The sequence below is a fragment of the Sphingomonas sp. P3_C6 genome, from assembly GCF_056402595.1.
The window spans coordinates 1-57,671 of the sequence record NZ_JBFUHB010000022.1; the positions used below are offsets into that span (position 1 = coordinate 1).

Below are 57,671 nucleotides of genomic sequence, written 5' to 3' on the forward strand. Positions count from 1 at the left end.
ACGCCGGCAAGTTTCGCCGCGTCACTTCGGCTCCCCCCATCCAGGATCAGCGCTACCGCCAATAGGCGTCGGACCTGATCCGCATCACCACTTCGTCTGGCACATCGACGCAAATCCGCCGGTGTGTAGTCGGGCCGAACGCCAACCGCTGCCGCCATCGCAAGCCTCCATCTGCCTGCAACGTCGAATCAGATTTTCAGCACCTTGGGAATCCACCACGTGAGTCACTCTCAGCGCGCCTTGGTATAAGTCATCAAGCCCTTGTTCAACTCCTCTCCCGCCACTCAAGAACATTCGTTTCGATCTGGCGACATGCTTCCGATTGACGTTGCGCTGGGGTTAACGCAGGCTTGGTTGGATGGTGGGGGGACAAGATCAAGTTGACGCGACGGTGACGGACTTGTTTTCTCGTGCCGATCGCAGCGACGACGCCGCATCCTTTGCTGACCTGCGCAGAACTGTTGCAGCCATTCTCCAGGATAACCGTGCCGGCCTTCGGTTGGTTTCGACGGATATCGCCTTCCTGGCGGTGGCCAACCATTCGCTTGGCGAAGAGCAGGCAGCGTCTCTCAGCTACGCTCGGCTGACCGAACTCTATGGGGAGGTTTTGGAGCAGGACAGAATGACGACCTCAATACGGGAGGCTGACGTGCCACGCGCGATCAACCAGTTGATCGACCAGCGTGTGTTGATCGAACAAGCGGGTGCGCGGGTGCTGGACGATCGTCGTTATGCGCTTGGCCCCATCGGGAGGGCGATCGCCAACGCTTACGATGTGGGTCATACACTGGAGGCGGGCCGACTCACCGCTCTTCTCGCCGGCCTCCAGGCCGAACTCGAAGGCGCGATTGAGGAAGCGACGCGCGCAATCGCCGAGGGGCGGCCATGGGATCTTGACCGCACTTGGGCGGTGATCGGTAGTTTGCTTGCCGATATCGACGATCGCCGCGTCAATCTCGATTATCGCCAGGAATTGCTGCGTGCGCAGATTCCGGAAATGATGGGGCTCGAAACCTGGGAAGACGCACTTGCACGCTGCGGGGATGTGCTGCGAAGCTCATATCAGGCGGCAGAGGAGATCAAGATATGCCTTCTCGAGGGTCATCAGCGTATTCAAAAGCGGATCGACCGCCTTATCGGCATTACCCAGAACGCAGCGCCGGAGACTGCGCGCCTCGCTGATAACCTCGACGCTCGGCTGGTCTTGCTGGCGGATTGGGCATCGGACCGGTTCGGTGCCTGGGCAGGTTTCCATCGGCACGTCATGCGTTTTCTGACCGAAATGGTACGGATTGACCCGCACCGCACGCTTGCGCGCGTTTTGAACGAACAGGTTCGCGCTTATGCGGCTTTGATGGGCGAAGAAGGCAACGACGAACACGCTTTCACCTATAGCCTGCCCATCTGCCGAGCTGAACCGCATCGGCGCGTTCGAGCGGCGGAAATGCCGGAGCTTGGGGTGTTGGCGCCCGTCGCTTTCGAGGTGCCGGTCGAGGAAGTGCTTGATCCCGGTCCCGCTGCCTATCGGCTTGCCCAAATCGAGCAGGCGCTTGAGAATTGTCTCGCGGCGACAGGTGAGGCCGATTTGCATGACCTGCTGGGCCGCTTCGCCGATCTCCCGCCCCGCGACCTGTCACTTCTGGCCGGTCGCGTTGTTCAGCGGATGCTCGAACGGGCGCGTCCGGAACCTGTCGAGGCGCCGGCGAATCTCGCGCCGCTTGCACCCGGGCTGGAGAGCGAATTGTTGCGAGTCGTGTCACCGCACGAGGAGGCGGCATGAGCGACCCCGATCGTCTTGACATCGCCGACCTGCTACGGTCGATGGAGTTCGCGAGGCTGTCGACCTTGCTCGAAAAAGGCGGTCATGTCGGGCCCGAGGACGGAACGGCCTATGACTTCCTCCGCCGCCACGTCGTGCTGATCAACGAGTTCTACGCTACCTGGCAATCGACCGTCGTCGAGACCGATGAATGCTATCATCTCCTCGGGGACACTGAACATTTTGGTCGTCGTCACCTTGGCCGTCAGGAGATGTTGGTCGGTGCCATCGCCTGCTCGGTACGGCTCGATCCCGGCGCATTCTCCGAGGGGCTTCCTTTCGACGATTTTGTCCAGCGCATGGAAATGGCGATCGGGTCGGCGGACCTGTTCGTTCAACTTTTCGCCACGCAGCAGCGTGTGGGCAGCGATGTCGAACGGCGCGAACGGGCGCGCCTCCGGGTAGAGCGCTGCCTGCGGGAACTCGAAAGCCTGGGGTTTTTGGACTTTACCGAGGATGCGGGTGGTGAGCGGCGCGTGCTGCCGCGCACCGCCATTCATCGTTTTTCGCTTCCGGCACAGGCAAGCGGCGGGGACCCCAGTCGTATCGGCGAGGCTGTCGACGCGCTCGTGGGCCGGGGCATATTGCATCGCTCACCGGTGGACGGCGACGATGAGTAGACTGAGGGTCGCCGAGGTCTATGTCGTGAACTGGCTTGGCTATCCCGCGAGCCGGTGGCGCTTTGACGGGCCCGTTATCCAGTTTCACGGCGAGAATGGCGCTGGCAAGACGACTGCGATGGCAGCGATTGTTGCAGCGCTGGTGCCCAACGCCGCGCGGATAGACAGCATATTTCGGGGAAGCGCTCCTGGTCATGCCGGCTTGCGCACCAAGGTCGGTGTCGATGGCAACCCGTCATACAGCGTCCTGCGCGTCGAGCGCGAAGGAACGGCGCCCCTCTATCTAGGCGCTCGCCTGACCGCCAATCCTGCGGCACAGACCGGCGTTTCCGTGACGCCGTTCGCGGCGCATGGCTTTCCGGAGCCGCCAGACCCGTCTTTGTGGCTCACCGCCGATGACAGCGGCATTCGCCGTGTCGCGACGCTCGACGAGATCGGCGATGCTGCGGGCCGCGCCGGTGGATCGTTCCGGCAGTTCAGCGGACCGGGCGAATATTACCCCTACCTTCATCAGCTCGGTATTCTGCCGAGGCCACTGAAGAACCGCGAAGACCAAGAACAGTTCGCCAAGCTCTATCTTGCCGGCTTCGGTGGCGACGCCGCACAGCTCGTCTATCGTCTCAAGGATCATTTTCTCCCTGAACAAGAGCGACTGGGCGCCAACCTCCAGACCATGGACGAGGTCTATCGTCGCTTGATCCGCGGGCGCGCCGACATCGACGCCTATGAAGCCAAGCGCCGGGTCCTTGAGAAGCTGTGGGAAGCCGCAAACGAACTGGTCCAATGCGCCTGGGCAAATGACGAGTTTCGGCTTCGATCGGCCCGCGCGGAGGCAGTAAAGGCCGACGCGGATCTGAAAAAGACTGCCGCGGATGAGTCGGGGATAAAGGCGACGCTGGCCGATCTGCTTGCTCGGCGACCGGGGCTGCAGGCTGCGCTGGACGCCGCCCTCTCCGCGCGGGATCGGGGACGCGATGCCATCGTGGAACGGATCACAAGCCTGGATCACGCGATCGATGAGCGCAGGCGGATTGATGCAAACAGGGCCGCGCTGCCCGACCTGACGGCTCTGGTGGACGGCGCGATTGGTGACTGGCCGTCCTTCCTTGCCGCGCGGGACCGCGCGAAGGAACTGCGCACGACTGTTCTTGCCGGGGCGGCCGACCTGCGCCGCACTCTAGCCGACCTCGATAGCGGCATCGCAGCGCTTGAGTATTCCGGTGAAGTGCTGCGCGAAACCGCTCTGGCGCGCCAGCCGCACTTCGCAGACCTGAATATCGAAGCTGCCCGACAGTTGCAGGCAAGACTTGGGCCGGCGGTCAACGCGTCGGTCGTAGACGACCCCGATAAAGCCGCAGCGTCCGCTTTGAGCGATCCGCTGACGCTTGAGCATAGCTGGTTTATAAAGACTGGCGACGTAGATGGGATTATCTCGCCTCCTCCCCCCACGGAGAGCGGCCTGATCGTTCCGGAAGGGGCGTTTCTGCGCGCGTCAAAGCTCCCGGACCGCCCGATATTGGGCACTGCCGCGCGGACGCGCACCCTACGCGCCCTGCAGAAGGGCCGCGATGACGCTGCGATCGGGCTGGATGCGACTGAGCGGCGCGCCGCCGAAATCGAGGCAGCGCTGGATAAGACGGCCGCGATCGCGCAAAGCGCGGATCTGTTTCCGAACGAGACGCTGCCGCCGGTATTGGCCACCCAGGCGCGCAGGACCGGGTTACAGGAAGCACTGAGCGCCGGACCTCATGGGCGTTGGCCTGCCATGTCGGTGGCCGAGGATAAAGACATTGCGGAAGCATGGCGAACTGCGATGTCGTATGGCGCCGCTGCCGACGAGGCGTTGACCAGAGCGAGGGACGATATCACGCGCTACCAGGAGCGCCTGGTGGCCGCCGAGAGAGCTACGGCCAGAGCTCGTGAAGCGGCGCGCGACGCGCAGCTGGAGGCCGGTGAACGAGCTGCAAGCCGCGACGCCTGGCTCGAGCAGGCGTTGGGCGAGCAACTGCTCAGCCATCTGTCCGAACCTGGGTGGCTGGAGGGACTCCAGGGAGACTTTGTCGCGGACAGGCTGGCAAAGCGCGCCGCGGCTGCCGGACAGTCTCTGCAAGGACAGGTAAATGATGCGTCGTTCGCAGGGACACTAATCCTAGCCGCAAACGACGCGGTCGACCAGATCAACGCGGCAACCGTCGACCAGTCTCCGGCGACGTGTCTGCGCGTCTGGCGCGCCATGCGCGATTCGGCTTTTAGCTTGATGCCGCGAAACCTGACCTCAACGAACGACCCAGTCGAAGCGTGCGCTGCCTTGTCGGCACGTGTCGCAGAACTTCGCGTTGATGTGGAGCGGGCCGAAAGGCTGTTCCGTGTGGAAACCACCGCGATCCGTTCGGCGATCGAGAGCGCTGTCAGCCAGCAGCGACGGCGCATCGAAGGGCTTAACCGGGGACGCGAGGACGCCCGTTTCGGCGATCTGTCGGGGATCAGGTTGAAGCTGACGGCTAAGACCGAGATACTGGATCAACTCGACGCGTTCATGACTGAAGTCGGAAAGATAAGCGCTGATTTGAGCTTTGCCGAAGCGCTTGAAACAGTCGCACGCTCGGCCGAGCGCGGGCAGCGGCGTGCGCTCGCGCCCGACGTGACGCAATTGACCGACTATCGCAATTATGCCGAGCTTGGTGTTGAGGTTCGACACCGCGACAGCGAGAGCTGGCGATCGATCGAGGAGGAGGATCCTTCCACCGGCGAACGCATCGGTATCGCCTTTGTGTGCCTGTTGCTCGTACTTGAGTCCTGGGAAACGCGCTCGATGAATGTGTCATTCCTTCCAGGCACCTGCCTGCGTTTCCTTGTCATCGACGAGGCGGCGCGGCTTGATTCGACCGGCCTTGCCACGATCGCCGCCTATGCGGAGACGGCCGACGCACAGGTGCTGGTCGCTGCGCCCCAGGAGCAGCCGATTCCAGGGAGCAGGACGACATACACTTTTGTGCGGACACGAGATCCGGGCGGGGCGCCCCGTGTGGTGACGCGCCGGCGGGTGCTGATCACGGATCAGACCCATGATTGATCGGTCGCAATGGCCCGCGATCGAGACGCTTCTTCGACTTATCGTCGACGGTAAGGTTCGGCGGTCGGGCGCTCGTCAACCAGAGATCGATGCCCTTCAATCGCTTGGCTGGGTAAAGGTCAAAAGCAGCCAGCTGGTACCGGAGGCGGGGCGCACGGGCGATTTCCGCACGCGCCTGACGTCGCTTTGGCCCGGCTGGGAAGCCTTGGTCGAGGCGGCCCGAAGCGCCGACCTCGACCTGTTCGACCGCAATAGCTATGCGCCCGGCCGCCGCACGATCGAGGTCGCGCTTGGCGTCGACCCTGATCCCATTTCAATCGAAATCATCCGGGAACTCCTTGCGGGGATCTGCGGCGACCGCGCCGCGCTGGACATTCGAATCCGAAGCCTCAGCGGACGCACGGTCATCGTCGACATCGTCGATACAGCCGAGCAATCGGCGGCGGCGTTTGAGCGTGAGGTTGGTGACCTTAGGTCGAAGCTGGTCTCGGCGTTTGCGCGCCTGCGCGAGAAAGAGGCCCTGATCGGGCGTTTACGGACGCAGCTTCGCGACATCGCCGCCGACATCTTTCTCGACGGGACCGCTTACCAGGAGGTGCACGCGGCTCTCATTGGAGTCGATATTCTCGGCTTCGCCCAAATGACGGCGACCGAAAAAGGGGATGCCGTTTCCTTGTTCTCCAAAATGCTCGACCACAGCCTTGGCCAAGATGCCATCGCGTGGCGCGGAGAAAAGGGCAGCGCCTTTCTGCTCGTCGTCAAAGATCCGCTCGCGGCCATAACCGCCGTTTTCCAGCTTGCCCGGCATCTGTCGATCGAGCGGTTCGGCTTGCGATGCGCACTCTCCTACGGGCTCGTATCTTTCGCACCCGCCACGATTGGCGGTCGTAAGGAGGCTATTGGGAGGGCCGTTGAAGAGGTGACGGCTCTGCAAGAGATGCCTCTGCGCGAGACTGGCTATGAGGTGGTCGCGACCGGCGAATTCCGCGACACCTTGTTCGATGGGGCCGAACGATTCTCCTTCGTCCCGCTGCCGTCCCAAAGCGGCGATCCTCTATCGGGCACCTTTGGCGTGAACGATCGGCGCAATTGATGTTCTGGCCCATCGGTCGGCGGCAGCTTCGCTACCCCGATCACCTATTGCGGCGCCACGGCGCGCGCTAGGCGACGGCCGTGGCGCGCAGCTCTGCGGCAAGCTCGTCCACAAAGGCTTTGACCATCGCCGAATAAGGCTGGTCAGGCTCGTGAAGGCGGCGCAGCACCGCGACCCGTTGCAGGGATTGCTCGAGATTTGCGCCCGTGGCCCCCTCGGTCATGCTATCGACCACGAGCGCCTTTCTGATCTCGGATGCATGGAAGCGAAGCTCGTTGAGGACGCGGGTCCGGCTCTGTACCAGCCGGACCCGGTTGAGCGCGAAGGTGGCGATCGTTGCAAGGCCGCGCTCCTCTTCTTCCGGCGTGCCGGCGGGCAGCAATATGCTGAAATCGCCATTCTTCGACCAGCGCAGGAAGGGCGCCGGCTGGTCCGTCGTCGGATTGATCAGTGCCGGGCGCTCATCATCCAGATTGTCGGTTTCGCTAAATGCGCGCGCACCCGTGACTGGAAATTGATTGGCCTTACCATGGGAGTCGCGCGGGCGCCTCGCCATGAGCTTTGTCAGCTCATCCACGGTCATCGCCTCGGTGACTAGGTGCTGTCGCCGCCGCTGATTGCAGGGCGGACAGGAGGGCAGCAGATTTTCCCATTGGTGCGCTAGCCACCAATAGCCCTTGTGAAGGTGCTCGCCGGTCACGCCGCCTTTGGGCCGGAAATGCTCCACGTCCAAAGTGTCTCCCAAGTCGGATTCACAATAGGCGCATTTATTGTGAAACAGCGTGGCGAGCGCGAGCGTGACGTCGTAGCCCTTATATTCCTTGAACGGATAGCCCTTCGCTTTGGGCGCGGTTGAGTCGAAGTGCGCGTAGAATGCGATTGCTGCGGTTTTTTCGAGAGCAACGGCAGCACTGGGGCCGGCCAAGGAGCCCGGTGCTGCGATCGCCGCTCTGTCAACATAGCGCAACCGACCTACTCGCCTTCGCGCTCAAGGGCTCGCAACACCGCAGCAACAGCTTCCGACCGGAGCGTGACGCGCAGCTCTTCGCCGCTTGCTTCGTGACGTCGGAGATAGTGCGACAATGCCTCCTGGACGATCTGCTCGGTCGGACTGTCACCCACGGTCAAGCGACTGACCATGGAGGTTGTCGCGGCAGACGGCGTAGCAAAGAGTTCGCCCGAGGCGGTGCGCCTGGTCACATCGCCGGCAATACGGGCAAGTTCGAGTTCCATGAAGGGGTCGGCGGTACTCGACAGCCCGAAATAATCCGAGGTCAGGAGCTGCTCGGCGGTCATGCCCCTGACGCTCGGTAGTCCTGCGAGACGGACGATCTTCTGATCCGCATTGCGCTCTAGCACCTCGACCTCGCGATCATCCATCCCGCGCAGGCACAGCGGGTCGTGCGTCGTTGCGATAAACTGTACCCGCGGCAGGACGCGTCGCAGCGACGACATCACCTGCATCTTCCATCGCGGGTGCAAGTGCGTCTCGACCTCGTCGATCAGGACCACGGCCTGCGCATCTTCGAGATTGTCCCAATGGTCGAGAAGCTCACGGATGATATCGACCGTCATGACGAAGACGGAGCGATAGCCCTCGCTGAGCGCCTCGATCGGAGTGGAGCGGCCGTTCGCCATGACCGACACCCTATCCGGCTCGACCATGAGCTCATCGCCATCGTCAAGCGCGAGCACGATCCTTAGGGCCGCGATCACCGTGTCAAGGCGGTGACCCGTTTGCGCTCTCAGCCAGTCGCCCGGATACGGAATGGTTGCGAGCGGGTCGAACAATGTCCGGACCCGAGCCGCAGGTGATCGCCCGGCATCGCGCTTGCGGCTGTCGAAGAACCGTCTCGGGCCATAACCAAGCACAATCGTGGATTGTTCGTCTGCGCCTTCAAGGACCCGGCCAATGGGATCGAACGCAAAATGTGCGACATGGTCGGACGCGTGAAATCGTATCTCGACCTCAACCGCGCGAGCGTCCAGCTGGTCCCAATGGGTTACCGGCAGGCTGCGCACGAGCGCGGCGAAGTGCTTTCTGTACTTGGCCGCTTCCCGACGCCCGAGAAGCGCCAAGGCAATCGCGGAAAGGACACTCGACTTGCCTGTGGAATTTTCACCAAGCAAGATCAGGCAAGGCGCACCCGAGCGAAGCTCACGGCTGGACCCGAGCTGGAAATCCAGCCGCTCAATTGCCTTGAAATTGCTGATCTGGATGCTCGCAATGTCCCGGTCAGCGGCTGCATAGTCCTGGCGCCTTTTTTCGGCGCCGAGATCGATTGCCGCGCGGATTGCACGAGAATCCAGCTTCGCTGATGGTGCCTGCCGATCATCCTCGGCGAGGGTATCCAGAGCTCGGTGGAGGCGCTCGCGCTGCGGTCCGTCGGCTTCTCGAACGGCCTTGACGAAGTTGCGAACAAAGACGTCGCCACTGCCGCGGATCGGCTGATCGATTGTACGCCAGGCAAGCGCCACGCGGCCCATGAAATTGCGAATCGCACCTGCGTGCGGCACCGTCACGGCGAGTTCCTCAATGCCGTCGAAAAGATAGGCGGGCGCGGCGTGAAGCCAATCAACGAGGCTGCCGAGCCGATGCTTTCGCGCCATCTCAAGCTCGCTGCGGTTGAGCGAGAAGAGCTCGATGGTCATATCGCCCCGCTCGGACAGGCCCGCACAGCGCCCGTCTGCTAGGAAACGCAAATGTCGACCCGGCTCGTCGCGCGTTGGATCGACCAGAAGCGGTGTCTCCTGCGCGACGAGATCATCGAACGTGGCCCGAAAGGGACCCCGACTTCCCTTCAGTGGAAAGGCGTTAGCCTTTGATTTTAGGCAATATGGGCAAGCGTAGAACAGGTTGCGCCACTCAAATGCCAGCCAGAGATAATGATCCGGGTAGATCTTGCTATCGTCGGGATGAGAGAGCGGACGAAAGTGCAGTGTCAAGCCGTCCGATCCAGGTCGCGTTTCGCAGAACGCACACTTATCGAGGAACAGTCGCGCAAGGGGCCGAACAAGCTCGGGATCGAAGAAAAGATCGGCGTTGATTTCCGACCGTCGCTGCCGGCGCTCGGGATCGTCGAGGCGCAGATAGGTAAGCATGCGCCTTGTCTCTTCCGTCACCCGCTCGGCGCGAAAGAAGGAAGGTGGCTCAATAGGACGAAATACTTTCCTCATTCGCCGTTCTCGCATCCCACCCGAAAGTATCTGGGCATAGCCTCACCGGACTTCCCCGCAAGTGTCTTCGCCCGATTCATGACCGGCTGCATAAGGGCGAAGTCGATCTTCCGCCCCGTTGCCGCTGTCGATCTCCGTCTTCTTCACCCACTCATGCAGCGTCTGGGGCACGCAGCCGACCTTCTCCGTGATCGACACCATAGCTGCCAGCGCAACGGGTGATCCCGCTCGTGGGCGGACTCCCGGCGCAAACTTGTTGGTTATCTTGCTCATCGTGGTTCTACCTTCTCAGGAGTTGGAGCCTCCGGCAAACCCGGCACGGCTCACTCGCGGCCCAATTTGCCGTCCGGCGTGATGCCTGCAGTTTCGTTTAGGGCCGGAAATCCGATTGCAACCTCTGTTGGCGATGAGGCGTCCCCTCAACCATATGAGGGAGTTAGTAATGCGACGTGGCAAACCGGGAACGGGTGTTGAGGCGCTGAAGTCGAACATCCGGGTTAGGTTTACCTATGATCGGGTGAGGCGCTCAGTCACGCTAAAGATGGCACCCACGCAAACGAATATTCGGTCTGCTGAGCGATTGATGGTGCGTGTGCGTCGCGAGATCGATCTGGGCATCTTCGATTATCATCGCCACTTCCCTCAATCGTGCGAAGCGATGCGCGGGACGTTTCCGGAATCTGCGAAAACCTACATCGGCAGTCTCGTCGTGACCAAATCGACGATCGCCGGCTATCGGCAGGCGATCGACAAGGTATGGGTACCGGCTTTTGGAGAGAGGCATCTCGCCGATATCAAGCCATCCGAGATTCGAGCCTGGGTACGGTCGCGAAGCGGCGATATGTCTCCTAGGACGATCAACAATTATCTGATCCCCCTTCGCGGATTGTTTCGGGTGGCAATGGAGGATGGCCTATTGGACCGATCACCTCTGGCACCTATTCGGAACCTCAAGATTCAGCATTCGCTTCCAGACCCGTTCACGAGCGAAGAGATGGAGGCCATTCTCTCGCATCTGAGCCAGCAGGCGCCAGAGCAGGCTTGGAACTGGTACGGGTTTGCTTTCGGAACCGGCGTGCGGCCCAGCGAGCAGATCGCGGTATGCTGGAGCGACATAGATTGGGATATGCCTGCGATGCGCATCCAGCGGGCTAAGGTGAGGGGAGAGATCAAACCCACCAAGACCTACGAGATGCGAGATGTTGATCTGAGCGACAGGATGATCGCGGTGCTGGAACGCCAGAAGGCGGGCAGCTCTGACAACGGTTCAAACACACCGATCTTTCTGAATCCCGTAACCGGAAGGGCATGGCCGGCGTCCGAAGATCAGCGGAAATTCTATTTCCAGCCCGCTCTGGCGTCGCTGAAAATTCGCAAACGGAATGCCTACCACACCCGGCACACCTTCGCGACGATCGCGCTGATGGGCGGCATCAATCCCGCCTATATCGCGCGGCAACTGGGTCACAGCAACGCGGGCACACTGTTCAAACACTATGCGCGGTGGATCGACGGTTCCGATCGCCGCAAGGAAATCCGGAAAATGAATGCGCTGTTTGCACCGCTCATTGAGCAAGAAAATAATTTGCCCACAAATTCGCTATCTAAAACAGCGGCTTAATTGGTGCTTTTGCCCGCGGCTGTATAAATATAGCCCGTTTTCAATAACTTGGTGGTGCGGACGGCGGGACTCGAAAAAAAAAACGCTCCCTGAAGGGTCGAGAGGGGAATATGGGGGCATCAGCCGAGGGGCGATCGACATTCCCATGACCTGCATCCCCCTCCGATCCCCTAATTTGGCCACGCATTTGGCCACGGGATTGTCGCGCAGATGGGAGCTATCAGGGCAAAATGCCTTAACGCACTTGTCGCGGTTTGTTGGATCAACTCTCGCCGCTTTCGGAATTCAAGGGTTCGTTATATTCGCTGCCAGCCTGGCCACTCGGCTCCGCTGCGCTCCGCTGCGCTCCGCCCCCGCCCAGGCTGGCATCGCAGGCGCGCATCAACTAACTACGCAACCGGACCAGTCATCGCAGGCAGTCCACGTGAGAGAGCTTCGACGACAGTATCAGGCCCGATTTGAACGCAATCTTCCGGGGAAACGGTGCTTCCCGCGGTAGGAAAGGGCCTATGCGGGCGCATTGTCTCGAAAATATTCTTCAGAGCTAGAATATGCGGGTCCATATTTGCACGCCTGGTGCAAGGTCATTCATACCGAATCGTGAGCAATGATCTCGAAGCTCTCGGGTGAATGCTCCATTTTCGATCTTTCTGTATATTCGCGGTCGGTTGATCGCGCTGCCAAGGACCGGCCAAAGGCGAAGAATGCAGTCAGATCAGGGGTCGTGCTCGGGATTCCACTAGCGGCGACTCCGACAATCCAGTGCATGTCACACTGCCGTCTAATAACATGGTCTACAGAGAATAGTCTGCCCCGACTTAATGCGAGTCTTCATGCCTGGCCCGAACCGGATCAACATCGGAGCTCTGATGTGCTCCTGTGTCGCACATGGGGCGATCATGGGCGGACTCTTTCTGTCGGGCTGGGATGTGTGGCCGCGCGTGCTGGATCGGCGGGAATCGAGCAAGCCGCTGGTGGTGGAGCTCATTCCGCTCGATGGGCAGCGCATCTCCCGCAACAGTGTCGCGACCCCAAGCCTCCAGAAGAGGCAGTTGCCGAGCGTCGGGGTCGGCGCCGCGCGGGCGCGGCCGTCATTGGCGATGGAGCCGGTCAAGTTCGCGAGCGGTCCGGTCAGCCACAGCTTGCCGGCGGCCTCACCCGCTATTGGCGGTGGAGCTCCTGCCGCTGCATCCCGGGCCGAGTTCGATGAATATCAGCACAGGCTGTACGAGATCGTCGCGCATAACAGCCGCTACCCCGGAGAAGCAAAACGACTGCGGCTATCCGGCATCACGCATCTGGCGTTCCGCGTCGACCGGCTGGGCAATGTGCTCGACAGCTGGGTACAGGAAAGCTCCGGCTCGGAGATGCTCGACGATGCCGCGCTCGACGCGTTGCGGCGGTCGCAGCCGCTGCCGCCGATCCCACCCAGCCTGCCGTCGCGAATGGACTTCGTGATCGAGATCGACTCGTCGCTCCTGCAGCACCTTGCTCTATCCAGCCGCGGCTAGGGTGAATGACGCTCCAGCCCCGGCCTTGATCCCGCAACCCGCATTCAGTCTGTGACCATGTCGGCCCGCGATGTCCTCGTCTCGTTGCTTGTCTCGGCGTATCCGGACCTGAAGCGCCGGCTTGCCGGCCGACTGGGGTCGGCCGACCTGGCCAACGACGCGCTGCATGACACCTATGTCCGCCTCCATCGCGCCGAGATCGAGGGCGAAGTGCACAATCCGCGTTCCTATTTGATGACGATGGCGCTCAATATCGCGAGCAATTCGGCACGAAGCGGAGCACGGCACCTGTCAGCTTTCGAGATCGAGACGCTGATCGACATACCCGATGAGTCGCCGGATCCGGTGCGCGCGGCGGAGGCGCGTTCCGAGCTTGCAGCAGTCGATGTGGCGCTTCAGGGACTGCCTGAACGGCGGCGACGAATTTTTCATCGCTTTTGGGCAGAGGGTGCCACGTACAAGGAGTTGTCCTTGGAAAACAATGTATCTGAGCGGACAATTCGGCACGAATTGCTGCTTGCCAACCGTCATGTCCAGAGGGCGACTGAGGTTTTTTGTATAGTCGAGTTGCAAGATCGGCTTTCTCAAGTGTCCTTTAAATAAGGGGCGCTGAAATGATCCTGTGTGGGGCGCTCCCGTTGGAGCATGTGGCTGGCTTGCCGAGATGACGGAACGGACTGGATGGACCGACGCGGAACTGGCGCGCCTTCGACTGGAGGCGCTCGACCACCTAACGCATCTGTTGTCCGGCACCGCGACCGAGGGCGATGCCGCCGAGGTCGTTGCGTGGCGCGTGCGCAGCCGTGCCCATGAGGAAGCGTTCCGGTCGGCAGTCCGGCTGCGCATGCTCCTGCGGGATGGCGCACCCTCGGTAATCGCGTCGGCGCCGGGTCAAGATACCGGCGATGTTGCGGAAAACACAGGCCTTGATCGGCGTGACGCGGGCGCCAACGACAATGACGTATCGATCGACGCCGTGTTGGTACATCGGCTTTCGCGCCGGGGGCTGCTCGGTGGCGCAATCGCTGCTTCCTTGACGGGGGGTATGCTCGTGCTCGGCCGGTCGATGGAGCTGGTGCCATCGCCATCGGAACTCCGCGCCGATTATCGCACCGGAACGGGCGAGCGCCGGTTGGTAGCCCTCGCCGACGGTGCCAGCGTCGAGCTCAATACGCGGACGAGCGTCGACCTGCGCACCGACCGGGCTATTCCCACAATCGAGCTGATCAGCGGCGAGGCTCTTTTGAGCAGCGGACGATCGGGCCGGGCGGCGCTCCTCGCCGGACCCGGCACGAGCGTCGCCAGCAACGGCCGGTTCAACGCGCGGCGTGATGGCAACGAGGTTTGCATCACCTGCCTCGCCGGGCAGGTCGATGTCGTCTGGTCTGGTCAGAAGCGTGTGCTGGAAGCGCAAAATCAGATCCGTTACAATGATCGCGGCATCGGCCATGTGCTGCGGGGCATCGATACCGTTGCCCTGACGGCGTGGAAGACCGGGACGCTCATCTTCCGCAACATGCCGATGCGAGCGGTGATCCAGGAGATCAACCGGTATCGCTCGGGACGGGTCTTTCTTGCCAACGAGAAGCTGGCGGGTCGGCCGTTGAGCGGAACATATTACATGAACCGTCTCGACGAATTCTTCAGCCAGGCTGAACTTGCTCTCGGAGCGAAAGTAACGCGATTGCCGGGCGGTGTGGTGATCCTGAGCTGAGACGGGCTTTTCGCGAACTCGCGACAGCATGTGTCACAGAAGTGTCACGAATTTGTTCTGCCAACTTTGGCGTCTCGAAGTGTCCTTAGAATAGGGTCGCTCGGGGAATCATCATGCTTGCCGGACACATGCTAGAGGTTGCGACGGAAGACAGCCTCCGGCGCGAGGAAGGCCGGCTCGCGGCGCACGCGCGCCGACCCGATTATGATATTCGGTCGAGCCTGCCGACCATCGGCACTTGCCAGAGCGCAGGCGATCTTCGCGCCTGGCTGCTGAAGGTTGCCCGCGGCCTGGGATTCTATGGCGCGCGTTATGTTCATATCGGCACGCGGTGGTGGACTCACGAGCGCTCCGACAGGCCGATCCGGTTTCTGACGACCTCCGATCGCAACGACGACGACGAGGAGGACTGGCTTGCGCGCGATCCTAGCGTGCAGCGCGTCCGGATGGCCTTTGCTCCCTTCGCCTGGTCGACGCGCCTCGGTCCCGAGCTTACCGAGGTTCAACGCCTGTGGCTCGAGCGGGAGCGCGCGCGCGGGGTTGCTGCCGGAGTCGCGGTGCCGGTCCAGGACAGTGTGGATGGGCCGGCCTATCTCAGTTTTTTCGGTTATGACGAAGACGCCGTCACCGATCTCGTGCAACGGCGTGCTCCGGAACTCGCCTTTGTCGCGGCGCAATATCACTCCCTGGCAAAGACGTTGGTGAAGGTCGCGGACTGGGCACCCGAATTGTCCGAACGGGAGATCGAATGCCTTCGCCTCGCTGCGCTCGGCAAGACTGTGCAGGAAAGCGGCAAGGCCTTGGGCCTGTCCGGACGCACGGTGGAATATCACCTGCAAAAGGCGTCGGACAAACTCGGCGCGCCGAGCAAGATCCGGGCGGTGGTCCTCGCCTTCGGCCGTGGCATCGCCCACGTCTGATCGTTTCGACGAGCCGCACTGCAAGGTGGCCGTGACGATCCCGCGATCGACGGTGATCCGGTCGTTCAGTCGATGTGCCGCTCGGCGAGTGCCGCCTCGACACTTGGGATGTCGGCCGGATTGTCTACCTCCCAGATTCCGCCGGGTGGACTGCACACCTCGATCAATCGGATCGGGATGCCGGCGTGGAGGAAGCGCAATTGCTCCAGCCCCTCCGCTTCCTCGATGCCGGTGGATCCCAGCCTGGCATAGGTTGCGAGCGCGTCACGGTGATAACCGTACAGCCCGATATGAAGATAGACGGGCTGCCGGGTCAGATAATTTGGCGCATGCGGAATGACCCGCGTGGAAAAATAGAGCGCGTTCATATCCGCATCGAAGACGACCGTGGTGCGTCCCGTCCGGCCCATCCGGTCTTCCGCCAGCAGCCGATCGATGGTTGGTGCCGAGCACCGGATCATGGGCGTCGCGACAGCAACGCCGGGGGCATGGACCATGGTATCGAGCAGCGCCTCGATGGCGAGTGGCGGGGTCAGCGGTGCGTCGCCCTGAAGGTTGATGATGATCTCTGCGTCGATGCCCGCCACCGCCAGCGCGTCGTGGCACCGTTCGGTCCCGTTGCTGCACGCTGGCGACGTCAGCACCACCTGGGCGCCAAATCGTCGTGCTGCCTCGGCGATCCTACGATCGTCGGTGGCAATCCATATGTCGTCCAGGTCGGCGGCTCCGCACGCGGCTTCCCAGCTACGCTCGAGCAGGCTTTTCGTGATGCCATTCACGCCGCACAGCGGGGCGAGGGGTTTTCCCGGAAACCGGGTCGAACCGAAGCGCGCTGGAATGATGATCGCATGGGACCGGCGGGTTCTGGGTCGTTCGCTGCTGGCGACGATTCTGAGCATCAACCGATCAGCCGGTCGGGAGTCCGCGAGGGGAGGGCCGCACCCGTTTCGACCTCTGCCGTCCAGGCCACTCGCATGGCGTTTCCCCTGCCCCATCGCCCTGGCGAACACAGCGCGGGGCAAGCGTACTCGAACGAAGCGGCGCGCCTGCTAGGGGAATCCGCAGCGGATGACCGAATAATGGGGGCGTCTGCCGGATCCGTCCCGAACCCGACAGTCACGACACCGTCAGTGCCGTATGCCCTTGAGAGCGACCCTCAGGGGCTGGGTCAGAAGATCGGGCGGCGGGGAAACCGAGACGCCCGACAGCGTCTCGCTGATGATCGAATCCGTCTTTCGATCGCCGCTGGTCCGGCTGACCCTGATGTCTTCCAGCCTGCCATCGTTATCGACCCGGAACGCGACGACGATATCGAACGAAAGCCGCGCGGTGCGCCTGTCGTCGCGCAGCCGCGATTGCAGTTCGGTTTCCAACTGCTCGTAATAGGCCATGCGTTCGACGGGAGAGAGAGCCGCGCTCGCAACCCGTTCGCGGACGACGACACGGCCTAGTGGCACGAGTTGTCCGGATTCTGTCGTCGCGTCCGGCGTGGTGATGATCGCGGCATTGGCGCGGCTGTATCGTACGACGAGGCCAGTATTGCTCAACAGCAGTCGCAACGCCTCGCGAGGGGCATAGCGGCCCCGCACGGCGCTTGAGCGGCGCCCCTGAGTGAGAAGGCTGTCGTAGAGCAACTGCACGCCGGTCACCTCGAAATACCGGGTGAGGGCGCTGTCGAGAGGCTGGGACGGGATGTCGAAGGCTGTTTTCCGATCGGCACTTGCCTGTTGCGCGACCGCATGAGCGCATAACGGCGCTGCAATGCTCGACATGGACATCAACAGTGACGTCAACCGGGACCGGATCGAGCGAACGGCAAGCATCTTGGGGCAGGATAGTGCGCGGTATCGGCGTTTGCGAGCGTTACGGTATCGCTCCAACCTCCGTAGGGAAAAATTCTCGGGCGTGATGTGAGCTGGCTGGGCTAAGTTGGCCCTCATAATCAGCCGCAGGGTTTTCTGCGCTGCACCATTTTAAGTGCACCGTGATTTCAAAAAGCATCATCTTTCATAAAAACGTTAAGTAAGATTCGGCTTGGAAATGGTTGGATGTGCTTGAAAAGAAAATTACTTCCATCGGGTTGATGACTTAAGTCAAAAGGGTGCGATTTTAGTTCAATCAAGCTTCTTTGGTTAAATTATACAGGTCCAGATTGTGAAAGAATTATGGCAATTCGGAGGCGATAGTGTCATATTTTTCCTTTGCCAGATTCCGCACGCCACCGTGTCCAATAATCAAGGAACTAATTGGGGGCAGGCGAAATGTTCGCGGGCGGTGCTCTACAGCACCAGGTCAGTCATGAACTGCGCGTCGGCTCTCTGTCGGCGTGGGTTGGCGGGATTCCGTCCGTAGCGGCTATGGTTGCCACGGACGGGCCGGGCGATTGCCATTCCGCTGACTCCCTGCACGAGTGGCTCGAGCGCTTTGCCCGCCAGGTCGGTTTTTCGGCCGGACGATATGTGCATCTGGGCCATCAGATTCAGTTGCGAGGGGTGGCGGAGCGTCCACCGTTGCGCTTCCTCTCGACACTTGGGGAAGCGAACGATCCCTGGCGTGCCGGTGACCCGGCCGCGCCCAAGATCACCGTTTCCTTCATTCCCTTCGACTGGTCGACGCGGGACGACCTCGATCTGCCCGACCGCCAGCGCGCGTGGCTCAGTGTCGAGCGCCTTCGCGGCGTCGAAGCAGGGATCGCGATACCCGTCCAGGATTATCTCTCCGGGCCGGCCTATCTGAGCCTGCTCGGCGGCTCGCAGGCCACCGCGGCATCGGTGGTCCGGCTGGAGGCGCATCAACTCATCTATCTGGCGGTCGAGTTCCATTGCCGGGCAAAGGCGATCCTGCCCGCCGGCAATGGGGACACCATTCCGTTGACCGATCGCGAGATCAGTTGCCTGCGTCATGCTGCGTCGGGCGCCAGCGTGCCGCAGACGGCATCGAGCCTGGGGATCGCGACCCGAACGGTCGAACTTTATTTCGCCCGCGCCGCCCGCAAGCTCGGCGCGTCGAACAAGATCCAGGCGGTGGCGCTCGCGCTCACGGCCGGCCTGATCCAGATCTGACATGCGAGACACTTTCCCGATCATGAACCCCGTCGTCACGCGCCCCCTGCCGGATCGCAGTGCCATCGAAGCCGTCCCTCGAGGATCGACCAAGCGCATCTCGACGATCGTCGAGCTGCTGGCCGCCGGCGCCCTGTTCCTGCCTTCGGTCGCGATGGCGCAGGCAGCGTCGTCGCCGGACGCGGCGCCCGCTGCCGAACCGCGACGTGCGCCCGACAAGTTCATGGTCAACGCGATCGACGTGTCGGGCGCTACCAAATTGTCCGGCGCCGAGATCGAGAAGATCATCTATCCGTTTCTCGGACCGGATCGTTCTAACGACGATATCGTCGCCGCGCAGAAGGCATTGCAGGATGCCTATGCGGCCAAGGGTTATGAAGCCGTGCTGGTCGACTTGCCGATCCAGCCCGAGGAGACTTTCGCCCAGGGGATTGTCCAACTCGCCGTGAACGAGACCCCGGTCGGTCGTGTCCGGGTGGTCGGTGCCGAACATCACTCCCTCGCCGTCGTGCGGTCGCAGATCCCCTCGGTCGTCGAGGGGCAGCCGATCAACTTCAAGGCCCTGCAGCGCGACATCGCCCAGGCGAACCGCGTCGCCGACCGCACGGTCGACCCGGCCTTTCGGCCCGGTCAGGTGCCTGGCACGCTCGATGTCGACCTGAAGGTGGAGGACAGCTCCCCGATCCACGCCAGTATCGAGCTCAACAACGACAATAGCCCGAACACCAAATCCCTGCGGCTCAGTAGCACGGTGCGGTATGCCGATCTGTGGGGGCAGGGCCACTCGCTGTCGGTCACCAGCGTGCTGGCGCCGCAGGACACCAAGCAGAGCGCGGTGATCTCGGCCTCCTATAATGCCCCGCTGGTCGGAACGCCCTGGTCGTTCCTCCTTTATGGCTACAAGTCGAACAGCAATGTCGCGGCGCTCGGGGGCACCAACGTCCTTGGCGACGGCGGACAGATCGGGCTGCGCGCGGTCTATCGCCTGCCAGGCGACGTCTTCCAACAGATCAGCTTCGGTGCCGATTTCAAGAGCTTCAACGAGCAGATATTCCTGGCCAACGAGGCGCTCGACCCTGCGCCGATACGCTATGTTCCACTGGTTGCCGAATATACGCTCGGTGGCGCGACCGAGACCGAGACCTATGGGCTGACCCTGGGCGCCACGGCCGGTTTCCGCGTCGTAAAACGCACCAAGTGCGAATCCCTCGGCAATGTCGACCCGGGCAATGCGCCGACCTGCGATCTTCCGGGCGGCGGCGTCGGCGTGCCGGTCGATTTCCTGCGCGGCCGCTCGCTCAACGCCAATGAGAACTTCGTCCATTTCAACCTGGACATGAATTATACGAAGACGTTCCCGGGCGATTACGTCCTGGCGCTGCGTTTTTCCGGTCAGCTCGCCGATTCCCCGCTCGTCACCAATGAACAGTTCGGCATCGGCGGCATGACCAATGTCCGCGGTTATTATGTGTCGGAAGCGGTCGGCGACGACGGTTTCATCGAGTCTGTCGAGGCGCAGATGCCCGACCTGTCACCGCATCTCGGCCCACATATCGACCAGCTGCGCTTCTACGGCTTTGGCGATTTTGGTTACGCGCATGTCCGCGCACCGGCCCTTGGCCAGATCGGGAGGTTCCGCATCGGCAGCTTCGGCGGCGGCGTGCGATACCGGCTTTTCAAATATTTCTCGGGCGAATTCCTGATCGGCGTGCCGGTCACGAATGGTCCGGTCAGTCGGCGTGGAGACCCGCGCTACAGTTTTTCGCTCAAGAGCGAGTTTTGAACTTTGGATAGGATTGGGGAACCGACCGTGGGCCGATTTCTTCTTGTTTGGCTGATCGCGATCTTCGCGTTCGCATTGCCTGCCTCCGCGCAGGATAATGCGGGCTGGTGGAACAAGGATTGGCCGTACCGCAAGGCGGTGACGATCGACACGTCGCCATCGGGCGTGAACCTTAGCGGCGCTATCGGCCGGACCGTCATGCTGGTGCGCCTGCACAACGGCAATTTCACCTTTGCCGACGCACTGGAGAATGGCGCCGACCTGCGCGTGGTGGACAGCGATGGCAAGACGCCCTTGCCGTTCCACATCGAGCGTTTCGACGCGACCAACGGCATCGCTGCCTTGTGGGTGTCGGTACCGAACATGAACGGCGGAGAGAAACGGCGTGTCTGGATCTATTTCGGCAACAAGAACGCGCCCGCGGGCAGCGACATCGCCGGAACCTATGATCCCGATACGGTCGCGGCTTATCACTTCAGCGAGAATGGCGGGCAGGCGGCCCGCGACCTGACCGCCAACAAGAATAACGCGCAGAACGCCGCCCCCGGCCTCGACGACAATGGCGTGATCGCCCGGGCCGCGCGCTTCCCCGGCCAGGGCGAATTGATCGTGCCGGCCAGCGCATCGCTCGCGATGCCGGCGGGTGCCCCGTTGACCCTCACGAGCTGGGTCAAGCTCGATCGGGTTGCCGGCGAGCAGGCCGTGTTCTCGCGCGGCCCGCTTATTGTTGGCGTTGCGGGCGGTGTTCCCTTCGCCCTGATCGGCGGGCAGCGAATCCAGGGGACGACGCCGCTCAAGCAAGGCGAATGGACTCATCTCGCCTTCGTCGCTGACGGGCAGGGCCATCGCCTCTATGTGAACGGCGTCGAAGCAGCGAAAGGTGCCGGTGCACTGCCTGCGATCGATGGCCCGATCACGCTGGGTGGTGCCCCCGGACGCCCCTTTCTGGGCGAACTCGACGAGACGCGGCTTTCGAAGACGGCGCGTCCAGCGAGCATGATCCTCGCCAATGCGCAGGCTGAAGGGCCTTCCAACAAGCTGCTGAGCGTCGCCGACAAGGCCGAGCGCCAGAGCGCGGGTGGCGGGAGCTTCTGGTTCGTCCTGAGCAAGGTCGAGATCATCGACGGATGCATCATCGGTCTGTGCCTGTCGATCCTGGGGCTCGCCATTGTCGTGATGGTCACCAAGACGCGCTATCTCAACCGCTCGCTGCGCGCGAACGCGGTGTTCATGAAGCGCTTCCGGGGGCTCCATGAGCATCTCGTCAGCATGAAGAACGTGGACGGGGTCGGTCCCAAGGAACTCGCCTTTATCGAGCAGGCGCCGCTCGCGCGTCTGTACGAGACCGGGGTCGACGAACTCGAGGTCAGGCGCGAGGTTCGCGGGCTGCGTCCGCTATCCGGCGAATCCGTCGAGGCGATGCGGGCGGCAGTCGATGCGGAGGTTGTCGCCGAGAACCAGAAGCTCGACAGCTGGATGGTCCTGCTCACGATCGCGATTTCGGGCGGCCCTTTCATCGGCCTGCTCGGCACCGTGCTCGGGGTGATGAACACCTTTGCCGGCGTCGCGCTCGCGGGCGACGTCAACGTGAACGCGATCGCACCCGGTATCGCCGCGGCGCTGATGGCGACGATCGCCGGTCTCGCCTGCGCGATCCCCGCATTGTTCGGATACAATTATCTGAACTCGCGGATCTCGGCGCTTTCGGATGAGATGCGCGTGTTCGTCGATCGCCTAATCACGCGCCTTGCAGAGATGCAGACCGAGATGGCGATGCCGCCAGCACCTCAGGCGGCGGAACGCCTGCACGTCGGCGCGGCCCAGTGAGCCAGAGATCGGGAGCAGGACCATGCAAGTAGGTGGACGCCGCAAGGCCTATGACGACATCAACATCACGCCGATGCTCGATCTGGCTTATGTGCTGCTCGTCATCTTCATCCTGATGGCGACGGCCTCGGTGCAGGGCATCAAGGTCGATCTGCCGAAGGCGAGCGCCGCGCAGAGCTTGGTGCAGCCCAAGACGATCGCCATCACCGTCACAACCGACGGACAGATCTTCATGGATGCGTTCCCGGTGACGCTGGCCGATCTCGAGACGCGGTTGCGCAACGCCAAGGCAAGCAATCCGGACGTGCCGATCGTGCTGAAGGGCGATCAGTCCGCCCAATATGGCAAGGTCACCGAAGTGCTCGACCTGTGCCGGCAACTCGACCTCAACAAGGTTGGCCTTGTTACCGGCAAGCCGAGTGCGGGCGCCTGACGTGAAAGATGACGTCACCTTGCGGCCAGACGCCACGTCCATCGGCCGGCACGTGTTTATGGGCGGATTCCGCTGATGGCTGCCGCAAGCATCGAACACGAGGACTTCACATCCGGCTCGACGGTCGGGGGTGCGATAGCGCTTGCCGTTGTCGGCGTGCTGCTGCTGCTTGCCCTTGTCTGGTTCATTTACAGCCAGTTGACGGCGGTGCGCGGCGTCATGGTCGAGGCGCCGTCGCCGCAGGTCGTCAGCATGCTGCCGCCCCCTCCACCGCCGCCCCCGCCACCGCCCGAACCGAAGGAAAAGCCGCCCGAGCCGACCGAGCAGGCGCAACCGAGCCCGAGCGAGGCGCCCAAGGCCCCTCAGCCACAGGCAGCGCCGGTTTCGATCGCCGCGCCGGCACAGGCGGGCAGCGACAGCTTCGGGCTGGCGGCGGGCAGCGGCAACGGCATCGGCTCGCCGGGCAGCACCGGCACCTGCCTCGGCACCAAATGCGGCGCCGGGACGGGCGGCGGCGGCATGAGCGAGTCCTTCTATCGGCGCTATCTGAGTTCGACGCTGCAGGAGCGCGTGCAGGACGACGACAGGATCAGCCGGCTCGTCTTCTCGGCCGACTTCACGCTTTCCGTCACATTCGACGGTCGTGTCACCGGGGTCCAGTTCCTCGATGCCCGGGGCCGCAGGGACGAAGACACCATGAAAAAGCTCTCGGCGATCCTCGCCGCGGTGCGTGGGCTCGACCCGCCGCCGTCGTCGATGCGGTTTCCGCAAAAGGTAACGGTTCGCGGGCGCCGCGCCCTCTGAAACGCGGCGCGCCGGAAAGGATAAAGGGGTTGAAGATGTCAGTTGGTTTCAGGAACCGCGCCTTGGGTCGTCCCTTGTGCGCGAGCGTGGCGGCGGTAGCTATTCTTTGGTCCTCCCCTGCCTTGGCTCAGCAGGCCGCCGCCACGCAGACCCCACAATCGGCGCCGTCCGACAGTGCGATGGTGAACCTGGTGCGGCTTCTCGTCGAACAGGGCGTGCTGACGGCCGACAAGGGCAATGCGCTGATGGCGCAGGCCCAGGCCGAAGCCGTACAGGTCCGCACGGCCAATGCGGGAGGATCGGCCGTCCCCGTCGCTGGCCAGCCGGGCACAGCGGTTGCGACCCTGACGCCGCCGCCCGCCGGAACCGTGCGCGTGCCTTATGTGCCGGAGACGGTGCGGACCCAGATCAAGGATGAGCTTCGCCAGGAAGTCATGGCGCAGGCCAAGTCCGAGGGTTGGGCAGCCCCGGCGCTGGCGGCACCGGGCTGGGTCAACAATGTACGGCTGACTGGCGATCTGCGCTTCCGCTCGGCCTCAGAACTCTATGCGAAGACCAACTCCAACCAGATCGTCGACGTGGCGCGGTTCAACGAGACCGGGCCGCATGACATCACGTCGGGCGCCCCCTTCGCCGTGCCGTTGCTCAACGCGACCAACAACCGGGTGAGCAAGTTCCAGCTACGGGCTCGGATCGGCCTGGAGGCGACGATCGCCGACCGGTTCCAGCTCGGCTTCCAACTCGCGACGGGTGACACGCCCGGGCCGATCTCCACCAATGCGACCCTCGGGGGCGGGCTGCGCAAGCGCGATCTCTGGCTGCAACTGGCATATGTGAAGGGTGAACTGGTCCCCGGCGTGTCGGCGATCGTGGGCAGGTTCGACAATCCCCTGACCACCACCGATCTCATGTACGATCCCGATCTGGCGTTCGATGGCGCTGCCGGTGAACTCAACGTCGCCAAGATCCTGGGGCATGACGATGACTTCGTGTTCGCGGTGCGCGGCGGGGCGTTCCCGCTCGAGCCGGGCGACGACAACTTCCCGTCGCGCTCGTTCAACAAGCGCAACTTCCGCGACCAGTATATCTTCTCCGGCCAGGTCGAGATCGGGAAGAACTTTCCGGGGGGCATCGAAACGCGGCTGGCCGGCGCCTTCCACGATTTCACCTATCTGCGCGGTCACGTCTCCGATCCGTGCGATGTGTACACGCTCGATGTCGCGAGCACCGAATGCTCTACCGATCAACTGCTGCCGATGTCGCCGACCAAGGGGAACACGCTGATGTTCCTCCGCACCTTCGACACGTCGCAGCAGGGTTCGCTGCCATTGTTCGAGCCGCAATATCTCGGTCTCAAATATGCGTTCCGCGTGCTCGACATCAACGGATCGGTGAGCGTGCCGATCTCCGAACATGTGCGGGCGAAGCTGACCGGAAACTATCTGCATAATTTCGGGGTCGATCCCGAGAATAACTGCCATGAAGGCCTGACGAGCGGCCCGATCAACAATGTCAGCGGGGCGGTTTGCGGTGCAGGCGCCAAGGGGCGGTGGATCGGCAGCAACGAAGCCTATGCCGGCTATTTCTCGATCGGCCATCCCGAACTGTTCACGATCAACCCGCGCCGTGCGGCGCAGGGTGCCTGGGCGATCAATGCTGGGTATAAATGGCTCGGCAGCGACGCGGTGCCGGATGCCTTCACCGACAGCGATTTCCATCTCGGCGGCACCAACGCCAAGGGTTATTTCATCGGCGGCGCCTTTGCGCCGTACCGGAACGTCACCATCGGCGGGCGCTGGCTGAGCGCGAACGAGATCGTCGGCGATCCCTTCGCGATCGATGTTCTCCAGCTCGACCTGAACGTGGCCTTCTGATGCGCGGGCATCGCATCTCGATCATCGGCGCCGTGGTGGCCGGGGTGTTCGCCGCGGCGACACCCATCGCGGGTCAGGAGGCGCCGGTGGCGGCGCCGGCCGCGGTGCCCGATCCGGTCGCCCAAGTCGCGGCATTGCGCGAAGACCTTGTGTCCGCGCAGCAGGAGATCGTCCGGCTGCGCGCCGAGCTTTCCAACCAACGCGATATCGAGGCCGCGCTCAAGGCGGCACGGGAGAAGAACGAACGGCTGGTCGGAATCGCGAACGAACTGATCGCTGCGTACGGGAAGCGCTACCAGAAGGGCCAGTTTCTTCCGTTCGATACCGGGCGCCGAAAGTTCGAAGACGAGCTTCAGGAGCTTGGCGACCGAGCCTATGACAGCCGTTGGGATGCTGCGCCGAAACGTACGGCGCCACCCACAGCCACAACGACACCGCCGGTCGAGGCCACGCAGCAGCCGAGGCCGGATGGGCAATAAGCGCGCCTCTTACACCACGTTTCTTAGCCTCCCGCGCCTGCCACGCGGCGTGAGCGACCATGCATGCCCGATGCCGGAGCCTTTTCATGACTGTCCGTAACGCGTTTCCCTTTCGCCCAGGCCGTCGCGCCGTCCTCATGATCGGTGCGAGCCTTGCGACGATCGCGTCGGGGCTGGTGGCGACGCCGGTGCAGGCACAGTCGACACTGTCGGGTATCCTGGGTGCACGGGCCGCTGCGCCCAAGCCCCAGGCTCAGGGGCCGGGGACGAATCCGCAGCGTTCGCTGACGATGAACCAGGCGCTGTCACGCCAGCGCTCGACGATCTCCCGCGCCGAGCAGATCCGTGCCTATGTCCTCTCGGCGCGGGACGCGGTCGTCGCGGCCAATCGCGGCAACGTCACCGACGGTCTTTCCGCAGACGGGCTCGATCCCACCGGCAAGATCCGCGAGGCAATCGAGGCCGCGCGTGCAGGCAATGCGGCCAGGGCGAACGAACTCCTGATCAGCGCCGGTGCCGGCCTCGACGACACGGGGCTCAAGACATGGCAGGGCGCGGGGCTCCCCACCCAGACGACCGGCGCCGGCGGCAAGATTCAGGTCACGATCGACCAGACTCAGGAACGCGCCCTGCTGTCGTGGAACAGCTTCAATATCGGCCAGAACACGACGCTGCAGTTCAACCAGAAGTCGAACGGCGTCGCCCAGCCGGGCTGGGTCGCCGTGAACCGGGTGACGAACTCCGTCGCGCCGAGCCAGATCCTCGGCAGCCTGACCGCCGACGGCACCGTCGTGGTGATCAATCAGAGCGGGATCATCTTCGGCCAGAACAGCCAGGTGAACACCCATTCGCTGCTCGCCTCGACGCTGGAGCTTGGGAATGCTGCCAGGTACGTGAAKGGCAGCAGCGGCACCACTCAGGCGACGACCCTTCTCGAACGCAATGCAGCGTTCCTGGCCAATGGTCTCTTCACGCCGGCGAACGGGACGACGGGCAGGACTAACGCCGGTTTTGTCCGGCCGCTGCTCGTCTCCGGAATGACTCAAGGTGACGGCACGGCGTTCCTCGACAGGCCGGAGGGCGGCATCGTCGTCGACCATGGTGCCAGGATCGCCGGTGGTACTGGCGGCTTCATCATGCTGACCGCTCCGGATATCGACAGCGGCGGCGTGCTGACGGCCGTCGATGGTCAGGTGAGCCTGCAGGCCGGTCGCGCGGTCAATTATCAGCAGTCTACCGGCGCCGACAGCGATCCTGACCCCTATGTCCGCGGCTATAAGCTCAACAGTTTCGTGTTCAGCGGCCAGGCCGATGGCACCATCACCAATAGCGGGCTGATCGAATCGAAGCGCGGCTATATCTCACTCGGTACCGGTGCGGACGGCTCGATCGCGCATAGCGGCCTCCTGTCCACCACGACCAGTGTGTCGCGCAATGGCAAGATCTCGCTCACATCGGGCGAGATCACCCTGGCTGGCAACACCAATGCGGCGATGGCCAGCGGCATCGAGATGTTGGCTGACGACAATGGCGAGACGATACCCCAGGGATCGGCCAGTGAACCAGCCGAGTTCAAGGCGTCGCAGCTCGAGATCGGGACTCAGGTCGCGTTTCAGGCCCAAGGGGTCGGCGCGTTGGTCGCAACAGATCTGAAGGTGGGTCAGAACGCATTAATCCTTGCGCCCGGCGCGAATATTTCTGTCGGCGTGAACAGGATCCAGGACCAGTCACAGAAGTTCATTTTTGATGCGGCCCATCCGGGACATGTCGACATCGCCCGCGGCGTGATGATCGACGTCAGCGGCCTGAAGGACGTTCAGCTCGCCGCGTCGCGGAACCAGATCGCGATTACGCCGGTCAAGCGCGGCGAGCTCCGCGATACCCCCAATTATCGCGAAGTCGCACTCGACGGCAATTTCACCCTGAACGGCGCGACGCTGTACGTAGATCCGCGCATCTCCGGTGTGCGCGATGACGGTGTCGCATGGGTCGGGTCGCCGCTGATCGAGGCCGGGAGCCTTGCGGGTCAGATCGGCAGCACTGCAGCCGAATTCATGACCAAGGGTGGCACGGTCAATCTCGCGACCAGCGCTCTCCAAAATTTCAGCAATGTGAGAGTAAGCACCGCGCCATCCATTCATATCGCGCGCGACGCGGTGATCGATTTCTCGGGCGGGTGGGTCAATTATGCCGCGGGCGCGGTGAAAACGAGCAAGCTCATCACCAATGACGGGCGGGTCGTCGACATCAGCCAGGCCAACCCGAACGATGTCTATGTCGGTGTCGCCGAAGGGTTCAGTTCGGTGCAGCCGCGGTTCGGCGTGCTCAACACCTATCTTAGCCCGACGACCGAGACGCGGCGCTACGACCAATCCTATGACGAAGGCCGGGATGCGGGGGCGCTGACGATCAATGCGGCCGCCGTGGCGATCGACGGCACTTTCTACGGCTCCGCCTTCACCGGAGCCCGCCAGGTCAATACCGGCAAGCGGCCGAGCCTCACTTCTTCGAGCGCCGGGCGTGCTCTACAACGTTCTCCCTATGAGTTGGTGTCGGGTGGTGCCCTGTCGATCAACTCGCTGGGCGACATGATCGTCTATCACGGCGAGCGCGGCACGGCGGAATCGAACTGGGCTGAGCTGTTGCTCAACGACGCGATGCTGTCCGGAGCGGGACTGTCCGAACTGTCGTTGAGCGCGACTGGATCCGTGACCTTCGCGAACGCAAATCCGGTCACGATGCAGTCGTCCGACGCGCTGTCGATTACGGGCATCTCGAAATTGACCCTGGCCCCGGGCGGTGTTCTGAATGTGATCGCCGGGCGCACGATCCGTTTCGACGGTATCGTCGAGGCCCCGTCGGGGTCGATCACGGCGAAGACCAGCTTCATCGGCCAGGGCCTGAACGGACTGGCCAACGAGGCGAGCAACGGTTCGGCGTTTCGCACCGGGCTCTATGGTGACGGAAACGGCGACGATATCAGTGCCGACTATCTCTATGCGAGCAATCCCGGGGACCCGAATCCGTTCGATATCCTGGTGACGGGCACGCTTTCGACCGCCGGGCTTTGGGTCAACGACCTTACCGAGGCCGGGATCAAGCGTGGCGGCGCCTTCAGTGACGGCGGCAGCATCAGCCTGACCGTCGCGCCGAATGTCTTCGTCGTGGTGGGGAAGAGCCTGGCATCGGCGAGCGAGGCCGTCGACCTCAGCGGTAGCATCCATGTCAGTGGTACGCTCAACGTCGCGTCGGGCGGATATGTCAACTCGACCGGTGGGCTCGTCCTCGATGGCAAGGGCGGCGACGTCTCCCTCATCAACAAGACCCTCTACGCGTCGACGCGCCTGACTCAGGACGGCCTGCTGACGAATGACGGAGCTGGGACGTCCGATATTCCACTTGGTGGCACCAGTCAGTCGATCGACTTCACCCCGATCCCGGCGAACGGGACGGGGACGGTTCGTGCTGTCCTGCCGAGCCTCGTCGCGACGCCCAGTTCGACGGTCGATATCGCGTCGGGTACGATCCTTGGGTTCGGTTTTGCAGGTGGCGGCACCTTCACGCTGGTTGCGCCCGACATCAGTTTTGGGTCCGGCAATCACGCAGGCAGCACGCATGTCAGCCTCGATTTCTTTCGGAAGACGGGGTTCGGTACGCTCAATGTGAGCACCTACCGTTCCCGGATCGTCGACGACGTGTTCGACAATGATCGCGTGAGCAAGTCGGCCTTTCTCGAGACGACCCGGTTCGTCGTCGGTGCCGGTGAGACATTCGATCTTACCCAATGGCTCTTGCCGTCGTTGCTCAACGCGGATCAGAGCAAGGCACTGCGCAGCCTTGCGAGCGACGCTGACATAACCACCCAATCCTTTCTGTCCCCGACGACCAACAGTTTCCTGCCGGACCGGCGCGCAGCGAATGTGGTGCTTGGTGGCCTGAGCGAACTCGATGTCCTTGCCGGCGGGCAGATCACCGGCGCGCCCGGTGCTACACTCACCGTCAGCAAGCTCTACAATGGCGGTAGCATCGTGATGCGCGGCGGCAGCATCTCGCAGCGCGCCGACCTGATCGATCCGCTGATCTCCGCCGGCCTCGGCGTGCGCGATATCGGTCTTGGCGGGCATGGCCTGGCCGATGCCTTTGGCGGGCCCATGGATGCGCAGGGCCGGTTCAACGAAGACGCGCTCAACGCGGTCGGGGTGACCGACTCGGTGGTTCCGGGGCGTGTGCTGACCAATCGCGAGCTGGTGACGCGGGAAGGGGCCGACCGCCTCGTCTATTTCCTCGGCATGCTCGACCAGTCGCAAGGTATCCTCCTCGATTCCGGCAGCGTGACCGACCTGTCGGGGATCGCACTGGCCGATCCCCGAGCGCCGTTCATGGGTAATGGCCGTCGCATCCGCTCCGGTCAGGTGCTTGAGGGTGGCACTCTGCAACTCGCGGCACCGACGCAGGTCGGGCGACAGACGGGCCCTGGTCAGATCACCAATTATCTAACCGGCCGCACGCTCATCCGTCGGGATGGCGCATCGCTCGATATCAGCGGCGCGAACATGGTTGTCGATCAGGCAGCCGGGCTGGGCATCTACGCACCCTATCTGGAATGGAGCAAGGCAGGCACCATCTCCGCGCTCGCCGGGGGCACTCTCGGCACCACGCCGATCAAGGCACAAGGTGGTGATGCGCGCGCCGAGGGCGGTACGCTCGAATGGTTGCGGCCTACGATCGGTAGTGGCCAGAATGACGGCGACCTGGACTATCTATCGGCCGGCCTCATCGCCGGAAGCGGATTCGACACTGTGATCGCCCGCGGCTCGTTGACGCTGGATGGCGATTTCTCGCTGACGGTGCGCAAGGCACTGATGGTCACCTCGCAGGATCCGCTCCTGCCGGGCACTCTTTTCAACCCCGATGCCGATATCTCGGTCAATGCCACGGCCGGCAGCAATGCCACGGTGAAAGCGGGCTATCTTCGTTTCGCAAGTCGGCGTGGCGTCGCCGGTTTCGATGGTGGCGCCGAGGGCGATGCGACGGTGTCTTTCGTCGCCGGAGGGCAGGGAATCGATATCGTCGGCGGCGTGGATTTCGGGAGGTCGATCAGCAGCCTCACCCTCGGCTCGTCCGGGGATATCCGGTTCATCGGCGTCAACGATCAGGCGGCCGGCAATCTCCTCGTATACAACGGTCAGCTGGTCGCCGGTGGCAACCTGACCATCGACGCGCGCCGCACCTATGCCACGACGGGTACCGGCAATCTCCAGGGCCTGCTCGAAGGGCTTTCTGCAGACCGGTCAAAGCCTTTCGACGTGCTTGCGCTCGGTGATCACACGATCACCTTCGGCAACAGCTATCTGGATCCAAATGCACCGACGCCTCTGTCCGCCGGTACTCATTTGCGGGTCCTGGCTGCGAGGATCGTCCAGAACGGCTTCCTCGCGGCGCCGCTCGGATTGCTCGAACTCGGTAGCAACGATGCGATTGCGACCGGAGGAGGGTACATCAGCACGCCGACTGAGTCGGTCACCTTCGGTGCCGGCAGCGTCACGATGGTATCGGGCCAAGGGCTGAACATCCCTTATGGCAGCACTACCGACCTGATCGAATATTTCTTCCCGACGGTCGGCACGCCCCTCACCAAGCTTCCCTCGGGAGAGCTCCGACTGGCGGGCAGCTCGATCGTTCAGGACGAAGGCGCTCTCTTCAACGGCCGCGGGGGCGGCGACGTCTACGCCTATGAATTCCAGTCCGGCGTGGGCGGCTCGCGCGACGTGCTCGATCGCTTCAACAACGATGCGTTCAGCAGCAACGGCTATGATCCGGCGACCGGTATCGGCTATCAATATGCCGATCGGCGACAGGTCTTCGCACTGGTGCCCGTCAGTCAGGCCGGCAAGATAGCGCCTTATGACCCGACCTATTCGGCCGACTATGGCAGTGGCGGTCCGGTCGACCTCTACGGCACCAATGCCGGTCAGAGCGTGTTCCTCGACGGCGGCAACGGGGTGCCGGCGGGCGAGTATCTGCTCGTGCCGGCCAAATATGCAATGTCGGTGCCTGGTGCGCTTCGTCTGGTCGAGAATACTGACGCGCCTGCGCCGATCCCCGGCCAGAGCACCCGACTTCTGGACGGCAGCGTCATTGTCGGCGGCACGTTCGGCTACGCCGGAACCGGAATCTCGGAATCGACGCGGCACTCCTTCACCATCCAATCGAAGGACGTCTTCCTCAAATATTCGCAGATCGAAACCACCAGCGGTTCCGATTACCTCATCGGCAAGGCGGTCAAGGCCGGGACCGGGCGCCCGCGCGTGCCGCTCGATGCAGCGCGCGTCGTCCTGGCGCCGCTTACGGCGTTACGTATTGCAGGTATGTTCGACACCACGCCCGTCAAGGGCGGCCAGGGTGGCCAGTTCGATATCCTGGGCCAGAATATCCTCATCACGGGTGGTGAGGCGGAAGCGGTCAGTGGCGCGCTGGTGCTCAGCGACGGCACCCTTGGCCGGCTCAACGCGGCCAGCCTGCTGATCGGCGGCCGGCGCACCGACAATGCGAATGGCACGACGACGATCAATGCCACCGCAACCAACATCCTGGTCGATGGCAGCGCGACCTTGCAGGCGCCTGAATTGCTGCTCGCGGTGGGCGGCAGCGGTTCGCGGCTGACCATCGCCGACGGGGCAAGTCTGACGGCGACCGGCGATGTCGGGACTCAGCCGGTCACTGATTATATCGCCGCGACGGCGGGCTCGATCCTCAGGCTGGCAAATGGTGGCGAGCGGCTGGTGGCGCGCAGCGGCACCGGGGATTCGACCATCGATATCGGTGCGGCCGCGATTAGCGGTGGCGCCCTCACACTTGATTCGAGCGGCAGCTTCGTCGTGTCGGACGATGCGGCCCTGAAGGCCAGGCTGATCGCCATCAGCGGCCAGGCGATCCGGTTCGACGACAGCCAGAACGCGCGCGGCAATGCCGGCGTGATTGGCGCGACCCTCGAGGCGAAGCTGGCGCTCGCCGATCGGCTGACGATCCGCTCCCCTGGCGCGGTACGCTTCTCGGCGGGCACCCATCGGTTCAACGATCTGGTGCTCGACACCGCTACGATCGCAACGGTCGCCGGCGCTTCTGCCGATAGCCTGGTGACGATCAAGGCGTCCGATGTGCGCCTGACCAATTCGGGTGCCACGGCATCCGGCTGCGCCACGGCCGGCTTCTGCGGAACGGGCAGTGCATTGCTGCTCGATACGTCGACGATCTCCTTCGGCTCGAACGACGTTCGCGCGACGGGCTTTGCCGATGTCACCCTTGCCGCCAGCGACGGCATGTACGTCGAGGGCAAGGGCAGCTTTTCGTCGGGCGCGGCCTCACTGACGCTCAAGACTCCGTTCCTCGCCGATCGCGCCGAGGCGGTCGACCCGCGTGAGCAAAAGGTGCGACCGGACTATAGTTTCCTGACCACCGGCGACTTCGCGCTGACTGCCGCCGGCACCAACGCCGCCGTCAAGCCGACAGGCAATGCCACGCCGGGCGCGCGGATCGGGATCGGCACGATCGACGCGCGGGTCCGGTCGGCGTCAATCACGGGCGGCCTGGTCCGTGCAACGGCCGGCATCATCGACATCCAGTCCCAGACCGACATTACTCTGACCGGGGCTTCGCTCGCGACCCCCGGCTATCAGGTGACGTTCGGCGACAAGGCCGATCCGGTCACCGTGTCGGCCGGCGGGGGCACGATCAATCTGCTCTCGGCGAACGGCGGCATCACCATCGATCGGCTTTCAGCGCTCGTTGTCGACAGCGGCCTCGGCACCGCCGGGACGCTCAACCTGCTCGCGAGCAAGGGAAACATCACGCTAGATGGCGCCATCAATCCGGACGCGAAGGGTGCGCGCCAGGGATCGTTCACGTTCGACTCCGGCAAGGGACGCTTCGACCTATCGGGCTTCGTCACTCGATACGGCGCGCTGTTCGGCGGAGACCTGTGGGTCCGCTCCGGGGTCGGCAATCTCGATCTCGGTGCCGGCCAGTCGGTCAAGGCGAAGAGTGTCTCGCTGACAGCCGATGGCGGTGCGATCACGATCGCCGGGACGATCGACACCTCGGGCGTGAACGTCGCCGGCATGTCGGCCGATGACGCACGCAATGCCGCGGTCAATGGCGGAGACATCGCCCTGTGGGGCGATGGTGGCGTCACCCTGGCCTCCACAGCGCGGCTCGACACCCACACGACCGGTTATGCCGATAAGGACAGTCGCCCCGCCTCGGCGGGCGACGTGACGATCGGGATCGAGCGCCAGGATGCGAGCATCACGATCGCAAAGGGCGCGGTCATCGATGTCGGCGCGCGCCGGAACCAGGCCGATCAGGGCGCGGGGCGGCTCATTCCGCAGGTGATCACCGATCCGGCGACCGGCAATCCCGTGACCGTCTATCGTTATGCGGAGCCAGACAAGGGCGGGACGGTAAGCTTTCGCGCACCGGTGATCGGCCCCGACAGGAACAAGGTGTCGGTCAGCCTCGGCGGGTCCATCCTCGGCGCGGACAGCGTCCAGCTCGAGGCGTTCCAGCGCTACGATCTCGACGGGATGGCCGATAGCGGCCTCTATTCGGGCATCTCGCGCGCCGCGGACGGGACATTGCTCCTCGACTTCGCCGACACCGGTTCGAACCCGTTCACCGAAAAGTTCGACCTGGCCGATGGTGCGCCGTCGCTGGTCAAGTTCATTCAGGGGTTCGGCGTTTCGACGGTCGACGGCAGCAGCCTTGACGGCATCCGGCTCCGTCCTGGCGTCGAGCTTGCCTCGAGCGGCAACATCAAGACAGAGACTCAATGGAACCTGGCGGCCGCCAATTTCTCTCCCGAGCAACTCAAGGCGGCAGTCGACGCCGGCGTGCTGCAGGTAATCCCGGAACTCAGCAAGGGTGGCCCGACCCAGTACAAGGTCGTGCCCGGCCGGGAAGGCGACCTGCTCGATCACTTCGCGACCTTCCTCTACCGCGTCGACGGCTCGGCCAGAGGCGAAGCGCCGGTCGTCACGCTGCGTGCCGGCGGTAATCTGACCATCGATCGCAGTATCTCGGACGGCTTCTTCACATTCCATGACAAGTCGGACCCGAACTATATCAACTATCAGCTTGGTGGCGGGGATCGCAGCTATTCGCCGGCGCTCCAGTTTTCCTGCGGCGGCACGAGCGGTTCCTGCAGCAGCATTCCCAGCTACGTAAGCGGCACGAATCCGGGCACGGCAAATACGCTCGCCATCTCTCTGAGCGGCGCTGCCGTACAGGGCGATTCAGACGATCCTGCCTATATCAATTCGCCACTGTCGCTGGTCGGGAATGGCGCGGCAGGCGGCGGAGAAACGCGCGATTCGCTCGGCTTCGGCGACTTGTTCCCGTTGCTCGACGGCGATGTGGCGATGCATTCGTCCGATCTGAGGCTGGTTGCCGGCGCAGGTGATACGCTGTCGGTCAACCCGTTCCAGGTCGACCGCGGGGCTGCCGCCGACGTGACGGTCGGGGGCGAGTACAGCTATCGGGTCAGTGCGACCGGAACGGTCACCTATAACGGGCCGCTCCAATTTCACCTTGCCAGAACCGACGCTTCGCAGGTCAACTTCAACATCGGGGATACGCTCAACCTGACAGATCCGACCGCGGGCCTGAATGGCCTGAAGGACGATGCCTATACGCAACTGAGCTGGGGCGCGGGTACCACCGGGCTGAGCAGCGACGCGCGCGCGGCGGCACTGCGCTACTTCGCCGGACAGGGCTACAGCTTCACCGGATCGGCCAATCAACCGTCCGGAATCATTGCGCCGCTTTCGGCCGTGGTAGGTTTTCTCCAGAGCTTCGAGCAGACCTATCAAAGCGGTCTTGCGAGCGGCAGGTCGGGCTATACGGCCAATCGAACACCGTCGATCATCACCTATGGTACTGTGGCTCAGCAGAACAGCCCGAACGCCCCAAATCAGGCGCATGTCCGAACCTTTGTCCGGACCGGAGACGGGGCGGTGGGCGTCGTCGCATCGCGCGATATCGATCTGCGCGGTGCAGCTGACCCGGTCTATCGCCGCAGCGACGGGACGACCGTGCAGGCTCCGAATTATAGCGGGCCTGCGCAAGGGCAGGCGGCCCAATTTGCCGGTTCGGCAATCTACACTGCCGGTATCCGGGTCGCGCCCGTCAATGTCAGCGCACGGATCGTCGGCAGCGATGTGCTGGCATCGATAACGCCTGACAGCCCGTATTTTGCACCGCGGCCGGAAACGTTGGATTTCATCCCCTCTCCCAAGGGGCTTACCGATACGTCCCCCGTACTGGCATATGATGGCGGGGATATCCTGCTTGACGCTGGTCGCGATGTTCTTGGGCGCCGCGATGCATGGACTCCGCTATTTGGCTTGGTGGGGCAGAACTACACCGGCGCGCGCAATGGCACGAGCACGAGCCCCGGCATCAACGCTGGGCAGACCGCAATGCCCTGGCGCACCGGCGTGACGGGTATCGATACCGAAACCGGCATCGCGCCCCGCTATTTCACCTCGGGCGTCGGCGCGCTGGCGGGCGGGGATGTGACCATCAATGCAGGCCGTGACGTCAGCGACCTGACGGTCGCACTGTTGTCCGGCATCAGTTCCACCGGCACGCAGACCGGCTCGGTCATGATGACCTTCGGCAGCGGCAACCTGTCGATGGAGGTCGGCCGGAACATTCTGGCGGGCGCGATGGACATCGCGACCGGCGTAGCGGCGGCTCACGCCGATGGCGATATCCTGGCGCTGGGCAACGAGCCGATCGAGGCATTGACCCCGCAATATCTGCGCGTGCGTCTATCGGATGGCGTCGTCGATGTCTCTGCACGCGGATCGGCGACGGTGGCGAGTGTATCGGCGCTTGGGGTCGACCAGTCTGCGAGCTCGGCCGGTTTTTTCAGCGAGGCGGCATCGTTCAGCCTTACCGCGGTCGAGACCGCACAGATCGCCCAGACCGCCGGCGTCGGCGGCAAGACCGCTTATGGCCAGCAGGCCTCGTTCTTTCCCCCCGACAATGAAGCAACACCTTCTTCATATATTCAGGTGCTGCCGCCGACGTTGGAGATGACCTCCCTTACGGCCAGCATCGAGTTGCCGCAGAACGCACGGCAATTGCTGTACCCTTCTTCAATCGGTCAACTCCGCCTGTTCAGCGATGGCGATATCAGCGGGCTGAATATTGCAATGAGCGACGCCGACCCCGGGTTTCTGGCCGGGGCTTTCGTGGCCGGTGCAGGGCTGGTCGTGTATCAGACGCCCTTCGTAACGGCGAACACCACCGACGCTCAGCTTCGCGCGCAACACAATCAGCGCGTCACCCATGCCGGCGATCCGGACCCGGTGCGAATCTACAGCAATGGCGACATCGACGAGACGGCATTCTTCCTTCCCAAACAGGCGCGGATCACTGCCGGCGGGGACATCCTCGATATGTTCTTCAATGGCCAGAACCTGGCGGCATCGGATGTGACCCGCATTCGCGCCGGCGGCGATATCCTGGGGGTGACGACATCCGGCGGTGGACTGCCATTCGTCAGGTCCAGTGATTTCATTCTTGGCGGTCCGGGGACGCTGATCGTGGAGGCGGGGCGTGACCTCGGGCCGTTCGTGACATCCGCGAACATCGTTTCGATCAACGACGGCATGACCTACAGCTTTGCGGGCGGTATCCGCACCATCGGCAATGATTATAATCCGTGGCTGGCCGATGAAGGAGCTGATCTCAGCGTCCGGTTCGGCATGGGGGCAGGCGGCGACTTTACGGCGTTGCGCGAGACCTATCTAAATCCGGACAATCTGGCGAAGCTGGATGGCGATCTGTTCGAGCAGGTCAAGGACAGTTTCGGCAACCTGACGCCGGATCGGAGCAGGTTCATCTACGCGCCGCTCCTTGCAAGCTGGCTGCGCGACAATGCGCCGGACGCATTCGCCGGGCTCTTCGCGGGGCAGAGTTTCCCGAACACCGATGCAGGCAATGCCGCGCTGGCCAATGCCGCCTATGCCCGGATGGGCGATCTCTATGCGGCTTTCGCGAAGATCGATCCGCTTCGCCAGCAGTCGTTCCTGGTCAACGGCCTCTATTTCAACGAGCTGGCGCAGGCCGGCAACCCGGGCGGCCCATCCTATCTCCAATATATCCGCGGCTATCGTGCGGTGCAGACGCTCTTCCCGCCGAGCCTTGGCTATACCGACAATCTCGCGCCTTATACGCTCGACCCGGGCACCATTTCCGCCGACCATCCGCTGGGGGAGCCGGTGCGCAACATCGTCGACGGGCAGCCGCAACGCGCGGCGCGCGTGGTTACCGGCAATGTCGATCTGCGGCTTGCGACGATCCAGACGACGCGCGGCGGCGACGTTTCGATCCTTGGCCCCGGCGGCGATGTGATCGCCGGTTCGGTCGTTCGGAGTTCCGAGCAGGCCTCGCGGCGGGCGACCGCCTTTGTCGATCCTCGTGGCGATCGATATCCGGGCCTGGAAAGCGGCGATCTGAATAGTAACATCATCGGAAAGATCGCGTCTATTCCGATCGGTTACGAGGGCGTCCTGACGCTGAGGGGCGGGCAGATCCGGTCCTTCACCGACGGCGATTTCATCCTGAACCAGAGCCGCGTCTTTACCGAGCAGAGTGGCGACATCACGATGTGGTCGTCCAATGGCGACCTGAACGCCGGCCAGGGGCCCAAGAGCGCGTCGAGCTTCCCGCCGATCACGGTCAGGCTCGACGAGAATGGCCTTGCCGAAGTGAACAGCGCCGGAAGCGTCGCCGGCGCCGGGATCGGGGCCTTCCAGCGCACGCCCGATGACCCACCCTCGGATGTGGTCCTGATCGCCCCGGTGGGCGAGGTGGACGCCGGTGACGCTGGGGTGCGCGCATCAGGCAACATCGTCGTCGCCGCCGCGCGCGTCGCGAACGCCGACAATTTCAAGGCGGCGGGCAACATCACCGGCGTGCCGAGCTCGGCCGTGACGGCGTCGGTGGCCACACCGGCCGATGCGGCGTCGGCCGTTGCCGCGCAGGCGGCGGGCGCGGCGGCGGCGAACGGCAATCAGCGCGACCGGCGCTCCCTGATCACGGTCGAGGTGCTTGGGCCGGCCGCGGGTGAGAAGCAGTGCCCCGATCTGAATAATAGCAATGATCCAAATTGCTCTCGATAGCCGAAATAAAAAATGATCGGCCGATAATGTGCGCTTGATGGTCAACCAAAATTTGAGCGGAGAAAAAATATGCCTACGAATCCATTCGATGTCGATCAGCTAAACGGCGTCACATTTAACAGCGACGCCCTGGGTTTTATTAAAGACGTAGATAGTTCCACATATTCTTCATCAGTAATTGTTACATATGTCTCTTCGGCCGGAAGTAACTCGCCGCCAGTAAATCCCGGAACTGTATCTGTATTAACAAACGAGTATACTCAAGGTTTCTATAGTGACGACGATTTCGTGTATATTCTTCCGACATTTGGAAGCATAACGTTCAGTGAGGTGCTTGATGATAATGGGCAGCCAAAGGTATTTTGGATTCACGGGTTTTCCGAGAACGGCATTCTGATCAATGCAGACGAAGTCTCGGGCCAAGGACTGGGTAATTTTTACAGTGCGAGCTATATGTTGAGCACTTATGGTTTCGGTGTGGATGGACCTCGATTTCCCGTCACCTTCGACAAGGATCCGACCGTCTACGCCATCCCGCCGGTGTGTTTCGTCGCGGGCACGCGCCTTCTAACGCCGTCTGGTCCAGTCGCCGTCGAAGATCTGCAAGAGGGCGATGTGGTTGTCACGGCCAGTGGTACGAATCGCCCGGTTACCTGGATCGGCCAGATGCTGGTCCGCCCGAAAATGCGCCCGCGCCCGAATGACGCAAATCCCGTGCTGGTGCGACCACATGCTTTCGGCCCCGACCTGCCTTCGCGTGACGTAAGACTCTCGCCCGGGCATTCCGTCCTTGTCGATGGTGTCCTGGTTCCGGTTGGCCTGCTTGTGAACGGCGTGACGATCCTGCAGGAGGAGGTCGACGAAGTCCGGTATTTCCATATCGAACTCGAAAGCCATGATGTGGTGCTTGCCGAAGGCCTGCCTTGCGAAAGCTATCTCGACGACGGCAATCGCTCCAGTTTCGCCAATGCCGATAATTTCGTGGCGATCCAGGGCCGGCTCGACCCCCAGAACTGGGAGAATGCCTGTGCTCCCATGGTGGCGGCCGGGCCGCAGCTCGTCGCGTTGCAGCAGCGGCTCAATGCCCGGGCCGAGGAGCTGGGCTGGACCAAATCCGAGGATCCGGCCCTGCGCCTCGAGGTGGATGGCACGACGGTTGCGCCAATCCACGTCGCGGGGAACCGCTTTTGGTTCGTCGTTCCGGCGACGGAGGCGCTGACCTTGCGGTCGAATGCCGGCGTGCTCGCGCATCTGATGCCGGGCCTGGCCGATGGCCGGCAGCTTGGGGTTGCCGTGGGCGAGTTGCGCATCAACGGTTTTCCGCTGGATCTCGACGACGCAATGTTCGGTGATGGGTTCTATCCGACCGAGCGACACGAGAATGCCGGCTGGCGCTGGACCGATGGCGCCGCCAGCGTGACAACCGGATCAAGCGAGCCGATGATAGTCGAAGTCGCAGTTACGATGGTCGCACCATCCTGGTCGCGCGCGGCACCGGACCTGCGGGTCGTAGCCTGAAAAGCAGGCCCGTCCGCGCCATGTTGCGCGGGCGGGTCGTCGACCGAATCGAGTAACCAGGCATGCCGATGTCCGAAACCTTGGAATTCCCCGCTAACTCGGCAGACGCGTCTATCCGTGACGGCTGCGCCTGCGGTTCGGGGCTAAGCCACCCGAAATGCTGCGGACTCGATCTCGAAAAAGGCGAGCCTGCCGGGAGCGATCGATCGCACGGCGAGCAACTCGGGGCGCTCGCACGCGCCTACCGATCCAATGATCGCGAAGCGGCCAGGCGGATCGCGCTCGATATCCTGGAGCTATCGCCGCGTCACAAGGATGCGCTTGGGACGTTCTTCAACATCCTGAGCGATACGGGAGAATTCGATACCGCCGCGATCATCGTGGAGCGGCTCACCCGGATCGATCAGAACGATGCCGTTTCGCGCATGATCGCCGCCCAATTTTTCCTCGCCCGCGGCGACTTGATACAGGCGCAATCGCATGCGCGCATGCTGGTTCGGCTGGCACCTGAAGCAGTGATTTCGCACTTCATCATGGGGCAGGTCTTCCTCGGCCATCATAACGGCAAGGCGGCGGAGCATCATTTCCGCCTTGCCTTAGGACTGCCGACCCCGAGAGGGCCGCAGGTGCCGGCCGTCCAACTTGAATCTCACCTCGCCTTCGCCTTGCGCGATCAGGGTCGGTTTGCCGAGGCGCGTGGGATCTTCGAGCGCCTGACCGAACACCATGGTCAGTCGCTCACGATCCTGATGGCATGGGCCCGGCTGGAAGAGGCAGCGCAGAATTTCGACGCGGCGGCGGGTCTGCTCGATCGGGCGATGGAGCTCGCGCCTGGCGATGCCCATGTGGCCGTGGCGCGCGCGACGCTCCTCCGTCGTACCCGGCAGCCGGAGCGCGCCTTGGCGGCGCTTGAGGCGAGCCGGGACGACGCGGAAAGCGCGGAGGGCGAGGCGTTGCTCCAAAGGGGGCAAATCCTAGACTCGATGGGCCGGTATGACGAAGCGTTCGCGGCGTTCGAAACGTTCAAGCGCCGATTGCGGGAGCGCAGCGGCCACAGCTATCAATCCGCGCGCGCTGCCCAATTGGTCAATTCGCTGCGGACTTTCTTCACCGAAGGGCGGAGCAGGCTGTTGCCGCGGGCGGAAGTGCGTGATGACAGCCCGCAGCCGATTTTCATTATCGGCTTTCCTCGTTCCGGTACCACTCTGGTCGAGCAGACACTGAGTTCCCATCCCGAAATCGCGGCCGGGGACGAATTGCCGATCATGCATATGCTGGCTGAACGGGCGAAGCATCTGCTCGGCAGCCCGTTGGACTATCCAAAGGCGCTGAGCGAGCTGTGGCTCGGCGACCGCGCTGGGCATATTAATACGCTGCGCGATTTGTATCTCAACGAAGCGGTGCGTTTCGGCGCGATCGACCCGGCAAAGCGCTGGTTCACCGACAAGATGCCGCTGAACGAAACCCATCTCGGTCTGATCAGCCTGATCTTTCCGCGGTCGCCGGTCGTCCATCTGGTCCGTCACCCGCTCGACGTCGTGCTTTCCGTCTTCTCTAACGGACTGACGCATGGTTTCTTTTGCGCGTATGAACTCGAATCCGCGGCCCGGCACTACGCCCTGATCGCCGATCTGCTGGTCGATTATCGGGCAGCATTGCCGGTTAATTATCACGCAGTGCGCTATGAGGATCTCGTCGCCGATCAGGAGCGTGAGGTCCGGAGTCTTCTCGATTTCATCGGCGAACCGTTCGACCCGCGCGCGCTGGAATTCCACGCCAATGCCCGGCCGGCGAGAACCGCGAGCTATGCTCAGGTGACAGAGAAGCTCTACGATCGTTCCGTGTTCCGCTATCGCAATTATATCGAGCATCTCAAGCCGATCATCCCGATACTGGAGCCCGCGATCGCGCGCCTCGGCTATTTGATCGACCGATAAGCGGCGGGGGGCGGCCAAGTACGCCGCCACCGATAATGGCGGCTCCGATTGCTCCGGAGCCGCCCGTTTCGGCTTCGCTTCAGGAGCTACATGCCTGCTTTGGCAGTCGCGCCGCTGCCACACCCATTGGCGGAAGTGTTGGGCAAGCCGACCGGCGTCGAAGCGTCCTGGATCCAGAGATTCAGGCTTCCGAGCGTCAGGCCGGTGACGGGCGAGACTTCGGTGGATTTACGCAGGAACGTCTCCGAAATCGCATGCTGCCAGCCATTCGGCAGGAGGCCGATGTTCGACTGGGCGAGGAGCCCGGTCGTCGCGTTGGTGAAGATCTGGTTGCGATTGGTGTTGGTCGAATCGCGMGTCACGGCATCCATGTTCCAGCCGAGGAAGTTTGCGACGAACGGACGGTTGGTGCTGGTGTAGCAGGTGTAACCCAAGAATAGGGTGGTGCCCACGATCGGATAGCCGGCTGCCGGATCGGCCAGGGTGATGCTTTGCGTCGCCGAGGACGCGTAAAGCACGTCATACCAGGAGAGCGGATTTCCGCGTTGGGCGCCGCCACGATCGTCGGTGTCGCTCCAGGCACCATTGCTCGGCGACGAGACCGTCGATGCCGGCGGACGAATCGAGCTCATGGCTGCCGTGGCGTTCTGCGCGGTCGGCAGCCGGTATGACCCGGTACTTCTGTTCAGGCGGAGCGCCGCGGTGAACAGCGTCGGCGTACCGGTTGGTGAATTGGCGATGAAAGCGGCGGAGATATAGCCGACTTTGCCGTTCAGCTTGACGCTGCCGAGCGTGTAGTCGGGAGGAAAGATGATCGCGTCGCGCAGCTTGTCGCTGCCGTCGACGACGAGGAACAGGCCGCTACCGGCGTTGCCGGTCGGCATCGAGGTGGAACCGCCGCCGGTGACGCCCGAATTGCTGATGGCCATGCCGTTGAAATATTCGTTGCTGACCATGTTGGTGCTGCCGGCGACGGGATCCGTGCTGCTGGCGCTCAGGCCAGTGTCCGGGTCGAGGCCGAAATCGGGCGTACCCACCACGCCCCTGCTGTACGGCAGCGTTTCGGCGTTCTGGGTGTAGTTATTGGTGAAGGAGAAGCCGCCGCACTGGCTGGCCAGCGCGCGGGTGAAGATGTCGGTCTCGCCCGACTTGTCGAGGCGGCCGACCAAGCGGATCGGAACACCGTCAGTCGCCCAGCGCCCGACGGTGTCGTTGACGGTGTCCTGAAGCGTGGTCGACGCATTCAGCGCCGTGATGCGCGAATCGTTCCAGTTCTTGATCGCGCCGTTGAAGATGCCGCAATAGACTTCACGGCTCATGCGGATACCGCCGACACCGGTGGTGCCGATCGTTTGCGGGTTCTGGTTATTGAACGTCATGTCGACGTTGCTGGCGTTCTTGCCATAGACCGGAGTGTAGGCGATCGCGATCGGCAGGACATATTTCGGGAACATGATCGGCAGGCCGCCGATGGAGTCCACATTGTTGGTCGTGTTGTAGGCTAACAGATCAGCCGGCGTGATCGCCGAATCGGCGAAGGCGAACTGGACATGGTTCCAGGTGCCGAAGGGGTTGTTTGGCGACACGCCGACGACGGTGCTGAACTGATTGCTCAGGCTGCGCCATGCCTGGCGACCGAAGCCAGAGCCGGTTGCGACATACAGGCCCTCGAAATTCGGCTGAAGCTCGGTCGTGGCGCAATTGAACGGGCCGGCCGGGGTGGATAGAGCGGTCGGCTCTGCGATCACCGTCGTGATGCCGCTCTCCTTGCCGAGCGGATTGAAGCCGCCGATGCAGTTCATTTCCTGCACGAGAAGGTTCTGAACCGAAGCCGTGCCGGTGCCGAGCAGCTTGAACGTGCCGCCGCTGGCGTCATTGCCGATAATTGCGTTCTGGCCCGGGCTGACCGGGATAAGAGTCTGGGCTTGAGCGGTCGAGGCGAAGGCGCAACTGGCGACGGTCGCCAGCAAGAGCGCGGTACTGAAGCGCTTCATGGACGTTCTCCTGGTTAGGGTGTCATAGGGACACGAAAGAGGAGTCAGCCTGCAGCTAGTTACTCGCCACCTGGGGGCCATTACGCGCGCTCCCATTGCCACCGCAAGCATCGGGGTAGGTATTGGGTGTCCGGCCTGAGAAAGGCCGGTCGCCCTTCGGATGGACTGTCTCGAACATCTTTGCCTTGAAGAAAAAGGGCGACCCTGGATTGCTCCAGAGTCGCCCCGTTAGTGGCGTTGCCGCCTTGTATTACATGCCGGTCTTGGCAGTTGCGCCGCTGCCGCAACCATTTGCGGACGTGTTGGGCAGGCCGGCCGGGGTCGGAGCGTCCTGGATCCAGAGATTCAGGCTGCCGAGCGTCGCACTGGTGACGGGTGAGACTTCGGTAGAGTTGCGCAGGAACGTCTCCGCTACCGCATGCTGCCAGCCATTCGGCAGGAGGCCGATGTTCGACAGGGCGAGAAGGCCGGTCGTCGCGTTGGTGAAGATGCCGGTGCGATTGGCGTTGGTCGAGTCGCGCGTCACGACATCCATGTTCCAGCCGAGGAAGTTCGCGACGAACGGGCGGTTGGTGCTGGTGTAGCAGGTGTAGCCCAGGAACTGGGTGGTACCGACGATCGGATAGCCGGCGCCCGGATCGCCCAGGGTATTGGCCTGCGAAGTCGAGGTTGCATAGAGCACGTCATACCAGGCGAGCGGGTTCGCGCGGTCGGCAATGACGGTCCCGCTGATCGGGTCACGCACGGTACGGTCGTCGGTGTCGGTCCAGACACCATTGCTTACCGTTGCGATCGTCGATTCCGGCGGACGGATGGAATTGACTGCCGCCGTGGCATTCGCCGCGGTCGGCAGGCGGAACTGGCCTGCGGTCCGGTTGAGGCGGAGCGCCGCGGTGAACAGCGTCGGCGAACCGGTTACCGAGTTGGCGATGAAGTCGGCGGAGATATAGCCGACCTTGCCGTTCAGCTTGACCGCGCCCAGCGTGTAATCGGGCGCGAGGTTGATGGCGTCGCGAACCTTGCCGCTGCCGTCGGCGACGAGGAACAGGCCGCTGCCGACATTGCCGGTCGGCAGCGAGGTGGAACCGCCGCCGGTGACGAGTGCGTTGGTGATGGCCGTGCCGTTGAAATATTCGTTGCTGACCATGTTGGTGCTGCCGGCGACGGGATCGGTGCCGCTGGCGCGCAGGCCAGTGTCAGGACGAACGGCGCTGAAGTCCGGCGTACCCGCAACGCCCTTGCTGTACGGCAGCGTTTCGGCGTTCTGGGTGTAGTTGTTGGCGAAGCTGAAACCACCGCACTGGCTGGACAGCGCGCGGGTAAAGATGTCGGTCGTGCCCGACTTGTCGAGGCGACCGACCAGACGGATCGGAACACCGTCAGTCGCCCAGCGCGCGGCGGTGTCGTTGGTCGTGTCCTGAAGCGTGGCCGACGCATTCAGCGCGGTGATGCGCGAATCGTTCCAGTTCTTGATCGCGCCGTTGAAGATGCCGCAATAGACTTCACGGCTCATACGGATACCGCCGACACCGGTCGTACCGATCGTCTCCGGGTTCCGGTTGTTGAATGTCATGTCGACGTTGCTGGCGTTCTTGCCGTAGACCGGGTTGTAGGCGACGGCGACGGGAAGAACATATTTCGGGAACATGATCGGCAGGCCGCCGATCGAGTCCACATTGTTGGTCGTGTTGTAGGTGAGAAGATCGCCCTGGGTGATCGACGAGTCGGCGAAGGCGAACTGGACATGGTTCCAGGTGCCGAACGGGTTGTTGGGCGACACGCCGACGACGGTGCTGAACTGGTTGGTCAGGCTGCGCCATGCCTGACGACCGAAACCGGAGCCGGTGGCGACATATTCACCTTCGAAATTCGGCTGAAGCTCGGTCGTCGCGCAATTGAACGCGCCGGCCGGGGTAGAGAGAGCGGTCGGCTCTGCGATCACCGTCGTCGTGTTGTCCTGCTTGCCGAGCGGGTTGAAGCCGCCGATGCAGTTCATTTCCTGTACGAGGACGTTCTGGACCGAGGTAGCGCCGCTGCCGAGCAGCGCGAAGGTGCCGCCGCTGGCGTCATTGCCGGTGGTGGCGTTCTGGCCCGGGTTGCCCGGGATGACGGTCTGGGCTTGCGCGGCCGAGGCGAAGGCGCAGCTGGCGACGGTCGCCAGCAAGAGCGCGGTGCTGAAACGTTTCATGGATAGTCTCCTGGTTGGATTGTATTCAGGCACAACAGATCATTCCGCCAATAATTATGGCGGTCACTCGTCCTTCTATTTTGGGTCACGCAAAGTCCCATCCGCCGAATCCAGAGGAAGCGGCGTGGACCCTCGTTCAATACAAGTCACCGGCACGCTAAAGTGATGCCGACGAACGCCCGAGCTTATCGGGATAGTCGCCAGAAACAGAATTTCCGGCGCATATTTGTCGGAAAGGAACGACTCGATCCTTTCCAGACGCTGAACAACTACCGCCATCAAATGACAATTTTGTGATATATCGGAATTATGCCGGAGAGTTTTCGAATAAAATCACAGCCATATTGGTTATGTATTCAACGAAGTGTGGATGTTTCGTGGGGGCTTGGATTTTCACGTGCCATTTATCTGTAGCAATATTTGGATATGATACTTCTATAGTTTGAGTGATCTCACTCATTTTCCGGCAATAGGGCGGAAGGGACCATAGGAGGCACGTGGGCAGCGATAGCATTTTCCGTGCCGCAAATATTGGAGGTTCCTGGCATAAAATGCAGGAGCCTCCGGTTTTGTCCCGCCTGCCTCAGGCAGATCCGATTCCGCAGGGATTCGAGGCGATGTTGCGCGCGCGCGCATTGCTTTCCGAAGAGGCGCTGCAGCGGGCGTTGCTGATCGAGCGCGAAACCGGCGAGCGGCTCGATGCGGTGGTGACCCGACTTGGCATGCTGTCCGAGGATCGGCTCGTCGTCGAGATGGCGGCGCACACCGGCCTTCCGGTCCTCGCATCCGGCGGCATGCCGGCGCAGGCGGTCGACGGCCCCGATCTCTCCATCGCGTTCCTGCGCGACGTACGTGCGCTGCCGGTCGCGGCCGAGGCCGACCTGCTACGCGTTGCCGTCTGCAATCCCTTCGATCCCTTCGTCGAGCGCGCTTTCGCTTTCACTTTTCGGCGGCGGGTGGAACGTGTCGTGGCGCGCTCGAGCGATATCGATTCGGCGATCGAGCGCCTTTATCACGGCCGCGGTGCGGCCTCGGAGGAGGCCGACTCCGAGATCGACGACGACGATCTTGAGCGGCTGAAGGATCTGGTAAGCGATGCGCCGGTCATCCGCGCGGTCAATCGCCTGATCGCACGCGCGTCGGACGAGCGGGCATCCGATATCCATGTCGAGCCGGGCGATGACGGCCTTGCGATACGATTCCGGGTCGACGGCATGTTGCGCGATTCCGGGAAATTGCCGGCGGCGATGCGCGCGCCGCTGGTGTCCCGGATCAAGGTCATGGCCGGGCTCAATATCGCCGAGCGCCGGCTGCCGCAGGACGGGCGCCTGCGCATTTCCGTGCGCGGCAACGAAATCGACCTGCGTGTCGCGACCGCGCCGTCGATCCACGGCGAAAGCGTGGTGATGCGGATCCTCGACAGGTCGCAACTGGCGCTGGATTTCGTGACCCTTGGTTTCCCCACTGATCTCGCGGGGCGCCTTCGGGAGGCGATTGCGCGGCCGCACGGGATCGTGCTCGTCACAGGCCCGACAGGCAGCGGCAAGACCACCACTCTCTACGCGGCGCTTGCCGAACTCAACGCGCCCGAACGCAAGCTGCTGACCGTCGAGGACCCGATCGAATATCGCCTGCCCGGAGTGATCCAGACCCAGGTCAATCCTGCGATCGGCTTCACCTTTGGGACGGCGCTGCGTTCCTTCCTGCGTCAGGACCCCGATGTCATGATGGTGGGCGAGATTCGCGATACCGAAACCGCCCAGATCGCCGTCCAGGCCGCGCTGACCGGCCATATGATCCTTTCCACCTTGCACACCAACACAGCGGCCGGCGCCGTGTCGCGCCTGCTCGACATGGGGGTCGAGCCGTTCCTGCTCGGGTCTGTGCTGACCGGCGTTCTGGCGCAGCGGCTCGTGCGGCGGCTCTGCACTGCCTGCCGAGTCCAATATGATCCCGCCGGCGACGTGCCCGAAATCCTCCGCCCGCTGATCGAGGGACAGAAGATCGAACGCCTGTATCGGGCCGTTGGCTGCGCACACTGCAGCGGCGGCTATGCCGGGCGTGTCGCGATCCTGGAGTTCCTGCGCGTCGACCAGGAGGTTTCCCGGCTGATCCTGCGACGCGCCGACATCAGCGATCTCGTCGTGGCCGGGGAGGCTGGCGGCATGCGCAGCCTGGCCGCGGACGGCGTGGCGAAGGCCGGCGCCGGCCTGACGACGATCGAGGAAGTCCTGCGCGTGGCAAGCGGGGACAGCTGATGGCGACGTTTCAGTATCGTGCCGTCAAGCTGGACGGATCAACGCTGTCCGGGCGGATCGAAGCATCTGATCGCAGCGACGCGATCGCCAGTTTGCGGCGTACCGGCGCAACCCCGCTCGAACTCGTCGCCTCCGCGCCGCAAAGGGCCGGGCGGCCGCGCCGGGCCACGGGCAAGGGCCGGGCTGCGGCCGCCACCAGCATCGGCGAGCTCGCCGTGCTGCTCGATGCCGGGCTCCAGCTCGATCGGGCACTCTCGCTCGCCGTCGAGAATATCGAGGACGCCGATGTCGCCGCGCACCTCGCCGAGATGCTGCGGGAGGTGCGCGAAGGCGTCCCGCTCTCGCGGGCGATGGCGCAGAAACCCGATCTGTTCTCGCCGACTGCGGTCGCCATGACCGAGGCGGGGGAAGCGAACGGCCGGATGGGCGAGGCGCTGGCGCGGCTCGCGGCGGCGTTAGAACAGGAGGCGGAGCTCCGGCGCCTTGTCATATCGTCGATGATCTATCCGATCGCGCTGCTGGTCATCGCCATCGGTGTCGTGCTGCTGATGCTGCTGTTCGTGGTGCCGCAGTTCGAGGGCATGTTCGCGAGCACGACGCAGAAGCTCCCCGCCGCGACGATGGTGGTGATGAATGCGAGCCGGCTGCTGCGGCAATATGGGCTCGCCATGCTGCTTGCGATGGGCGTGGCGGGCTTTGGCATCGCGATTGCGATGCGCCAGCCCGTGGTCCGTTTCGCCCGGGATCGCCTTGTCCTGGTGATGCCTCTGCTCGGGGAACTCGTCAGGCGGATCGAGACCGGGCGCTTCGCCCGGACCCTGGGGGCGCTGATCGAGGGGGAGGTCGCTCTGCCGGTCGCGATCGCCCTGGCACAACGGACGATCGCCAACCAAGTGCTTGCCCGTGCGATCGGGCGCGTTGCCAACGGGGTGAAGGAGGGTGGGGGGCTGGCCGCACCCCTTGCCGCCTCGGGCGTTCTGCCCCGGCTCGCCATCGGTTTCCTGCGTACGGGCGAAGAGACGTCGCAACTCGGCATGATGCTGACCAGGCTCGCCAATGTCCTGGACCGCGACGTCAGGACGCGACTCGAACGCCTGATCGGCATCCTCACGCCCCTGATCACCGTAGTGCTCGGCGCGACGGTTGCCGGGATCATCGCCTCGATCATGTCGGCGATCCTGGGATTCAACGATCTGGCACTGCCATCATGAAGCGAGACGGGAACATGCATCAGAAAAGACACCGCGGAGAAGGCGGCTTCACGCTGCTCGAGTTGCTCGTCGTGCTGGCGATCCTGGGGCTGCTCGCCGCGATCGTCGGCCCCCAGGTCATCCGTTATCTCGACAGCTCGAAGTCGCAATCGGCCCGGGTCCAGGCCAAGAACGTCGTCGCCGCGCTGAACCTCTTCAAGCTCGACGCATCCCGGTACCCGACCCAGGAAGAGGGGCTGGCCGCACTGGTCAAGGCGCCTGCGACCATGCCCAACTGGAACGGACCGTATCTCCCCGATCAATCGGCCATCGTCGATCCCTGGGGGCGAACCTATCTGCTCAAGGTCCCGGGCGAGCATGGCGAGATCGACGTCTATAGTCTCGGCTCCGACGGACAGCCTGGCGGCACTGGCGAGGCGCGAGATGTCGGCAGCTGGTAAGCGCGTCCCGCCACGGCGGCACCATAGCGGCGGCTTCACCCTTCTCGAGATGCTCGTGATACTGGCTATTCTTTCTCTGATTGCCGGAATCGCCTTCCCCTCGGTCGACAAGGCGATGCGCCGGCAGGCTTTCGTCGAAGCGGCGACACGGGTCGAGGGCTTGCTTCACGCCGCACGGGCGCGATCGATCGCCACCGGTCGCGCCGCGCGTTTCGCGGTTTCCGCCGACCGGCATGGCTTCGGTTTCGGCGACACCGTCGATCATTTGCCGGATACCGTCCTGGCGACCTTGCCCGATGGCGCGATCCTCTTCTTTGCGGACGGTACCGCTACTGGCGGCCGGGTCACCGTTGCCGGCCAAGGCCAGGAGCGGCGCTGGACGATCCGGGCCGCCACCGGCTCGATCGAGCGCACCCGATGACGCGACGCTCCTCCGAGGCGGGGTTCAGCCTGATCGAGACGCTGGTCGCGCTGCTGGTGATTTCCGGCATGGTCGGCATGTTGTTCGAGGCGATCAGCGCCAATGCCCAGGCGGCACACGGTCTTGCCCGAAGGCGCGAAGCGGTGATGCTGGGGCAGTCGCTCCTGGCGCAGGCAGGGATCGCGCGCGGGGCGGGGCGGCGGCTGGACCAGGGACAGTGGAACGGCCTGTCCTGGCGGATCGCCCGTCATGGGGGCGAAAGCGGCGCGCGCAGCAGCGGCGTAGCACTTGAAGAGCTGCGCATCACAGTGGCCGAAGGCGCCAGCGGCCGTGAGCTCGTCAGCGTGCGCACATTGCGGCTCGAGCAATGACGCCGTGTCGGCGCCCGCATCGGAGGGACCGGTTCCATCCCGGCGAACAGGGATTCACCCTGATCGAATTGCTTGTGAGCCTCGCGCTGATGGGCATGGCGGCCGCCCTGTTGCTTCAGGGGCTGGCCATGGCCGGCCTTGTCGCCGCGCGCGAGCGCACGGACACCTCCAGCCTGGAAAAGGTGATTGCGGCCCAGCGCGTCTTGCGTGCAACGATCGAGCGGCTGCGTCCGGTCACGCGCACCGACTCGGCGCGGTCGATCATCGAGCTTCGCGGCACGGCGGGCGTCCTTACCTTTGTCGGCCCGCCGCTCGATCGCCTGGCGCCTGATGCGCTGCAGCGCTTCCGGTTGACCCGCACCTCCGTCGGGGAGCTGGTCCTCTACAACAGCAGCATCCGCAGCCTCGCCGTCCAGTCCGGGGAAGGAGGCGACCTGATCGGCTGGACGCCGAACACGCTGCTGCGGGGCGTGCGGGATATATCGATCAGCTATCTCGGTCCGCCGCGCGCAGGCGTCGAGCGGGGCTGGCAGGATCGCTGGTGGGATCGCTCGACCCTGCCTGACCTGATCCGGCTCCGGGTCGAGTTTGCCGATGCGGGGCGCCGGACCTGGCCCGACCTTATCGTCAGGCCGCGCGCGACAAAGAATGCGCCATGCCGGATCGATGCTTTCACCGGCCGTTGCGGAGAAGAATTGTGAGTGGCCGGGGGCTTCTCGACGCCGACATGCACACCATCGGGCGATGGCTGCTGCAGGGATGGCATTGGTGGGTCAATGAGTTGCAGGGGCTTGCCCCCGTAAACTGGCGCCGTCACCGCAGCGATAATTTGCCGCGCCTCCTCTTCCAGGCAGGCGAGCTCCGGTACGAACGCAGCGTCGTCGGTGCCATGGGGGCTGCGCCACGAGCCGGCCTTCGCGCCATCGTCACGGTGCCGCAGGCGCTTTGCCTCACCCGCCTGATCGAACGGCCACCGCTCAGCGCCCGGGACCTCCAGCATATGCTGGTGCTGGAAAGGGACATGTTGCTGCCGTTCGCGGCCGGCTCGACCGTCGTGGCCGCGCGCCTGCTCGGGCCGGCTCTCGTTTCGGGCAGGACGATGGTTGAGGTCGCAGGATTGCCGGCCGATATCGCGCAGGACGTTGCGACGGCGATCACCGCAACCGGCGTGATCGCCGTACATGTGCTGATACATGAAGAGCGAACGACGCCTGTTCCCATCGACTTCGCTCCCGCGATGCGCGAGGCGGGCCTGATCGCGAAGCCGCGCAGCGTGACGCCGATGCTCTGGGTGCTTGTCGCATTCCTGGTCGCGCTCAATCTCGGGGTGCTGATCTGGCGCGATGCTGCATCCGCCCAGCGCCTGGAGCAGATCGTGCAGGAGCAGCAGCCTGCCGTATCCGTCGCGCAGATCATCGCGCGCCGTATCCAGCGCGACGGAGCGCTCGTGGCACGATCCGCGGCGCTCCGACAGGCTCATGATCCGCAGCGCAGCCTTGTGGCGGTAAGCCGTGCTTTGCCCCCCGGCGTGTGGCTTCAGCGCTATGTGTGGGACGGGGCGACCGTCAGGCTCACCGGATACAAGCCGCCGCGCACCGATGTCGCGACGGCACTCCGCCGTACAGGCGATTTCGCCGAGGTCAGGTCGCTGACCGATGAGAGCCAAGCAACGGTGCCGGCGGGCGATCCGTTCGATCTCTCGGCGAGGATCGTCGGCAGATGATCCGGGCCACGTCGCCCCGCGAACGACGCCTGATGGCGTTGTTGATCCTCACGGGCCTGGTCGCACTTGCCTATCTCGGCGTGGTCGCGCCGATCATGGCGGGCTTCGCGGCACGCGCCGAACGGCGGGACCAACTGACCCTGCGCTATGTCCATAACCTGCGCACCATCGGATCGATCCCGCGATTGCGCCGGCAGGCGGAAGAACGGCGCCGGGCAATCGGCTCCTTCGTGATCGAGGCGCGGGGCGTTGAGGCGGGGCGCGAGCAGCTGAAGGAGCGTCTCCGGCGCGCGATCGAGCGCGCGGGCGCCGAGTTCCGCGAAGCCGGTGACGGGGAGGGGCGACCCGGCTGGGTGCGTGCACGCGCATCCGCCCGAATGACCCTTCGGCAACTGACGGCGACTCTCGACCAGTTGCAGAACGGCCCGCCCTGGCTGGTCGTAGAAACCCTCTCGGTCGGCGCGAACGACGCGCTCGTGAACGGCCAGCTTTCAACCATGGATGTGCAAATTGAAGTTTCAATTCCCCTCCGCCCCGCCAGCGCTCGATAGGACTGCGAGCCTGCCGTTGTTGCTGACGGCGCTGCTGGTCGCGGCGCTTGCCGTCCAGCTGCTGACGGTCGACGCGATCGAATTGCCACCGGCCGGCCCGGTCGGCGGGCGGCGCACGGTCGCGGCCGTCCCGGCCGTCTCCGGCGCGACGGGCACCTCGATCATTCTGGCGAGATCGATGTTCGCCCCCGTCGCGGTGAGCGCGGGCGCCGGCGCGAGCCCCCTTGCCGGCATCGCGATCATCGGTTCGGTCGGCATCGGCCGCGATGTCTTCGCCGTGGTGCAGCGGCCGGACAATCGAACCGCCAGGGTGCGGATCGGCGGACAGATCGGCGAATGGCGGTTGAAGGCCATTCGCGACAATCAGGCGCTGCTTACGCGCCAGGAAGAACAGATATCTGTCCCATTCGGTGCGAGGGCCCCCCTCCCGGCGACTGCGGCGGCGACGGGGAACCCATGATGAAACCAAGGTCGATACTCATGCTCGGCGCCGCGACGGCAAGCCTGGCGATCGGGGGATGCTCTACCCCACAGGCCCGGCAGCCGATCGAGATGCCCAAGCCACCGGCGATCGTCGCCCAGGCCGAACAGGCGACGTCAGACGTCCGCTCGACGATCGTCGGCGGCGAGGCGCCCGTGCCGCAGACGTCCCCGGCGAGCACGGCGCGGTATCCCCGGGCTGGGACGATCAGCGTCAATCTGCCGAACGCGGATGTCCGGGCGGTGGCTGAGTCGGTTCAGGAGATGACGGGCATCCCGGTTGCGGTCGACCCAGGCGCAACCGGCCAGGTCTCGCTGGTCACACCGGGCACGATCGCCCGATCGGAGGTGTTGAGCCTGTTCGAGACCGCGCTCCGTGCGGCCAATCTCGCGCTCGTGCCGGTTGGCGACGGTTACATGGTCCGTACCACAGCGGCAGCGCAAGCACCGGTTGCGGCCGATACCGTCGGATATGGTACCGAAGTCATAAGCCTCCAGTTCATCAATGCCGAGGAGGTCCGCAAGGTCCTCGACGGCGCCCTGCCGGGCGTTGTCACGGCAGTCGATGCGACGGGCAATCGCGTGACGATCGCCGGAACGACCGGGCAACGCAGCAGCGCACGCGACCTGTTGAAGCAGTTCGATGTAAACTGGCTGCGGAACATGAACTTCGCGCTTCTCGTGCCCCAACGGACCGATGCCCGGCTCATCGTCCCCGAACTCGAAAAACTGATCAACGCGAGTGACGCCCCGACACGGGGGCTGGTGCGCCTGATCGCGATGGAAAGGATGAACGGCATCCTCGCGGTGACGGCGCAGCGGCAATATCTCGACGATGTCAGGCGCTGGATCGAGATCCTCGATCGGGAGGGCGAAAGCGCCGAATCCCGCGTGTTCGTCTATCGGGTCCAGAACGGGCGCGCCCGCGATCTGGCCCGCACCCTGAATAGCGCGCTGGGCAATGGCGGTGATTCCGGCGGCGATATCGATGCCGACCCCTTTGCCGAGCCCGATCGCGCCGTCGGCCGGACGACGAATACCGCTGCGGGGAAGACGCCGGGTGCCGCCGCCCAGGCACCTCGTGGGGCAGGTGCCGCACCCGCCACCGCCCAGGGGGATCAGACCGCGTCGCGGGGGCTGGGGACGGGCGGTCGTATCACCGCCGATGAGGTGAACAACGCGATCGTCATCTATGGCACGCCACGCGACTATGCGATGATCGAAGATGCGCTTCGCAAGCTGGACGTGGCCCCGGTCCAGGTCCTGATCGAGGCAGCGATCACCGAGGTCACGCTCACCGACCAGTTGCGTTATGGCCTCCAGTGGAATTTTCTGAGCGGCAACAGCAATTTTGCCGGGACCCCGACCAAATCCCTCGGCACCCTGGCATCTCCCGCGCCCGGCTTTTCCTATTTCTTTTCGAACAGCGACATCTCGGCGACGCTGAACGCGCTCGAGCAGCGCACCAACATAAAGGTGGTCTCGGCGCCGAAGCTGGTGGTGCTCAACAACCAGACGGCAGCACTCCAGGTCGGCGATCAGGTGCCGGTGTCGGCCGGCAACGCCGTCAGTGTCGATAATCCGAATGCGCCGATCGTCAATTCGATCGAATATCGCGACACCGGGGTGATCCTGAAGGTCACGCCGCGGGTCAATGCGGGCGGGCTGGTCCTGCTCGACATCTCGCAGGAGGTCAGCGACGTGAACCCGAATCCGACCTCGACCACCAGCGCTTCAGACACATCGCCGACCATATCGACCCGCCGGGTATCGACATCGGTCGCGGTGCAGGATGGCCAGGTCATCGCCCTGGGTGGATTGTTCCGGGATTCCAAGAGCTTCGGGAAGAACGGTGTTCCGTTCCTGTCGCGCCTGCCGGTCGTCGGTGCGCTGTTCGGCGACCATAGCACCATGCAGAATCGCACCGAATTGATCGTCCTGCTAAAACCGCACGTCCTGCGCACACCCGACGACGGCCGGGCGGTCACTGAAGAGCTGCGTGCGAAGCTGCGTACGCTCGAGCCCTTCAAGACACAGGGCAAGATACCGTGAGGCGCAAGCGGGAGGACGGTTATGCCCTGGTGGCCGCGGTGGCGAGCATCGCCGTATTCTCTGCCATGGCGCTGACGGTTTTATCGGCCACGCGCATGGGCATCGAGGATGCCGGCGCCGAGCAGGCCCAATTGCAGGCGAGCGCGGCTGCCGATGCAGGCTTTGCGCTGGCGATGACCAAGCTGCTCACCGCCGACGCGACCCAACGCTGGTCGATCGACGGTCAGGCACGAAGCGTGACCTATGGCAAGGCCCGGATCGGCGTCCGCATTGAGGACGAGCGGGGTAAGGTCCCGATCAGCCAGCTCGACGAGAAACAGGCGCTGCGATTGCTCGAGATGGTCGGGCTGACCGGCGACCGGCTGCTGATCGCCCGCGATTCCCTGCTCGACTGGATCGACGACGATGAGGATGTCAGGCCCTTCGGCGCCGAGGACGGGTATTACCGTTCGGTTGGGCTCCGTCCGCCGAACGGCTTCCTGGCGTCGATCGGGGAACTGCGCAGCATTCGCGGATTCGATGCGGCGACGATCGACCGCATCGAGCCGCTGGCGACCACCTACACGGCAATGGCCGGCTTCGACCCACGCTACGCAAGTCCGCGCACCCTGGCGATCATGGGAGAGGGCGGCCATGAGGGTGGCGCGGAGGCGATCGATCGCGCGCGCGAGATTGCCGGGCAGCGGGTCGCGGTCAACTTCACCGAAACGGCCGATCTCAAAGGCAGGCCGCTCACGATCGTGGCGGATGCCGTCTTGCCCGGTGGCGCGCGTGCGACCCGACGCGCCGTCGTCGAACTGACCGGGGACGAGGAAAGCCGCGCCTATCTCATCCGTTCATGGGACTGACGCCTGGGGCAATCCGCCCTGCTGTGGCGAAGCGATACCCGAAGGCGTCAGTCCCCAGGGTGCAAAGGGTGGCGGGTTGCCTGGCGTCGAGCCTGTTGCGGCGATAGCCGGGCCCGCCATCGCGGGAAGCGGAACCGCTCCCGGAGTCCCCGCGGCATTCGCCCCGGTGGGATGGTAGAAGATGTGGGCGCCGATCTTCGCTACGCGCACAAGCGTCGGGGCCCAATAAGGATTCACATAATCCGCGTGATAATGAGTCGCCCCGGGGACCCGGGACGGAATGCGTCCGCCAAGCGCATCCTCGGCGACGGTTCGCGCGGCGAGCATGACCCGGCCCGGCAAACGGCGATACAATGACCCGTCGCACGTGAACGAGAACTGGCATCCTGTGCGCCGGGTCGAGCCGGCGAACACCACGTCGCACACCGTCTTGGGAAAGGATGGGTTGCGGACGCGATTCAAGATGACTTCGGCGACCGCCTGCTGTCCTTCGGTGCTTTCATATCCCGCTTCATAGGCTACGGCGAGCGTAAGGCATTCCGCGGCACGAGTCCGATCCTCGACGGGTGCCGGCTGATAGCTTTGTGAATGGGCCGGTACTCCCATTGCCGCCACGGCCGTGACCGGCACTAGATGCGCCATGAGCCGTGCCAGCCGGGAGATGACGCTGTCCCGCCTT

The 57,671-nt window shown here is 63.6% G+C and carries 37 protein-coding genes and 1 pseudogene (1 of these 38 running past the window's edge); 30 read left to right on the forward strand and 8 right to left on the reverse strand.

Annotated features, from left to right (window positions below):
- Nucleotides 1–391 precede the first annotated feature (391 nt).
- The 4 genes from AC1DT7_RS17980 to AC1DT7_RS17995 are packed head-to-tail and all read left to right on the forward strand — an operon-like array spanning nucleotide 392 to nucleotide 6,605.
- Nucleotides 392–1,780: a hypothetical protein gene (locus tag AC1DT7_RS17980; RefSeq protein ID WP_478037496.1), complete on the forward strand. Its 1,389-nt coding sequence runs from the start codon at nucleotides 392–394 to the stop codon at nucleotides 1,778–1,780.
- Entirely contained in the window at nucleotides 1,777–2,439 is a 663-nt protein-coding gene (locus AC1DT7_RS17985) for a chromosome partition protein MukE (protein ID WP_478037497.1), read from the forward strand. Before AC1DT7_RS17980 ends, AC1DT7_RS17985 begins: the two co-directional genes overlap by 4 nt.
- The gene (locus AC1DT7_RS17990) at nucleotides 2,432–5,512 is read left to right on the forward strand and encodes an SbcC/MukB-like Walker B domain-containing protein (RefSeq protein ID WP_478037498.1); all 3,081 of its coding nucleotides are present in this window, start codon (nucleotides 2,432–2,434) and stop codon (nucleotides 5,510–5,512) included. The genes AC1DT7_RS17985 and AC1DT7_RS17990 overlap by 8 nt, the downstream gene beginning before the upstream one ends.
- Nucleotides 5,505–6,605 carry a hypothetical protein gene (locus AC1DT7_RS17995; RefSeq protein WP_478037499.1) on the forward strand — a complete coding sequence of 367 codons (1,101 nt, stop codon included), beginning with the start codon at nucleotides 5,505–5,507 and terminating at the stop codon, nucleotides 6,603–6,605. The genes AC1DT7_RS17990 and AC1DT7_RS17995 overlap by 8 nt, the downstream gene beginning before the upstream one ends.
- 67 nt (nucleotides 6,606–6,672) lie before the next feature.
- Here AC1DT7_RS17995 and AC1DT7_RS18000 read toward each other — a convergent pair whose 3' ends face one another.
- From AC1DT7_RS18000 to AC1DT7_RS18010, 3 genes and pseudogenes are all read right to left on the reverse strand, one after another.
- Nucleotides 6,673–7,572, reverse strand: coding sequence for an HNH endonuclease family protein (locus tag AC1DT7_RS18000; protein WP_478037500.1), 900 nt, complete (start codon nucleotides 7,570–7,572; stop codon nucleotides 6,673–6,675).
- Nucleotides 7,573–7,577: 5 nt separating this feature from the next.
- Nucleotides 7,578–9,707 carry an AAA family ATPase gene (locus tag AC1DT7_RS18005; protein ID WP_478037501.1) on the reverse strand — a complete coding sequence of 710 codons (2,130 nt, stop codon included), beginning with the start codon at nucleotides 9,705–9,707 and terminating at the stop codon, nucleotides 7,578–7,580.
- A gap of 195 nt (nucleotides 9,708–9,902) precedes the next feature.
- A pseudogene (locus AC1DT7_RS18010) lies at nucleotides 9,903–10,055 on the reverse strand (IS3 family transposase); the annotation flags it as partial.
- A 169-nt stretch (nucleotides 10,056–10,224) separates the two neighbouring features.
- Here AC1DT7_RS18010 and AC1DT7_RS18015 point away from each other — a divergent pair.
- The 5 genes from AC1DT7_RS18015 to AC1DT7_RS18035 all read left to right on the forward strand — a co-directional run bounded on the left by AC1DT7_RS18015 (nucleotide 10,225) and on the right by AC1DT7_RS18035 (nucleotide 15,548).
- The gene (locus AC1DT7_RS18015; protein WP_478037502.1) at nucleotides 10,225–11,403 is read left to right on the forward strand and encodes a tyrosine-type recombinase/integrase; all 1,179 of its coding nucleotides are present in this window, start codon (nucleotides 10,225–10,227) and stop codon (nucleotides 11,401–11,403) included.
- An 833-nt stretch (nucleotides 11,404–12,236) separates the two neighbouring features.
- Nucleotides 12,237–12,914, forward strand: coding sequence for an energy transducer TonB (locus AC1DT7_RS18020; protein WP_478037504.1), 678 nt, complete (start codon nucleotides 12,237–12,239; stop codon nucleotides 12,912–12,914).
- Between the two features lie 57 nt (nucleotides 12,915–12,971).
- Nucleotides 12,972–13,517, forward strand: a complete 546-nt coding sequence (locus tag AC1DT7_RS18025) for an RNA polymerase sigma factor (protein ID WP_478037566.1) — start codon at nucleotides 12,972–12,974, stop codon at nucleotides 13,515–13,517.
- 61 nt (nucleotides 13,518–13,578) lie between these two features.
- The gene (locus AC1DT7_RS18030) at nucleotides 13,579–14,628 is read left to right on the forward strand and encodes a FecR family protein (RefSeq protein WP_478037505.1); all 1,050 of its coding nucleotides are present in this window, start codon (nucleotides 13,579–13,581) and stop codon (nucleotides 14,626–14,628) included.
- Between the two features lie 113 nt (nucleotides 14,629–14,741).
- The gene (locus AC1DT7_RS18035) at nucleotides 14,742–15,548 is read left to right on the forward strand and encodes a helix-turn-helix transcriptional regulator (protein ID WP_478037506.1); all 807 of its coding nucleotides are present in this window, start codon (nucleotides 14,742–14,744) and stop codon (nucleotides 15,546–15,548) included.
- Nucleotides 15,549–15,613: 65 nt separating this feature from the next.
- On the opposite strand, the gene AC1DT7_RS18040 is transcribed toward AC1DT7_RS18035, so the two are convergent.
- Nucleotides 15,614–16,447, reverse strand: a complete 834-nt coding sequence (locus tag AC1DT7_RS18040) for a 3-deoxy-manno-octulosonate cytidylyltransferase (protein ID WP_478037508.1) — start codon at nucleotides 16,445–16,447, stop codon at nucleotides 15,614–15,616.
- 228 nt (nucleotides 16,448–16,675) lie between these two features.
- Nucleotides 16,676–17,320, reverse strand: coding sequence for a secretin and TonB N-terminal domain-containing protein (locus tag AC1DT7_RS18045; protein ID WP_478037510.1), 645 nt, complete (start codon nucleotides 17,318–17,320; stop codon nucleotides 16,676–16,678).
- Between the two features lie 489 nt (nucleotides 17,321–17,809).
- Here AC1DT7_RS18045 and AC1DT7_RS18050 point away from each other — a divergent pair, with 489 nt between their 5' ends.
- From AC1DT7_RS18050 to AC1DT7_RS18095, 10 genes are all read left to right on the forward strand, one after another.
- Complete coding sequence (locus AC1DT7_RS18050; RefSeq protein ID WP_478037511.1) at nucleotides 17,810–18,610, forward strand: helix-turn-helix transcriptional regulator; 801 nt, start codon at nucleotides 17,810–17,812, stop codon at nucleotides 18,608–18,610.
- A gap of 1 nt (nucleotide 18,611) precedes the next feature.
- A complete protein-coding gene (locus tag AC1DT7_RS18055; protein ID WP_478037513.1) occupies nucleotides 18,612–20,393 on the forward strand; it encodes a ShlB/FhaC/HecB family hemolysin secretion/activation protein in 1,782 nt (593 codons plus the stop codon).
- A gap of 27 nt (nucleotides 20,394–20,420) precedes the next feature.
- Nucleotides 20,421–22,220, forward strand: coding sequence for a DUF2341 domain-containing protein (locus tag AC1DT7_RS18060; protein ID WP_478037514.1), 1,800 nt, complete (start codon nucleotides 20,421–20,423; stop codon nucleotides 22,218–22,220).
- 22 nt (nucleotides 22,221–22,242) lie between these two features.
- A complete protein-coding gene (locus AC1DT7_RS18065; protein WP_478037516.1) occupies nucleotides 22,243–22,653 on the forward strand; it encodes an ExbD/TolR family protein in 411 nt (136 codons plus the stop codon).
- 75 nt (nucleotides 22,654–22,728) lie between these two features.
- Nucleotides 22,729–23,457 carry a TonB-dependent receptor gene (locus tag AC1DT7_RS18070; RefSeq protein WP_478037518.1) on the forward strand — a complete coding sequence of 243 codons (729 nt, stop codon included), beginning with the start codon at nucleotides 22,729–22,731 and terminating at the stop codon, nucleotides 23,455–23,457.
- A 179-nt stretch (nucleotides 23,458–23,636) separates the two neighbouring features.
- Nucleotides 23,637–25,331 (forward strand): putative porin, encoded by a 1,695-nt coding sequence (locus AC1DT7_RS18075; RefSeq protein ID WP_478037567.1) that lies wholly within the window; start codon nucleotides 23,637–23,639, stop codon nucleotides 25,329–25,331.
- Entirely contained in the window at nucleotides 25,331–25,810 is a 480-nt protein-coding gene (locus AC1DT7_RS18080) for a hypothetical protein (RefSeq protein ID WP_478037520.1), read from the forward strand. Before AC1DT7_RS18075 ends, AC1DT7_RS18080 begins: the two co-directional genes overlap by 1 nt.
- 86 nt (nucleotides 25,811–25,896) lie before the next feature.
- Nucleotides 25,897–39,000 carry a filamentous haemagglutinin family protein gene (locus AC1DT7_RS18085; protein ID WP_478037521.1) on the forward strand — a complete coding sequence of 4,368 codons (13,104 nt, stop codon included), beginning with the start codon at nucleotides 25,897–25,899 and terminating at the stop codon, nucleotides 38,998–39,000.
- A gap of 69 nt (nucleotides 39,001–39,069) precedes the next feature.
- Complete coding sequence (locus AC1DT7_RS18090) at nucleotides 39,070–40,518, forward strand: Hint domain-containing protein (protein WP_478037522.1); 1,449 nt, start codon at nucleotides 39,070–39,072, stop codon at nucleotides 40,516–40,518.
- Between the two features lie 68 nt (nucleotides 40,519–40,586).
- Nucleotides 40,587–42,455: a tetratricopeptide repeat-containing sulfotransferase family protein gene (locus AC1DT7_RS18095; protein ID WP_478037523.1), complete on the forward strand. Its 1,869-nt coding sequence runs from the start codon at nucleotides 40,587–40,589 to the stop codon at nucleotides 42,453–42,455.
- A gap of 86 nt (nucleotides 42,456–42,541) precedes the next feature.
- Here the strand turns inward: AC1DT7_RS18095 and AC1DT7_RS18100 are convergent, their stop codons facing one another.
- Nucleotides 42,542–44,449, reverse strand: coding sequence for a substrate-binding domain-containing protein (locus AC1DT7_RS18100; protein WP_478037525.1), 1,908 nt, complete (start codon nucleotides 44,447–44,449; stop codon nucleotides 42,542–42,544).
- A 250-nt stretch (nucleotides 44,450–44,699) separates the two neighbouring features.
- Complete coding sequence (locus tag AC1DT7_RS18105; RefSeq protein WP_478037526.1) at nucleotides 44,700–46,637, reverse strand: substrate-binding domain-containing protein; 1,938 nt, start codon at nucleotides 46,635–46,637, stop codon at nucleotides 44,700–44,702.
- A 617-nt stretch (nucleotides 46,638–47,254) separates the two neighbouring features.
- Here AC1DT7_RS18105 and AC1DT7_RS18110 point away from each other — a divergent pair.
- Genes AC1DT7_RS18110 through AC1DT7_RS18160 form a run of 11 tightly spaced genes read left to right on the forward strand, consistent with a single transcriptional unit; the run spans nucleotide 47,255 to nucleotide 56,992 of the window.
- A complete protein-coding gene (locus tag AC1DT7_RS18110; protein ID WP_478037527.1) occupies nucleotides 47,255–48,895 on the forward strand; it encodes a GspE/PulE family protein in 1,641 nt (546 codons plus the stop codon).
- Entirely contained in the window at nucleotides 48,895–50,106 is a 1,212-nt protein-coding gene (locus AC1DT7_RS18115) for a type II secretion system F family protein (protein ID WP_478037529.1), read from the forward strand. The genes AC1DT7_RS18110 and AC1DT7_RS18115 overlap by 1 nt, the downstream gene beginning before the upstream one ends.
- Nucleotides 50,107–50,120: 14 nt before the next feature.
- Entirely contained in the window at nucleotides 50,121–50,546 is a 426-nt protein-coding gene (gene gspG, locus AC1DT7_RS18120; protein ID WP_478037531.1) for a type II secretion system major pseudopilin GspG, read from the forward strand.
- Nucleotides 50,530–50,967, forward strand: a complete 438-nt coding sequence (locus AC1DT7_RS18125; protein WP_478037533.1) for a GspH/FimT family pseudopilin — start codon at nucleotides 50,530–50,532, stop codon at nucleotides 50,965–50,967. The genes gspG and AC1DT7_RS18125 overlap by 17 nt, the downstream gene beginning before the upstream one ends.
- Nucleotides 50,964–51,338: a type IV pilus modification PilV family protein gene (locus AC1DT7_RS18130; RefSeq protein WP_478037534.1), complete on the forward strand. Its 375-nt coding sequence runs from the start codon at nucleotides 50,964–50,966 to the stop codon at nucleotides 51,336–51,338. Before AC1DT7_RS18125 ends, AC1DT7_RS18130 begins: the two co-directional genes overlap by 4 nt.
- Nucleotides 51,335–52,039: a prepilin-type N-terminal cleavage/methylation domain-containing protein gene (locus AC1DT7_RS18135; RefSeq protein ID WP_478037535.1), complete on the forward strand. Its 705-nt coding sequence runs from the start codon at nucleotides 51,335–51,337 to the stop codon at nucleotides 52,037–52,039. The genes AC1DT7_RS18130 and AC1DT7_RS18135 overlap by 4 nt, the downstream gene beginning before the upstream one ends.
- The gene (locus tag AC1DT7_RS18140) at nucleotides 52,036–53,061 is read left to right on the forward strand and encodes a hypothetical protein (protein ID WP_478037537.1); all 1,026 of its coding nucleotides are present in this window, start codon (nucleotides 52,036–52,038) and stop codon (nucleotides 53,059–53,061) included. Before AC1DT7_RS18135 ends, AC1DT7_RS18140 begins: the two co-directional genes overlap by 4 nt.
- Nucleotides 53,058–53,612 (forward strand): type II secretion system protein GspM, encoded by a 555-nt coding sequence (gene gspM / locus AC1DT7_RS18145; RefSeq protein ID WP_478037538.1) that lies wholly within the window; start codon nucleotides 53,058–53,060, stop codon nucleotides 53,610–53,612. The genes AC1DT7_RS18140 and gspM overlap by 4 nt, the downstream gene beginning before the upstream one ends.
- A complete protein-coding gene (locus AC1DT7_RS18150; RefSeq protein WP_478037540.1) occupies nucleotides 53,572–54,072 on the forward strand; it encodes a hypothetical protein in 501 nt (166 codons plus the stop codon). The genes gspM and AC1DT7_RS18150 overlap by 41 nt, the downstream gene beginning before the upstream one ends.
- Nucleotides 54,069–56,144, forward strand: a complete 2,076-nt coding sequence (gspD, locus tag AC1DT7_RS18155) for a type II secretion system secretin GspD (protein WP_478037541.1) — start codon at nucleotides 54,069–54,071, stop codon at nucleotides 56,142–56,144. Before AC1DT7_RS18150 ends, gspD begins: the two co-directional genes overlap by 4 nt.
- Nucleotides 56,141–56,992, forward strand: coding sequence for a type II secretion system minor pseudopilin (locus tag AC1DT7_RS18160; protein WP_478037542.1), 852 nt, complete (start codon nucleotides 56,141–56,143; stop codon nucleotides 56,990–56,992). Before gspD ends, AC1DT7_RS18160 begins: the two co-directional genes overlap by 4 nt.
- Here the strand turns inward: AC1DT7_RS18160 and AC1DT7_RS18165 are convergent.
- Nucleotides 56,981–57,671: the 3' portion of a cell wall hydrolase gene (locus AC1DT7_RS18165; protein ID WP_478037544.1), read on the reverse strand. Its footprint extends 17 nt past the window's final position; the window shows 691 of its 708 coding nt (coding positions 18–708); its start codon lies off the right edge, out of view; its stop codon occupies nucleotides 56,981–56,983. The genes AC1DT7_RS18160 and AC1DT7_RS18165 overlap by 12 nt on opposite strands.

What these genes read in the sequence shown, in the direction of transcription:
- AC1DT7_RS17985 (WP_478037497.1), top strand. Translation starts at nt 1,777, where the DNA reads ATGAGCGACCCCGATCGTCTTGACATCGCCGACCTGCTACGGTCGATG.
- AC1DT7_RS17990 (WP_478037498.1), top strand. Translation starts at nt 2,432, where the DNA reads ATGAGTAGACTGAGGGTCGCCGAGGTCTATGTCGTGAACTGGCTTGGC.
- AC1DT7_RS17995 (WP_478037499.1), top strand. Translation starts at nt 5,505, where the DNA reads ATGATTGATCGGTCGCAATGGCCCGCGATCGAGACGCTTCTTCGACTT.
- AC1DT7_RS18005 (WP_478037501.1), bottom strand. Translation starts at nt 9,707, where the DNA reads ATGCTTACCTATCTGCGCCTCGACGATCCCGAGCGCCGGCAGCGACGG.
- AC1DT7_RS18015 (WP_478037502.1), top strand. Translation starts at nt 10,225, where the DNA reads ATGCGACGTGGCAAACCGGGAACGGGTGTTGAGGCGCTGAAGTCGAAC.
- AC1DT7_RS18020 (WP_478037504.1), top strand. Translation starts at nt 12,237, where the DNA reads ATGCCTGGCCCGAACCGGATCAACATCGGAGCTCTGATGTGCTCCTGT.
- AC1DT7_RS18025 (WP_478037566.1), top strand. Translation starts at nt 12,972, where the DNA reads ATGTCGGCCCGCGATGTCCTCGTCTCGTTGCTTGTCTCGGCGTATCCG.
- AC1DT7_RS18030 (WP_478037505.1), top strand. Translation starts at nt 13,579, where the DNA reads ATGACGGAACGGACTGGATGGACCGACGCGGAACTGGCGCGCCTTCGA.
- AC1DT7_RS18035 (WP_478037506.1), top strand. Translation starts at nt 14,742, where the DNA reads ATGCTTGCCGGACACATGCTAGAGGTTGCGACGGAAGACAGCCTCCGG.
- AC1DT7_RS18040 (WP_478037508.1), bottom strand. Translation starts at nt 16,447, where the DNA reads ATGCTCAGAATCGTCGCCAGCAGCGAACGACCCAGAACCCGCCGGTCC.
- AC1DT7_RS18045 (WP_478037510.1), bottom strand. Translation starts at nt 17,320, where the DNA reads ATGTCGAGCATTGCAGCGCCGTTATGCGCTCATGCGGTCGCGCAACAG.
- AC1DT7_RS18050 (WP_478037511.1), top strand. Translation starts at nt 17,810, where the DNA reads ATGTTCGCGGGCGGTGCTCTACAGCACCAGGTCAGTCATGAACTGCGC.
- AC1DT7_RS18055 (WP_478037513.1), top strand. Translation starts at nt 18,612, where the DNA reads ATGCGAGACACTTTCCCGATCATGAACCCCGTCGTCACGCGCCCCCTG.
- AC1DT7_RS18065 (WP_478037516.1), top strand. Translation starts at nt 22,243, where the DNA reads ATGCAAGTAGGTGGACGCCGCAAGGCCTATGACGACATCAACATCACG.
- AC1DT7_RS18070 (WP_478037518.1), top strand. Translation starts at nt 22,729, where the DNA reads ATGGCTGCCGCAAGCATCGAACACGAGGACTTCACATCCGGCTCGACG.
- AC1DT7_RS18075 (WP_478037567.1), top strand. Translation starts at nt 23,637, where the DNA reads ATGGTGAACCTGGTGCGGCTTCTCGTCGAACAGGGCGTGCTGACGGCC.
- AC1DT7_RS18080 (WP_478037520.1), top strand. Translation starts at nt 25,331, where the DNA reads ATGCGCGGGCATCGCATCTCGATCATCGGCGCCGTGGTGGCCGGGGTG.
- AC1DT7_RS18090 (WP_478037522.1), top strand. Translation starts at nt 39,070, where the DNA reads ATGCCTACGAATCCATTCGATGTCGATCAGCTAAACGGCGTCACATTT.
- AC1DT7_RS18095 (WP_478037523.1), top strand. Translation starts at nt 40,587, where the DNA reads ATGTCCGAAACCTTGGAATTCCCCGCTAACTCGGCAGACGCGTCTATC.
- AC1DT7_RS18105 (WP_478037526.1), bottom strand. Translation starts at nt 46,637, where the DNA reads ATGAAACGTTTCAGCACCGCGCTCTTGCTGGCGACCGTCGCCAGCTGC.
- AC1DT7_RS18110 (WP_478037527.1), top strand. Translation starts at nt 47,255, where the DNA reads ATGTTGCGCGCGCGCGCATTGCTTTCCGAAGAGGCGCTGCAGCGGGCG.
- AC1DT7_RS18115 (WP_478037529.1), top strand. Translation starts at nt 48,895, where the DNA reads ATGGCGACGTTTCAGTATCGTGCCGTCAAGCTGGACGGATCAACGCTG.
- gspG (WP_478037531.1), top strand. Translation starts at nt 50,121, where the DNA reads ATGCATCAGAAAAGACACCGCGGAGAAGGCGGCTTCACGCTGCTCGAG.
- AC1DT7_RS18125 (WP_478037533.1), top strand. Translation starts at nt 50,530, where the DNA reads ATGTCGGCAGCTGGTAAGCGCGTCCCGCCACGGCGGCACCATAGCGGC.
- AC1DT7_RS18130 (WP_478037534.1), top strand. Translation starts at nt 50,964, where the DNA reads ATGACGCGACGCTCCTCCGAGGCGGGGTTCAGCCTGATCGAGACGCTG.
- AC1DT7_RS18135 (WP_478037535.1), top strand. Translation starts at nt 51,335, where the DNA reads ATGACGCCGTGTCGGCGCCCGCATCGGAGGGACCGGTTCCATCCCGGC.
- gspM (WP_478037538.1), top strand. Translation starts at nt 53,058, where the DNA reads ATGATCCGGGCCACGTCGCCCCGCGAACGACGCCTGATGGCGTTGTTG.
- gspD (WP_478037541.1), top strand. Translation starts at nt 54,069, where the DNA reads ATGATGAAACCAAGGTCGATACTCATGCTCGGCGCCGCGACGGCAAGC.